Annotated in this window: 54 protein-coding genes and 5 pseudogenes (2 of these 59 cut by a window edge); 26 read left to right on the top strand and 33 right to left on the bottom strand. The window is 62.4% G+C overall.

The annotated features are described in order from the left end of the window. Positions 1–1212, bottom strand: the 5' portion of a protein-coding gene (locus ACQZ5H_RS13460; protein WP_449098005.1) for an outer membrane beta-barrel protein. The gene continues 363 nt to the left of window position 1, outside the view; the window shows 1212 of its 1575 coding nt (coding positions 1–1212); it begins with the start codon at positions 1210–1212; its stop codon lies off the left edge, out of view. A gap of 145 nt (positions 1213–1357) precedes the next feature. Here ACQZ5H_RS13460 and ACQZ5H_RS13455 point away from each other — a divergent pair, with 145 nt between their 5' ends. Beyond that, the gene (locus ACQZ5H_RS13455) at positions 1358–2353 is read left to right on the top strand and encodes a KpsF/GutQ family sugar-phosphate isomerase (protein ID WP_112719949.1); all 996 of its coding nucleotides are present in this window, start codon (positions 1358–1360) and stop codon (positions 2351–2353) included. On the opposite strand, the gene ACQZ5H_RS13450 is transcribed toward ACQZ5H_RS13455, so the two are convergent. The 8 genes from ACQZ5H_RS13450 to ACQZ5H_RS13415 form a co-directional block, all read right to left on the bottom strand. Continuing rightward, positions 2354–2809 (bottom strand): NfeD family protein, encoded by a 456-nt coding sequence (locus ACQZ5H_RS13450; RefSeq protein ID WP_449098004.1) that lies wholly within the window; start codon positions 2807–2809, stop codon positions 2354–2356. It abuts the gene before it with no gap. Positions 2810–2812: 3 nt separating this feature from the next. Continuing rightward, on the bottom strand, positions 2813–3823 hold the full coding sequence (locus ACQZ5H_RS13445) for an SPFH domain-containing protein (protein ID WP_449098003.1): 1011 nt from the start codon (positions 3821–3823) through the stop codon (positions 2813–2815). Between the two features lie 102 nt (positions 3824–3925). After that, on the bottom strand, positions 3926–4960 hold the full coding sequence (gene hemH / locus ACQZ5H_RS13440; protein WP_449098002.1) for a ferrochelatase: 1035 nt from the start codon (positions 4958–4960) through the stop codon (positions 3926–3928). A gap of 128 nt (positions 4961–5088) precedes the next feature. Next, positions 5089–6984 (bottom strand): 5'-nucleotidase C-terminal domain-containing protein, encoded by a 1896-nt coding sequence (locus ACQZ5H_RS13435; protein ID WP_449098001.1) that lies wholly within the window; start codon positions 6982–6984, stop codon positions 5089–5091. A gap of 206 nt (positions 6985–7190) precedes the next feature. Beyond that, positions 7191–7559, bottom strand: coding sequence for an outer membrane lipoprotein Omp10 (gene omp10, locus ACQZ5H_RS13430; RefSeq protein WP_112719944.1), 369 nt, complete (start codon positions 7557–7559; stop codon positions 7191–7193). A 169-nt stretch (positions 7560–7728) separates the two neighbouring features. Continuing rightward, complete coding sequence (locus ACQZ5H_RS13425) at positions 7729–9183, bottom strand: homospermidine synthase (RefSeq protein WP_112719943.1); 1455 nt, start codon at positions 9181–9183, stop codon at positions 7729–7731. A 135-nt stretch (positions 9184–9318) separates the two neighbouring features. Further along, positions 9319–10224: a heme-dependent oxidative N-demethylase family protein gene (locus tag ACQZ5H_RS13420; protein WP_449098000.1), complete on the bottom strand. Its 906-nt coding sequence runs from the start codon at positions 10222–10224 to the stop codon at positions 9319–9321. 47 nt (positions 10225–10271) lie between these two features. Continuing rightward, complete coding sequence (locus tag ACQZ5H_RS13415; RefSeq protein WP_449097999.1) at positions 10272–10556, bottom strand: YciI family protein; 285 nt, start codon at positions 10554–10556, stop codon at positions 10272–10274. 128 nt (positions 10557–10684) lie between these two features. On the opposite strand from ACQZ5H_RS13415, the gene ACQZ5H_RS13410 reads away from it, so the two are divergent. Then, positions 10685–11587 carry a diguanylate cyclase domain-containing protein gene (locus ACQZ5H_RS13410; RefSeq protein WP_449097998.1) on the top strand — a complete coding sequence of 301 codons (903 nt, stop codon included), beginning with the start codon at positions 10685–10687 and terminating at the stop codon, positions 11585–11587. Here ACQZ5H_RS13410 and ACQZ5H_RS13405 read toward each other — a convergent pair. The 3 genes from ACQZ5H_RS13405 to ACQZ5H_RS13395 form a co-directional block, all read right to left on the bottom strand. After that, a complete protein-coding gene (locus tag ACQZ5H_RS13405) occupies positions 11584–12207 on the bottom strand; it encodes an aminotransferase class IV family protein (protein ID WP_449097997.1) in 624 nt (207 codons plus the stop codon). The genes ACQZ5H_RS13410 and ACQZ5H_RS13405 overlap by 4 nt on opposite strands. Continuing rightward, a complete protein-coding gene (locus tag ACQZ5H_RS13400) occupies positions 12204–13310 on the bottom strand; it encodes an aminodeoxychorismate synthase component I (protein ID WP_449098101.1) in 1107 nt (368 codons plus the stop codon). Before ACQZ5H_RS13400 ends, ACQZ5H_RS13405 begins: the two co-directional genes overlap by 4 nt. A gap of 350 nt (positions 13311–13660) precedes the next feature. Further along, the gene (locus ACQZ5H_RS13395; RefSeq protein ID WP_449097996.1) at positions 13661–15514 is read right to left on the bottom strand and encodes a M3 family oligoendopeptidase; all 1854 of its coding nucleotides are present in this window, start codon (positions 15512–15514) and stop codon (positions 13661–13663) included. 208 nt (positions 15515–15722) lie between these two features. Here ACQZ5H_RS13395 and ACQZ5H_RS13390 point away from each other — a divergent pair. From ACQZ5H_RS13390 to ACQZ5H_RS13380, 3 genes and pseudogenes are all read left to right on the top strand, one after another. Beyond that, a pseudogene (locus ACQZ5H_RS13390) lies at positions 15723–16980 on the top strand (sigma-54-dependent transcriptional regulator); the annotation flags it as partial. A gap of 86 nt (positions 16981–17066) precedes the next feature. Continuing rightward, positions 17067–17276 (top strand): annotated as a pseudogene (locus ACQZ5H_RS13385) (helix-turn-helix domain-containing protein); the annotation flags it as partial. Positions 17277–17456: 180 nt separating this feature from the next. After that, the gene (locus ACQZ5H_RS13380; protein ID WP_449097995.1) at positions 17457–19310 is read left to right on the top strand and encodes a DUF882 domain-containing protein; all 1854 of its coding nucleotides are present in this window, start codon (positions 17457–17459) and stop codon (positions 19308–19310) included. A gap of 125 nt (positions 19311–19435) precedes the next feature. On the opposite strand, the gene ACQZ5H_RS13375 is transcribed toward ACQZ5H_RS13380, so the two are convergent. From ACQZ5H_RS13375 to ACQZ5H_RS13365, 3 genes are all read right to left on the bottom strand, one after another. Continuing rightward, positions 19436–19699: a DUF2312 domain-containing protein gene (locus ACQZ5H_RS13375; protein ID WP_007527482.1), complete on the bottom strand. Its 264-nt coding sequence runs from the start codon at positions 19697–19699 to the stop codon at positions 19436–19438. A 135-nt stretch (positions 19700–19834) separates the two neighbouring features. Beyond that, positions 19835–20095 carry a DUF1244 domain-containing protein gene (locus ACQZ5H_RS13370; RefSeq protein ID WP_449097994.1) on the bottom strand — a complete coding sequence of 87 codons (261 nt, stop codon included), beginning with the start codon at positions 20093–20095 and terminating at the stop codon, positions 19835–19837. Between the two features lie 11 nt (positions 20096–20106). Continuing rightward, positions 20107–20898: an N-formylglutamate amidohydrolase gene (locus ACQZ5H_RS13365; RefSeq protein ID WP_449098100.1), complete on the bottom strand. Its 792-nt coding sequence runs from the start codon at positions 20896–20898 to the stop codon at positions 20107–20109. A gap of 219 nt (positions 20899–21117) precedes the next feature. On the opposite strand from ACQZ5H_RS13365, the gene ACQZ5H_RS13360 reads away from it, so the two are divergent. The 3 genes from ACQZ5H_RS13360 to ACQZ5H_RS13350 all read left to right on the top strand — a co-directional run bounded on the left by ACQZ5H_RS13360 (position 21118) and on the right by ACQZ5H_RS13350 (position 23776). Continuing rightward, a complete protein-coding gene (locus ACQZ5H_RS13360; RefSeq protein WP_112385515.1) occupies positions 21118–21588 on the top strand; it encodes a DUF1036 domain-containing protein in 471 nt (156 codons plus the stop codon). Beyond that, positions 21588–23027 carry a pyruvate kinase gene (gene pyk / locus ACQZ5H_RS13355; protein WP_112719920.1) on the top strand — a complete coding sequence of 480 codons (1440 nt, stop codon included), beginning with the start codon at positions 21588–21590 and terminating at the stop codon, positions 23025–23027. Before ACQZ5H_RS13360 ends, pyk begins: the two co-directional genes overlap by 1 nt. A gap of 116 nt (positions 23028–23143) precedes the next feature. Then, positions 23144–23776 (top strand): LysE family translocator, encoded by a 633-nt coding sequence (locus ACQZ5H_RS13350; protein ID WP_449097993.1) that lies wholly within the window; start codon positions 23144–23146, stop codon positions 23774–23776. Here ACQZ5H_RS13350 and ACQZ5H_RS13345 read toward each other — a convergent pair. Genes ACQZ5H_RS13345 through ACQZ5H_RS13335 form a run of 3 tightly spaced genes read right to left on the bottom strand, consistent with a single transcriptional unit; the run spans position 23755 to position 25147 of the window. Further along, positions 23755–24333: a DUF4865 family protein gene (locus ACQZ5H_RS13345; protein ID WP_449097992.1), complete on the bottom strand. Its 579-nt coding sequence runs from the start codon at positions 24331–24333 to the stop codon at positions 23755–23757. The two genes, ACQZ5H_RS13350 and ACQZ5H_RS13345, sit on opposite strands and share 22 nt — an antisense overlap. Then, positions 24330–24731, bottom strand: coding sequence for a cupin domain-containing protein (locus tag ACQZ5H_RS13340; protein WP_449097991.1), 402 nt, complete (start codon positions 24729–24731; stop codon positions 24330–24332). The genes ACQZ5H_RS13345 and ACQZ5H_RS13340 overlap by 4 nt, the downstream gene beginning before the upstream one ends. Beyond that, complete coding sequence (locus tag ACQZ5H_RS13335; RefSeq protein ID WP_449097990.1) at positions 24728–25147, bottom strand: tautomerase family protein; 420 nt, start codon at positions 25145–25147, stop codon at positions 24728–24730. The genes ACQZ5H_RS13340 and ACQZ5H_RS13335 overlap by 4 nt, the downstream gene beginning before the upstream one ends. Positions 25148–25252: 105 nt before the next feature. Here ACQZ5H_RS13335 and ACQZ5H_RS13330 point away from each other — a divergent pair, with 105 nt between their 5' ends. Further along, positions 25253–26170, top strand: coding sequence for a LysR substrate-binding domain-containing protein (locus ACQZ5H_RS13330; RefSeq protein ID WP_449097989.1), 918 nt, complete (start codon positions 25253–25255; stop codon positions 26168–26170). Here ACQZ5H_RS13330 and ACQZ5H_RS13325 read toward each other — a convergent pair. Beyond that, positions 26167–27111 (bottom strand): GlxA family transcriptional regulator, encoded by a 945-nt coding sequence (locus ACQZ5H_RS13325; protein WP_449097988.1) that lies wholly within the window; start codon positions 27109–27111, stop codon positions 26167–26169. The genes ACQZ5H_RS13330 and ACQZ5H_RS13325 overlap by 4 nt on opposite strands. Positions 27112–27229: 118 nt before the next feature. Here ACQZ5H_RS13325 and ACQZ5H_RS13320 point away from each other — a divergent pair, with 118 nt between their 5' ends. Further along, entirely contained in the window at positions 27230–28024 is a 795-nt protein-coding gene (locus tag ACQZ5H_RS13320; RefSeq protein ID WP_449097987.1) for an SDR family NAD(P)-dependent oxidoreductase, read from the top strand. Between the two features lies 1 nt (position 28025). Here ACQZ5H_RS13320 and ACQZ5H_RS13315 read toward each other — a convergent pair whose 3' ends face one another. Then, positions 28026–29000 (bottom strand): threonine ammonia-lyase, encoded by a 975-nt coding sequence (locus tag ACQZ5H_RS13315; protein ID WP_449097986.1) that lies wholly within the window; start codon positions 28998–29000, stop codon positions 28026–28028. Positions 29001–29072: 72 nt separating this feature from the next. After that, positions 29073–30134: a helix-turn-helix domain-containing protein gene (locus ACQZ5H_RS13310; RefSeq protein ID WP_449097985.1), complete on the bottom strand. Its 1062-nt coding sequence runs from the start codon at positions 30132–30134 to the stop codon at positions 29073–29075. A gap of 156 nt (positions 30135–30290) precedes the next feature. Here ACQZ5H_RS13310 and ACQZ5H_RS13305 point away from each other — a divergent pair, with 156 nt between their 5' ends. Next, positions 30291–30998: a hypothetical protein gene (locus tag ACQZ5H_RS13305; RefSeq protein WP_449097984.1), complete on the top strand. Its 708-nt coding sequence runs from the start codon at positions 30291–30293 to the stop codon at positions 30996–30998. Here ACQZ5H_RS13305 and ggt read toward each other — a convergent pair whose 3' ends face one another. The 7 genes from ggt to ACQZ5H_RS13270 form a co-directional block, all read right to left on the bottom strand. Further along, complete coding sequence (ggt, locus tag ACQZ5H_RS13300; RefSeq protein WP_449097983.1) at positions 30999–32741, bottom strand: gamma-glutamyltransferase; 1743 nt, start codon at positions 32739–32741, stop codon at positions 30999–31001. Positions 32742–32805: 64 nt separating this feature from the next. Continuing rightward, positions 32806–33819, bottom strand: coding sequence for an alpha/beta fold hydrolase (locus tag ACQZ5H_RS13295; RefSeq protein ID WP_449097982.1), 1014 nt, complete (start codon positions 33817–33819; stop codon positions 32806–32808). A 62-nt stretch (positions 33820–33881) separates the two neighbouring features. Further along, positions 33882–34496 (bottom strand): hypothetical protein, encoded by a 615-nt coding sequence (locus ACQZ5H_RS13290; RefSeq protein WP_449097981.1) that lies wholly within the window; start codon positions 34494–34496, stop codon positions 33882–33884. Positions 34497–34607: 111 nt separating this feature from the next. Next, positions 34608–34733, bottom strand: a complete 126-nt coding sequence (ykgO, locus tag ACQZ5H_RS13285) for a type B 50S ribosomal protein L36 (protein ID WP_003582204.1) — start codon at positions 34731–34733, stop codon at positions 34608–34610. Between the two features lie 154 nt (positions 34734–34887). Continuing rightward, positions 34888–35952: a 5-(carboxyamino)imidazole ribonucleotide synthase gene (locus ACQZ5H_RS13280; RefSeq protein WP_449097980.1), complete on the bottom strand. Its 1065-nt coding sequence runs from the start codon at positions 35950–35952 to the stop codon at positions 34888–34890. Further along, positions 35949–36443, bottom strand: a complete 495-nt coding sequence (purE, locus tag ACQZ5H_RS13275; protein ID WP_112719906.1) for a 5-(carboxyamino)imidazole ribonucleotide mutase — start codon at positions 36441–36443, stop codon at positions 35949–35951. Before purE ends, ACQZ5H_RS13280 begins: the two co-directional genes overlap by 4 nt. 20 nt (positions 36444–36463) lie before the next feature. Continuing rightward, entirely contained in the window at positions 36464–36667 is a 204-nt protein-coding gene (locus tag ACQZ5H_RS13270; RefSeq protein WP_130282062.1) for a YdcH family protein, read from the bottom strand. A gap of 228 nt (positions 36668–36895) precedes the next feature. Between ACQZ5H_RS13270 and ACQZ5H_RS13265 the strand changes: the two genes are divergently transcribed. Beyond that, complete coding sequence (locus tag ACQZ5H_RS13265; protein WP_112719904.1) at positions 36896–37069, top strand: YdcH family protein; 174 nt, start codon at positions 36896–36898, stop codon at positions 37067–37069. Positions 37070–37228: 159 nt separating this feature from the next. On the opposite strand, the gene ACQZ5H_RS13260 is transcribed toward ACQZ5H_RS13265, so the two are convergent. Continuing rightward, positions 37229–37489: an ArsR/SmtB family transcription factor gene (locus tag ACQZ5H_RS13260; protein ID WP_112719903.1), complete on the bottom strand. Its 261-nt coding sequence runs from the start codon at positions 37487–37489 to the stop codon at positions 37229–37231. 149 nt (positions 37490–37638) lie between these two features. On the opposite strand from ACQZ5H_RS13260, the gene ACQZ5H_RS13255 reads away from it, so the two are divergent. After that, a complete protein-coding gene (locus tag ACQZ5H_RS13255; RefSeq protein WP_449097979.1) occupies positions 37639–38031 on the top strand; it encodes a GFA family protein in 393 nt (130 codons plus the stop codon). Here ACQZ5H_RS13255 and ACQZ5H_RS13250 read toward each other — a convergent pair. Further along, entirely contained in the window at positions 38028–38792 is a 765-nt protein-coding gene (locus ACQZ5H_RS13250; protein WP_112719901.1) for a sulfite exporter TauE/SafE family protein, read from the bottom strand. The two genes, ACQZ5H_RS13255 and ACQZ5H_RS13250, sit on opposite strands and share 4 nt — an antisense overlap. A 107-nt stretch (positions 38793–38899) precedes the next feature. Here ACQZ5H_RS13250 and ACQZ5H_RS13245 point away from each other — a divergent pair, with 107 nt between their 5' ends. Beyond that, positions 38900–39556: a thiamine phosphate synthase gene (locus ACQZ5H_RS13245; protein ID WP_130282058.1), complete on the top strand. Its 657-nt coding sequence runs from the start codon at positions 38900–38902 to the stop codon at positions 39554–39556. A 10-nt stretch (positions 39557–39566) separates the two neighbouring features. After that, entirely contained in the window at positions 39567–40646 is a 1080-nt protein-coding gene (locus ACQZ5H_RS13240; protein WP_449097978.1) for a tetratricopeptide repeat protein, read from the top strand. A 10-nt stretch (positions 40647–40656) separates the two neighbouring features. On the opposite strand, the pseudogene ACQZ5H_RS13235 reads toward ACQZ5H_RS13240, so the two are convergent. Continuing rightward, positions 40657–42393: pseudogene (locus tag ACQZ5H_RS13235) on the bottom strand (chemotaxis protein). Positions 42394–42735: 342 nt separating this feature from the next. On the opposite strand from ACQZ5H_RS13235, the gene ACQZ5H_RS13230 reads away from it, so the two are divergent. The 10 genes and pseudogenes from ACQZ5H_RS13230 (at position 42736) to ACQZ5H_RS13185 (ending at position 52357) form a co-directional block, all read left to right on the top strand. Next, on the top strand, positions 42736–43065 hold the full coding sequence (locus tag ACQZ5H_RS13230; RefSeq protein ID WP_246777437.1) for an STAS domain-containing protein: 330 nt from the start codon (positions 42736–42738) through the stop codon (positions 43063–43065). Further along, entirely contained in the window at positions 43062–43430 is a 369-nt protein-coding gene (locus ACQZ5H_RS13225; protein WP_112719896.1) for a response regulator, read from the top strand. The genes ACQZ5H_RS13230 and ACQZ5H_RS13225 overlap by 4 nt, the downstream gene beginning before the upstream one ends. After that, the gene (locus ACQZ5H_RS13220) at positions 43427–45502 is read left to right on the top strand and encodes a chemotaxis protein CheA (RefSeq protein ID WP_449097977.1); all 2076 of its coding nucleotides are present in this window, start codon (positions 43427–43429) and stop codon (positions 45500–45502) included. Before ACQZ5H_RS13225 ends, ACQZ5H_RS13220 begins: the two co-directional genes overlap by 4 nt. Then, positions 45499–46002, top strand: coding sequence for a chemotaxis protein CheW (locus ACQZ5H_RS13215; protein ID WP_112719894.1), 504 nt, complete (start codon positions 45499–45501; stop codon positions 46000–46002). The genes ACQZ5H_RS13220 and ACQZ5H_RS13215 overlap by 4 nt, the downstream gene beginning before the upstream one ends. A 33-nt stretch (positions 46003–46035) precedes the next feature. Continuing rightward, positions 46036–47748, top strand: a complete 1713-nt coding sequence (locus ACQZ5H_RS13210) for a methyl-accepting chemotaxis protein (protein ID WP_449097976.1) — start codon at positions 46036–46038, stop codon at positions 47746–47748. Positions 47749–48062: 314 nt separating this feature from the next. After that, positions 48063–48614, top strand: a pseudogene (locus ACQZ5H_RS13205) (MCP four helix bundle domain-containing protein); the annotation flags it as partial. Between the two features lie 135 nt (positions 48615–48749). After that, a pseudogene (locus ACQZ5H_RS13200) lies at positions 48750–49886 on the top strand (methyl-accepting chemotaxis protein); the annotation flags it as partial. Between the two features lie 2 nt (positions 49887–49888). Beyond that, complete coding sequence (locus ACQZ5H_RS13195; protein ID WP_112719891.1) at positions 49889–50365, top strand: chemotaxis protein CheW; 477 nt, start codon at positions 49889–49891, stop codon at positions 50363–50365. A gap of 27 nt (positions 50366–50392) precedes the next feature. Next, positions 50393–51247, top strand: coding sequence for a CheR family methyltransferase (locus tag ACQZ5H_RS13190; protein ID WP_130282048.1), 855 nt, complete (start codon positions 50393–50395; stop codon positions 51245–51247). Positions 51248–51259: 12 nt separating this feature from the next. Beyond that, positions 51260–52357, top strand: coding sequence for a protein-glutamate methylesterase/protein-glutamine glutaminase (locus ACQZ5H_RS13185; protein ID WP_130282046.1), 1098 nt, complete (start codon positions 51260–51262; stop codon positions 52355–52357). Positions 52358–52390: 33 nt separating this feature from the next. Here ACQZ5H_RS13185 and ACQZ5H_RS13180 read toward each other — a convergent pair whose 3' ends face one another. Continuing rightward, complete coding sequence (locus ACQZ5H_RS13180) at positions 52391–53131, bottom strand: 3-oxoacyl-ACP reductase family protein (RefSeq protein ID WP_449097975.1); 741 nt, start codon at positions 53129–53131, stop codon at positions 52391–52393. Positions 53132–53202: 71 nt separating this feature from the next. Continuing rightward, positions 53203–53781, bottom strand: a complete 579-nt coding sequence (locus tag ACQZ5H_RS13175; RefSeq protein ID WP_449097974.1) for a TetR/AcrR family transcriptional regulator — start codon at positions 53779–53781, stop codon at positions 53203–53205. Between the two features lie 211 nt (positions 53782–53992). Between ACQZ5H_RS13175 and ACQZ5H_RS13170 the strand changes: the two genes are divergently transcribed. After that, positions 53993–54133: the beginning of an inositol monophosphatase family protein gene (locus ACQZ5H_RS13170; RefSeq protein WP_112719886.1), read on the top strand. 660 nt of this gene lie beyond the right edge of the window; only the first 141 of its 801 coding nucleotides appear in the window; it begins with the start codon at positions 53993–53995; its stop codon lies beyond the right edge, outside the window.

The following is a 54133-nucleotide window of genomic DNA, read 5'->3' as shown; positions in this document are numbered from 1 at the left end:
GACGGTTGCCGTATCGATCGACGACAGACGGTCGTCGTCGAAATTGGCCGTCTCGTAACCGGCACTGACTTCGCCTCTCAATTTCTCGCCGAGATCGATCTGAACGCCGGCCTTGGCGCCGTAGCTGTTGCCGGAGCGGGCATAGCCTGAGCTGTCGCGCGTCTCGTCATAGACGGTCTTGCCGACGGTGCCTTCGATGAAGGGGATGAGCGCCGGGGAGAGCTCGTAGCCGATGCGGGCGCGGAAATTTCCGGCGGTCTGGTCGCGGTCGCTGAGGGAAACAGTCGTGCCGTTCGCCAGCGTCACGTCGGAATAGATCGTCCGGACGACACCGATTTCCGTCGTGCCGCGCAAGACGCCGAAGTCGCGCTCGATCGAGGCGCCGGTGCTGAATTCCTGGACGTTCGACTGCTCATCGGCGTCGGAGATGGCGTTCGGATCGTCGGTGTCTTCGCGGTAGAAGCGGTAGCCGCCCTTGAGATGGGCGGTGGTGTCCTCGGGCAGATCGAGGCGCAGATCGCCATCGATCTGGAAGGACGGCTGTTCCTCGCCTTCGCCGCTGATGTTCTGCTGCCAGCTGCCCTCGCTGGTGACTGTCAGCTGGTGCAGCCCCCAATCGGAGGTCAGCGTCGCATTGCCGTCGGTCTGCAGGAAGCCGCGGCTTTCCTTGATGCCGTTATCCTTGGTCGTCTCGGTATTGATCGACTGGGTGATCGACGGGCGCAGGATGAAGGTGCCGACGCGGATGCCGTCGGTGTCCTGCTCAGTCAGCGTATCGTCGGCTTTGCGCGGCAGGCGGCGCTCATCGATCGCCGGTTCGCGGGTGTTCAGGCGGCGGATGTCCTCGTCGAGGATCGAGCCGGTCGTCTCGTCGCTCGGCTGCTGGTCACCGGTTGCCGTGGTGGATGCCGTGCCGGTCTGCTGCGTGGTGCCGGTCTGGGTCGCCGTGCCATCGGGGGAGGGAACGCCGGGCTGGCCGGGATCCGGGACGCCGTCGCCATCGAGGTCAGCGGTCTGCGCCTGCTGATCGCCGGTGTTGCCGCCGGAAGAATATTGGGACGATGATTGATAGGCGGATGTGCCGCTGCCGTAGGTCTGCGCCGACTGCGCGAAGGCGATCTGCGGCAGCGCTACGGTGAGAAGAACGGCAGACACGGCAAAGCGCGTCGCACGGAGCGGCGTCAAACTGCTCGTATCACGTTCCTTGCCCATTCAGAATCCGCGTGTGGCATGCTTCAACTCGTTACCCGAAAGTAAAGTGTCATAGTTAATCATTCGTTTAGGACGAACGAGGCGGCCTGTGCTTGCGAGCGCGACAACGATGGACAGCCACAGTGAAAAGCGGTAACGCAAGCACATGATGAGAAAAGTCGTCAATCTGATCGAAAACAGCGTGCTGGAGTCCGCGCGGCGGACCATCAGCATCGAGCGGCGCGGCCTTGAAGCCCTTGAGCGGGCGCTCGACGATGGTCTCTCCGGACCCTTCAGTCAGGCCGTCGAGACGATCAGCGCCATCAAAGGGCGCCTCGTGGTAACCGGTGTCGGCAAGAGCGGCCATATCGGCGTCAAGCTCGCGGCAACCTTCGCTTCAACGGGCACGCCTGCCTTCTTTGTCCATGCCGCCGAGGCCAATCATGGCGATCTCGGCATGATCGGTGATCAGGACGCGATCATTGCCGTTTCCTGGAGCGGCCAAGCGCCGGAACTGAAGGCGATCCTGAACTACTCCCGCCGCTTCTCGATCCCGCTGATCGCGATTACCTGCGATGAAAAGTCCGTTTTGGGCGAGGCGGCCGATATCGTATTGAAGCTGCCGAAAGAGATGGAGGCTTGTCCGCACGGTCTGGCGCCGACGACATCGGCGATGATGCAGCTGGCGATCGGTGACGCGCTCGCCATGGCGCTGCTCGATGCGCGGGGCTTCACGGCCCGCGACTTCCACGTCTTCCATCCGGGCGGCAAGCTGGGCGCGAGCCTGACTCACGTCTCCGACATCATGCACAAGGGTGACCGTCTGCCGCTGGTGGCGGAGGGTACGCCGATGCAGGATGCGATCAAGGTTCTGTCGAGCAAGCATTTCGGCTGCGTCGGCGTTCTCGACGGCGACGGGAAGCTTTGCGGCATCGTCACCGAAGGCGATATGGCACGCAACCTGTCGCGCAATCTTGCCGAACTGGCCGTCGACGACATCATGACGCGGACGCCGAAGGTGGTGAAGCCGAAGGTGCTTGCGACGGCTGCGCTTGCCTTGCTCGAGGAATATCACATCGGCGCGCTGATCGTCGTCGACGACGACAACCGACCCGTCGGCCTCGTCCATTTCCACGATCTCCTGCGGATCGGCGTCGCCTGATCAGGCGGCTTCCACCGTCAGGTCGCGCCCGGTGCTGGCGATGACCCTGACGCGGGTGCCGGCCGGCAGGTCCGGTCCCATCACCTGCCAGATCGTATCATCCAGCTTTATCCGGCCGCGGCCTTCAGTGATCGGCTCCGCCAGCGTGGCGGTGCGCCCGACAAGGCTCGCGCCGCGCTGATTGAGGAACGGCTCGTCAGTCGTATCGTGGCGCAGCGTCAGCCGGCGGCCGATAAAGGTCGCGGCGACCGATAGCGCCGCGAACAGGATGAGCTGTACTTCCCAGACCCAGAAGCCCGCATCCCACAGCAGCAGCGACAGGATGCCGACGGCAAGCGCCGCCAGCCCGATCCAGACGAGGAAGAAGCCGGGCACGATCATTTCGGCGGCCAGCAATACGAGGCCGGCTACCCACCAGGTCCAAGGCCCGAGCTCTGCAACGATGCGTGCCAGCATGCGTCAGCGCTCCGGGTTCTGGCTGAAGGGGTTGACGGGCGGGGTGCTGCGCTGCGCCACCTGCCGGGGCGGCTGCGGCGCAGGCGGGGTGCTGCCGTCGCCGAAGACTTCCTTGGCGATGGCGCCGATGCCGCTCAGCGAGCCGAGAATCGACGATGCCTCGATCGGCATCAGCACGACCTTAGAATTGGATGCCGAGCCGATAGAGGTCAGGGCTTCGGTGTATTTCTGCGCCACGAAATAATTGATCGCCTGGACGTCACCGGCGGCGATCGCCTCGGAGACCATCTTCGTTGCCTTGGCTTCGGCCTCGGCCAGGCGCTCGCGGGCTTCGGCGTTGCGGAAGGCGGCTTCGCGCTGTCCCTCGGCCTGCAGGATGGCCGACTGCTTGGCGCCTTCGGCGCGCAGGATCTGGGCGTTTCGCGAACCTTCCGCTTCCAGAACCTGGGCGCGCTTCTCGCGTTCTGCCTTCATCTGGCGGGCCATGGCATCGACGAGGTCGCGGGGCGGCTGGATGTCCTTGATCTCGACGCGGGTGACCTTGATGCCCCAGGGATGCACGGCCTCGTCGACGACGCGCAGCAGGCGGTCGTTGATGGCGTCGCGGTTCGAAAGCAGCTCGTCGAGGTCCATCGAGCCCATGACCGAGCGGATGTTGGTCATGGTCAGGTTGAGAATGGCGTTTTCGAGGTTGGAGACCTGATAGGCGGCCTGCGCGGCGTTCAGCACCTGATAAAAGGACACGGCATCGGCCGAGACCGAGGCGTTGTCCTTGGTGATCACTTCCTGGGTCGGCACATTCAGCACCTGCTCCATCACATTCATCTTGGCGCCGACGCGCTCGATGAAGGGGGTGATCAGGTTGAGGCCGGGCTCCAGCGTGCGCGTATAGCGGCCGAAACGCTCGATCGTGTAGCGATAGCCCTGCGGCACCGTCTTGATGCCGGCAAACAGCACCAGGATGACGAAGATGACGAGTGCGATGACGACGATGTCGAAGCCGCCCAGGACCATGAAATTCCTCCACCGGTTGTTGCCGGAAAATCCGGCACACATCAAACGTGGAGACTTATCCCGTTATTTGCAACGATCCGCAACAAAAAGCCGCTGGCCGGATCAGACCCAGCCGAGCAGCTCCCGGCGGACGACCTTTTCGAGCACGCGCATGCCGTCCTCGCTGTCGTTGAGACAGGGGATATGGGTGAATTTCTCGCCGCCATTCTCATGGAAGGAATGGGCCGCCTGTTCGGCGATTTCTTCCAGCGTTTCCAGACAGTCGGAAACGAAGCCAGGGTTGAGGACTGCGATCTTCTTGACGCCATCCTGCGCCAGCTTCTCGACGGTCTTGTCGGTATAGGGCTGCAGCCATTCTTCCGGCCCGAAGCGGGACTGGAAGGTGACCATGAACTTCTCCTTCGGCAGGCCCAGGCGCTCGCGCAGCAGGCGTCCGGTCTTCTGGCACTGGCAGTAGTAGGGGTCGCCCTGCTTGAAGTAGGACATCGGGATGCCGTGGAAGGAGGCGAGCACCATGTCCGGCTCCCAGTCGAGCGTCGCGAGGTGCTGCTGCACGGAGTTGGCGAGCGCTTCGATATAGGTCTCGTCGTCGTGATACTCGGGCACGGTGCGCACCGCCGGCTGCCAGCGCATGGTCAGGAGCTTCTGGAAGGCCTTGTCGTTGACAGTCGCCGTCGTCGCTGCCGCATATTGCGGATAGAGCGGGAAGAGCACGATGCGGTCGCAGCCCGCCGCCTTCAGAGCGTCGATGCGCGAGGCGATCGAGGGGTTGCCGTAGCGCATCGCCCAGTCGACGACGACATTGGGCAGGTCCTTCAGCCGCTCGGCCATCAGGTCCGACTGGCTGCGCGTATAGGTGCGCAGATAGCTCTCGTCCTTGTCCTTGTTCCAGATAAGCTCGTAAGCCTTGCCCACCTTACCGGGGCGGGTGTTGAGGACGATGCCGAAAAGGATCGGGTACCATTTCCAGGGCGACCATTCGATGACGCGCTTGTCGGTCAGGAACTCCCGGAGATAGCGCCGCATCGATTTGTAATCGGTGCCATCGGGCGTGCCGAGATTGACGAGCAGCACTCCCACCTTGCCAAAGCTGACGGGCGGATGGTCCGCCGGGCGGTTCGAAATTTCAGCAGTCATACTGGCCCCAACGCTCATGATGTCTTCGCCCCGCTCATACGCAGCCGGGTTCGGTTGGTTCAACCCTATAAGTAGAAAAGCCGGCCCGGGGAACCCCGGACCGGCTTCGAAGATCGGGACAAATCGTCTTACTTGGCGGGAAGCTTCAGCTCCTCGCCGACCATGAGGCGGCGCGGGTTCGGGCTACCGTTGGCTTCGGAGATCTTCTTCCAGAGTTCACCGTTACCGTAAAACTGCTTGGCGAGATCCCAGAGCGTGTCACCGGCGGCAATGACGTGGCTGGACGGCGTTGCGGCGGCCGGTGCGGAAGCAGCCGGTGCAGCCGGTTCGGCAGACGGTGCCGATGCTGCAGGAGCGGCGGGCGCCGCCGGAGCAGCGGGTGCCGCAGGAGCGGCCGGGGCAGCAGCGGTGCCGGTTGCAGCGATCTCGGTGACGCGGCCATCGGTGTAGGGCTTGTAGGGGTTGTGCGCCGTCAGATACTCGACAGTGACGTCGGCAAGATCGGGGCCGAAGTCATAGGCGTTCTTGCCGGCGCTCTCGAAGATCGAGTAGCCGTCGCCGCCCGCGCGCATGAAGTTGTTGGTGGCAACGCCATAGGTCTTGGCCGGGTCGATCGGCGCGAAAGCGTCGCCGGTCTTCACCTGAACGTCGCTAACGCGGCTGCCGACGGGCTTCGACTGATCGAAGGTATACTTGAGACCCGCAACCTGCGCGAAACGGCCGGCGCCCTGGTCGATCTGGCTGACGCCGTTTTCCAGCGCCTTGACGACGTCGGCACCGGTCAGCTGGAAGGTTGCCAGCGTGTTCTGGAAGGGCAGGACCGTGATGACTTCGCCCTGGGTGACGTCGCCGCCATCGATCGAGGCACGCAGGCCGCCGCCGTTCTGGATGGCGATCTGGACGCCCTGGCTCTTGGTGCGGTCGAGCATCGCATCGGCGACGAGGTTGCCCATCGAGCATTCCTTGACGCGGCAAACGGTGCGGTCGCCCTCGATCGGGCCTTCCGAGGCGCCGATGACCTTCTTGCGCAGGTCTTCGATCGGCTTGGCGAGTTCGGCAATGCGTGCCGTCAGCGCCGGATCGGGTGTGAAGGAGGAGTCGATCAGGATCGGATCGCCCTTGGCGCTCTTGACGACGCCGTTGTCGTCGAAGTCGACGACGAGATCACCAAGATACTTGCTGTAGGAGGCGGCCTGGACGACCGGAACCTTGTAGCCGCCGGGATTGTCGACCATCGTCGGATAGGGGCCTTCGGCCTTCGGATCGGTGTTCGACAGCAGGCTGTGCGAGTGGCCGCCGACAACGACGTCGACATCCGGGATCTTGGCGATGAAGGCGAGATCGCGCGGGTAGCCGACATGCGTCAGCGCGATGATCTTGTTGATGCCCTGTGCCTTCAGGTCCTGAACGGCTGCGGTGATCGAGGCGACGTCGTCGGCGATCAGCACTTTCGGGCCAGGCGAGGAGAGTTCTTCCGTGTCGTTGGTCACGGCGCCGACGACGCCGATCTTCTGGCCGCCGACATCGAGAACCAGCGACGGCTTGATGCGGTCGCCGAGCTTCGAGCCGTCACCGGCGAGCACGTTGGCCGAAATGACCGGGAACTGAACCTTGTCGAGGAAGGTGGCGAGGCCGTCTTCGCTGTCGTCGAATTCATGGTTGCCGACAGTCATGACGTCGAACTTCATGGCGTTCAGCACTTCGGCTTCGGCCGCGCCCTTGTAGGTCGTGTAGAAGAGCGAGCCCTGGAAATTGTCGCCGGCATTGAGCAGCAGCACGTTCTGGCCCGAGAGAGCCTGGCGGCGCTGGTCGATCGCGGTCTTCAGGCGGGCGGCACCGCCGAAGCATTCCTTCTTGCCTTCTTCCTCGGCAGAGCAGGTGGAATCGAATTTGTTGATCGATTCAATGCGTGAATGGAAATCGTTGATGTGAAGAATATTGAGCTGGTAGTCCGCAAAAGCGGCGCTTGTGCTGAGCGCCAGCATGGATGCCGTCAGCAGACCGAAATTAAAGGATTTCGTCATCCTGTTCTCCTGATTTTCCGGCGGCAGCGCTTACCCCTGGCTGTTCCGCCGATCCCTCTTAGCCGTTACCCGGCGCGCCGGATGTTTTCATCAAGCCTGCGCAACCGCAAGCGAAAAGCTGTGCCAGTCCTGGCGCTTTCCAAGTAGCGGTAAACAAAAAAGCTCCCGCGAAGGGGAGCTTTTGATCGTCCGAATTTCGAGCGCAGTTACATGCTGCGCGTCAGCGTGAACTGCGAGCCGGAATCGGCGGTGCAATTCAGCTGGGTCGGGTTGACGAGGGCGCAATTGACCTTCGACTGCGTCTTGCGCACCAGCGAGGTCATGTTGATCTCGACCAGAGACGGCCCGGTGTTCACATAGGTACCGGAGGCGAGCAGCTGGTTGCTGTCGGTCGTGCGGGTGGTGAAGGTACCGGCCTGGAAAGTCGAGACGATGCCGTTCGGATCGCGCCATGCGCCTTCGACACCGGCCGGAGCGGCGCTTGTGGCGACAGGCATCGGGCGGGGATCAGAGGAAACACAGGCGGCGAGCGCTGCTGCGGCAGCCGCCAGCGCGGCAATATTTCTCAACTTCATAAGCTTCTCCGGCAATTGACGGCGGACTTTATCCGCAAGAGTTCGGAAAAAACATGGCGCGGGGCGGCCGCCAAGGCAAGTCTTCTGCAACGCCGAAGCGAATTTACACAGCAGGCGTTACAAAAATGCCCGCCTTGCGGCGGGCATCTTGGTTTTCACCGGTTCGCGGTTACGAGCGAACCAGGATGTTCTTGAACTGCCACGGATCCTTGGTGTCGAGATCTTCCGGGAACAGGCCCGGGCGGCCGTCCAGCGGGGTCCAGTCGGTGTAGTGACCTTCGACCGGGCCGAGGTAGGGCAGCTGCACTTCGAGGCAGCGCTTGTAGTCGATCTCGTCGGCTTCAACGATGCCGGCCTTCGGGTTTTCGAGAGCGTAGACCATGCCGGCCAGAACGGCCGACGTGACCTGCAGGCCGGTGGCGTTCTGGTACGGCGCGATGCGGCGGGTTTCTTCGAGCGACAGGCGCGAGCCGAACCAGTAGGCGTTCTTCTCGTGGCCGTAGAGCAGCACGCCGAGTTCGTCGATGCCTTCGACCAGTTCGTCCTCGTCGAGGACGTGGTGAACGGGCTGCGAGTTGCCGCCGTTGCCGAACATTTCATGCAGCGACAGAACGGCGTCGTTCGCCGGATGGTAGGCATAGTGGCAGGTCGGGCGGAAGGTCACTTCGCCGTCCTTGTCGCGCACCGTGAAGTAATCGGCGATCGAGATGGACTCGTTGTGGGTGACGAGGAAGCCGTACTGCGGACCCGGCGTCGGGCACCAGGTGCGAACGCGGGTGTTGGCGCCGGGCTGCTCGAGGTAGATGGCGGCCTTGCAGCCCTTCTTGTGCTTCTTGGCGTTCTTCGGCATCCAGTTTTCGTGGGTGCCCCAGCCGAGTTCGGCCGGCTGCAGACCTTCGGAGATGAAGCCTTCGACGGACCAGGTGTTCCAGAAGACGTTGAGCGGCTTCGGGTTCTTGGTGAGCTGCGTGTCGCGCTCGGCAATGTGGACGCCCTTGACGCCGAGCTTCTTCATCAGCTTCGCCCAGCCTTCGCGGTCGTGCTGATCCGGCTCTTCGAACTTCAGGCCCGTGTCATTGGCGAGGTTGACCAGCGCCTGCTTGACGAACCAGGAAACCATGCCCGGGTTTGCACCGCAGGTGGAAACGGCCGTCGCGCCGCCCGGGTTCTTTTCCTTTTCCTTGCGCACGGTTTCGCGCAGCGCATAGTTGGTGCGGTCGGCATTCTTCATGTTCTTGTCGAAATAGAAGCCGAGCCACGGCTCGACGACGGTATCAATGTAGAGAACGTCGAGCTTGCGGCAGAGCTTCATCAGGTCGAGCGAGCCGGTATCAACCGAGAGGTTGACGCAGAAGCCCTGGCCTTCACCTTCCGTCAGCAGCGGCTTCAGGAGGTCCTTGTAGTTGTCCTTCGTCACATATTCCTTGATGTGACGGACGCCGTGCTTCTTGAGGATTTCCATGTCGCCCGGCTCTTCGCGCGGGTCGATGACAACCAACCGGTTCTTGTCGAACTTGAAGTGGCGCTCGATCAGCGGCAGCGTGCCGCGGCCGATGGAGCCAAAGCCGATCATCACGATCGGGCCGGTAATTTCGGCATATACCGGGTGGTTCTGTTCCGTCATTCTTTTCTCCTGTGGAAGGCGACGAAGGCGATCTGCCTGAAGAATTCTTCAAAATGGGCTGAAAATTCGCGAAGTGACCGGCTCTAACCACAAAATGGCGTCACAATAAAGAGCGTTCGGCCGGGAAATCTAATATCAGGCGGGTGCGAGCTGTTGTGCAAGGCTGTGCAGCTTCTGCACGAGCTCGGCTTTCTGCAGTGTCAATCCCTTGTAAGCCGTCTGCTGTTCGTCGAGCGCGGCAAGCTGCGTGGCGAAGCTCGACGCGAGTTCGGCGGCGCGCGGGTGATGCTCGATCGCGGCGATCGGATCGACATAGATGCGGATCGTGAAGACGATGTCACCGGAAACGGGAAGCTTGCGCAACGTCTGCCGCTCGACGCGGGCGAACCGGTCGGCAAGCGTGAAATCCTCGGAAGACGGTGGGCGGCGGTGCTTGGACATCGGCAGGAAAAGATCGCCCGTCGTGTTGACCGACCAGTTCATACGCTCGACCGGCTGGGCGACCAGCAGGTTGTCGAAGATGCGGGTGATCAGCGCCGCGTTGCGCGTGCCCTCGCTGAAACCGGGCACATCGGCATGGATCGCCTGCACCGGCCGGCCAAACTTTTCCTGCAGCGACCAGGACGACGGGAAGGAGACATGGCCTGCGACCAGATGCCACCCATCGTCCTTGCGGCGCATGATGACCAGATCGTCCTCGACGAGAAGGCCGGCGCGCATCAACGGCGGGAGCGACACGTCGGTGAGATCGACTTCGGTATCGCCGGCCGTGACGATGTCGCCGTGCCGGGAGTAGCGATCCGGGTATGCGGAACAGAGATGATCGGCGAGGAGGGCGAGACATTCTTCCTGTGCCGCTTGCGTATCGTCTTCGGCCACGAACACATCCTGGCGGTGTGCGGCAAGAAGCCCGCGCTTTTCCGCCAGATAGCGCGCGAGATCACCGTCCGGCTCGATCCAGCGGCCGATGTCGAGCGGCATCAAGCCGATGGTGAACGGCTTGGACGATCCATCATAGGGTGTGTAAGCGGGAAGTTTCATTGTCAGGAAACTGCCGGTTTGCGGTGATTGATGCAAGAGTAAAGAGGCTAGCCCTTCAACGCTTCCAGTCCCTCATTAACCGTCGTCAGGGCCACTTCGGTCACCTCGTACTTCGCCACCCCATGCACCGTAAACGGATCGGCGGCGACATAGGCTTCGATCTCGGCGCGGTCGCCGGTGGCGAGGATGACGCCGCCGTTGCGGGGGACCTTGCGGCCGGAGGCCAGGAACCAGCCCTTGGCATAGCCTTCCTTCACCCAGGCCATATGCGGCTCCATGTGCTTGTCGGCCTCTTCGTTGGGCTTCACATAGGTGAGGGAAAGTATGAACATCTTTGATCCCGGGGGTTGTGCCGTTTTGGGGCTGTTGATAACAGAAATTGCACTGCCTTATCCATTTTCTTTTTATAGTTTTGAAGCATTGTGCCACACATCGCCATTAGTACGCCCGGAACCGTCGCATGACCAATATATCGGAGCGGCTTGCGGAGTTGCAGGAGGAAAGCGCCGTCATGATCGTCCTCTACGATCAGGACGACCGTGTGCAATATACAAATGCCGCCTTTCGCTCCACCTTCGCGCTTGAGCCGGACGAAACGCCCACATGGGCAGAGCTGATGCGCCGCAACACCAAGGCGGGGCGCGGCACCATCATTCGCACCACGGATTTCGAGGCATGGCTGATGTCTGCCCAGTCCCGCCGCGGCAAGCTGCCGTTCCGGGCCTTCGAGATGGATGTCGTCGACGGGCGCTGGTTCTGGATGACGGAGACGGTGCAGCGCGACGGCTGGATGCTGTGCATGGCGAGCGACATCACCCATATGAAAACCAGCCAGCGGGATCTGCGCCAGGATCGCGATTTCGCGCTGAGGGCATCGCAGACCGACGAGCTGACCTGTATCTCCAACCGCCGCTTCATGATGGCTGCGCTGGAGAACATGATCGCCCGCCAGGAAACATCGGCGCTCAGCGGCTGCATCTGCATCGTCGATCTCGATTTCTTCAAGCGCATCAACGACAATTTCGGCCATCAGGTCGGCGACCAGGTGCTGATCGACTTTGCCCGGCGGGTGCAGCCGGTGATCAGGCGCCGCGACAGCTTCGGGCGGATCGGCGGCGAGGAATTCATGCTGGTGTTTCCGGATACGACGCTGGAGCAGGGCAAGCGGATAATCGATCGCGTGCTGGAGCTGGTGCGCATTGCCCATCCGCTTCCGGCCCTGCCGGGGTTTTCCTATACCTGCTCGGCGGGCCTTGCAGAGCTCAAGGCCGGGGACACGGTGCAGCAGCTCTATGCGCGGGCCGGCGAGGCGCTCTACATTGCCAAGCAGAGCGGCCGTGACCGGCTGAAGATCGCAGCCTAGGCAAGCACCGCGGGGATCAAGCCGCGTAGCGAATTGCCCATGTAGAGCCTGCCCCCGGCGATATCGGCGAGGCTGATCCTGCCGACGCGGGCCTTGCGCTGGCAGATGAGTTCGGTGCGTAAGACGCCTGCAAGCAGACCGCAGGAGATCGGCGGCGTGCGCAACAGGCCCGAGCCGTCGTCGAGAAAGACCGAGGTGATCGTGCCTTCGCAGACCTCGTCCCTCTCGTTGAGCATCAGGACCTCGTCCGCTTCGCTTGCGGGATATTCCGCCCGGGCGGCTTCGTAGACCTCTCGTCGCGTGGTCTTGATCCGCAGCAGCCTGTCGGCGCTGTCGAGCCTTTGCGAGGCGATGCGGACTTTCCAGATTGTCTCCGGTGCCAGCGGGGTGAAAGCCGACCTCGTTACATTGATCCGCCCGGCAGCATCGAGCGTCAGGCGGACACGAAGCGGTGTCGTTGCACCGGTTACCGCCTCTTCCAGCCTGTCCTTCGCCTGAAGCGGTGCCGGGAAGCCGATGCGGCGGGCGGAGCGGTCCAATCGGGCGAGATGCAGCCGCAGGCGCGTGAAGCCGATACCGGGTTCGAAGCGCAGGGTCTCAATCAGCGAGAAATTGCTCATCGGGCAATCTCCTGATCGCCGATGGCGAAGCGGGCCTTCAGCAGGCATTCCTCGTATTCGGCTTCGGCGGTCGAATCGAAGACGATGCCGCCGCCGACATTGAAGACGGCGCGGCCGTTGTCGAACAGGCTGATGGTGCGGATGGCGACGGAGAAGCGCATGGCGCCCGCCGGAGCGATCATGCCGATCGCGCCGCAATAGACGTCGCGCGGCCGGTCCTCGAGATCGTCGAGGATCTGCATGGCGCTGAGCTTCGGGGCGCCGGTGATCGAGCCGCAGGGGAAGAGGGCGGAGAAGATATCGCGGATCGTCAGATCCGGCAGGAGTTTCGCCTGCACGTGGCTGACCATCTGGTGCACGGTCGGATAGGTCTCGATATCGAAGAGTTTCGGGACATCGAGTGTTCCGACTTCGGTGATCCGCGAGATGTCGTTGCGCAGGAGATCGACGATCATCCGGTTCTCGGCCTGCGTCTTGATATCGGCGAGCATCGCCGCCTTGATTGCCTCGTCCTCGGCGGGATCCGCGCCACGCTTGGCGGTGCCCTTCATCGGATGCGTCTCGATCCAGCCGTCCTCGTCGGTGCGGAAAAAGAGTTCCGGCGAGCGCGAGAGGATCACCGGGCCGCCGAGATCGGCATAGGCGCCGTATTTCACCGGCTGCCGCTCGATCAGCGACCAGAAGGCCGCGAGCGGATCGCCGCTCCAGCGCGCCTCGATCGGCATGGTCAGGTTTGCCTGATAGCAGTCGCCCTGTCGAAGGTGCCAGTGGAGGCGGTCGAAGCGCTCTCTATAGGTTTCGAAATTCCAGCCGGCTTTCGGGGCGGTGAGGAACTCTTCGTTGTCGCGGCGGCGGACAGGCTGGGCGAGGGGGTGATCGCCGGATGCAGGGGCGTCGAAGATGCCGAAGCAGAGAAGGGGGGACCGGCGCTCCGCAGGGAGTTTGGGGGCGAGCTTGTCCTCGAAGAGGTAGCCGGCCTCGTAGGACATATAGCCCGCAAGCCATTTGCCGGCGGCTTTTGCGTCCTGCATGCGTTTCAGGGCCGGGAAGAATTCGGCGCGGTCGTTGGCGATGATGATTTCGGACGGCTCGGAAAAGAGCATCGTCTGATCCGAGGTATCGTCGCGGAAGAGGATGAAGCGTGCGTTGCCCACCTACGCCTCCCTCATCCCTGCTCCCCGAGCTTGCTCGTGGGATGTCACAGGGATCCAGTGCGCCCAAGTCCTTGGGCGCGAAAGACTCCCTTCACGACGCAGACACGCCGTGGCTGGATTCCTGTGACATCCCGTGGGCGCAGCCCTAAGGGCACAGGAATGAGGGAGTGGGTGGGTTGGCGTCATTCGTTCTCTCTTGGGCGGCAGCAAGGACGGCGCAACCCGCCTGACATGCGGAAAGTCGTCTCGCCGACCGCCCTTCGGGCCACCTTCTCCTCGCAAGGAGAAGGCCTATCACTTCAGCCCTTATCCAAAGCTTCCAATTCGTCGATCAGCCCTTCGATCATCGACAGGCCCTTGCTCCAGAACGACGGATCGGTGGCGTCGAGGCCGAAAGGCTTCAGGAGTTCGGAGTGATGCTTGGTGCCGCCGGCCTTGAGGAGCTCGAAATACTTGTCCTGAAAACCCTTGTCGGCCTTCTGGTAGACGGCATAGAGCGAGTTCACCAGGCAGTCGCCGAAGGCGTAGGCGTAGACGTAGAAAGGCGAGTGGATGAAGTGCGGGATATAGGCCCAGTAGGTCTCGTATCCCTCGGAGATCTTGATCGCGGGGCCTAAGCTTTCGGACTGCACAGAGAGCCAGAGCTCGCCGATATCGTCGGATGTCAGCTCGCCGGCCTTGCGGGCGGTGTGCACCTTGCGTTCGAATTCGTAGAAGGCGATCTGGCGCACGACCGTGTTGATCATGTCCTCGACCTTCTGGGCGAGCATCGCCTTGCGCTCGCGCTTGTCGCTGGTCTTGTCGAGCAGCGCGCGGAAGGTCAGCATCTCGCCGAAGACCGAGGCGGTCTCGGCCAGCGTCAGCGGCGTCTGGCACATCAATGCGCCCTGGCCGCCGGCCAGCACCTGATGAACGCCGTGGCCGAGCTCGTGCGCGAGGGTCATCACGTCGCGCGGCTTGCCCATGTAGTTGACGAGTACGTAGGGGTGCGCGGAGGGAACGGTCGGATGCGCGAAGGCGCCAGGCGCCTTACCGGGGCGAACCGGGGCATCGATCCATTCCTCGTCGAAGAAGCGCTTGGCGATCGCGGCCATCTCCGGTGCGAAATTGCCGTAGGCGGAGAGGACCGTATCCTTTGCCTCGTTCCAGGAAATGACGGCGTTCGAGGTTTCCGGCAGCGGCGCGTTGCGGTCCCAGAAATTCATCTGGTCCATTCCGAGCCACTTCGCCTTCATCGAATAGTAGCGGTGCGAGAGGCGCGGATAGGCTTCCCTGACGGCGGCGGCCAGCGCATCGACGACTTCGCGCTCGACGCGGTTGGCGAGATGCCGGGAGTCGGCGATGTCTTCGAAGCCGCGCCAGCGGTCGGCGATGTCCTTGTCCTTGGCGAGCGTATTGGTGATCAGCGTGAAGGTGCGGATATTGGCCTTGAAGGTTTCCGCCAGAGCCATCGCCGCCTTGTGGCGTGCTTCCGGGTTCGGATCCTGCAGCATGTTGAGCGCCACTTCGAGCGGCAGCTTCTCGCCGTCGATCTCGTAGCGCAGCTCGGCCATCGTCTCGTCGAACAGACGGTTGAAGGCAGCGGCCGATGTCATCGACTTCTCAAGGAAGAGCTGCTCCAGCTTGTCGTCGAGCTGATAGGGCTTGTCCTTGCGCAGGTCGACCAGCCACGGGCGGTAGTGACCGGCGGCGGGATCGTTCGCCATGCAGGCGTCCATCACCACGTCGTCGATGCGGTTGAGCTCAAGCGCGAAGAACAGCAGGTGGCCGGAGAATTCGGTGATGCGCGCCTGGACGTCGCCATAGAGCTTGCCGTTCACCGGGCTCGTCGTATCGGAGAAATAGGTGAGGCCGGCAAAGGAGCCGAGACGGCCGATGATATCGTCGAGCGCCTCATATTCCTTCAGCGCCTGGCCGATACCTTCCGCACCCGTCTTGGTAGCTGCGGCCGCCAGCTTGCCCTTCCACTTTTCTTCGAAGGCGATCGAATTCTTGCCGGCCTTTTCCATGTCGCTGGTGAAGGCGGTCGAGATTGCGGAAGGGTAGAGATCCTGCAGTTTCCAGACCGGAAGATCGCCGAGCGCAGCGTCGGATGCACCGGCGGCAGATGTTGCCGAAAAATTAAGACCGGCGGCGTTGAGCACAAAATTCATGGCAGGGCTCCTCTTCCTCTTTTCAAACAGGTCTGACTGTCTATGCGCCAGAAGCCCCCGCATCAAGGGGTTTTCGGCAGTCAAAAGGCCCCGCTTCGGCACGGAATCGCCATCGTCACAATCGTTAAAATGCGATTATTTCTCAAAACTGGATGTTCAAGCCTTTCGGGCAGAGTGCAACCTAGGTTTCGCATGAAGTGAGGCGACAATGACCGGTTACAATGAGCTCAAAGGGGCAGGGCAGATACTCGTGGTCGAGGATGACCCGGTACAGCGCCGTCTGTTGAAGAACGCAATCGAGCGCCACGGGCACGTCGTCCATCAGGCAGAAAACGGCCGCATCGGCCTGGAGATGGTCAAGCGCGATGCTGGCCTTTTCAATGTGATCGTGCTCGATCTGATGATGCCGGAAATGACCGGTCTCGAGTTTCTTGAGGCGGTGCACGAATTCGGCACACAGATCCCGGTGATCGTTCAGACCGGCCAGGGCGGCATCGAAACGGTCGTCCAGGCGATGCGCGCCGGCGCCTTTGATTTCGTCGTCAAGCCGGTTTCCCCGGAACGTATCGCAACGTCGATCGCCAACGCGATGAAGCTCGACCAGCGTGAAGTGAAGGCCCGTGCCGGCCGCCGCTCGCGCTCCGGCGTCGTCGGTTTCGATGATATCGTCTCGGCAAGCCCGGCGATGATCCGCGTCATCGATCTGGCGCAGCGCGCCGCCCAATCGAATATCCCGGTCGTTCTCGAAGGCGAGTCCGGCGTCGGCAAGGAACTCGTCGCCCGTGCCATCCAGTCGGCCGGCGATCGCTCCGGCAAGCCGTTCGTGACCGTCAACTGTGGTGCGATCCCGCACAATCTGGTCGAAAGCATTCTCTTCGGTCATGAGAAGGGTGCGTTCACCGGCGCGACCGAACGCCACATCGGCAAGTTCATGGAAGCCGACGGCGGCACCATCTTCCTCGACGAAATCGGCGATCTGCCGCTCGAGGTTCAGGTGAAGCTGTTGCGTGCCGTGCAGCAGGGCGAGATCGAAACGGTCGGCGCCCGTACGGCCCACAAGGTCAATGTCCGGCTGATCTCGGCGACCAACAAGGATCTGATCGAAGAGGTCAAGAACGGCCACTTCCGCGAGGACCTCTACTATCGCCTCAACGTGTTCCCGATCACCATTCCGGCGCTGCGCAAGCGCAAGGAAGACATTCCGCATCTGGTGCGCGTCTTTGCCGACCGCTTTTCTTCGGAACAGAAGAACGGTCACCGCATGACGGTCAGCGCCGGCGCTCTGGCGCTGCTGACCGCCTACGACTGGCCGGGCAATATCCGCCAGCTGGAAAATGCGATCTTCCGCGCTGTCGTGCTCGCAGAAGGGCATGAGCTGACGGAATCGGACTTCCCGCAGATCGCCGCGCAGTTGCCGGAATACGATGTCGTCGATCATCTGGCGCTGGTGGCCGACAACTCGCACCGTGACCGCGAAGCCGAGTTCGCAGCGGCCGATTACAGCGTTCCGCCGCCGTCGATGATCGACACGTCTGGCCGCCATGGCGAAACGGCTGATAACGCCATCGCCAGCGTCAACCCGGCGGGCGAAGTGCGCAAACTTGCGGATGTTGAAGAGGAGCTGATCCGATTCGCCCTTAAATTCTATCGGGGCCAGATGAGTCAAGTTGCGAGGAAACTCGGCATCGGACGATCAACTTTGTACAGGAAGCTGAAAGATTACGGCATCGACCCCGATAATCCCCAGAAAGACGCGGCATAGCAGCTGCCGCGTTAACATTCCCGCAAGCATGTCCGGTTACTGTTTATAAACCACTTGTTAGTCGATCGTTGACTATGTAAAGAAAAGGTTGATCGTGTGTGGCATTTTTGCCATCGTGTCACCGCATTTGACAGTCATTGGGACAGCCGGACTATTAGGGCAGTCTGACGGGGATTGAGTTTGCCGGATTTGAATGAGCATACCAAGCCTTCGCGCTTGAGCTGGCGTGCACGTTGCGCCAACGTTAGCGGAAAGGCGGTTAGGACGGCGATGGCCGCCCTTCTCGCGCTCGCGGTGTCCTCACCGGTATTCGTCGGCACGCCGTCCGAGGCGGCGGGGGAAACCCGCAGCCTGAAGCTCTATTTCATTCATACGGGTGAAAAGGCAGTCATCACTTACAAACGCAACGGCAAGTTCGATCCGAAGGGTCTTGAGCAGCTGAACCGATTCCTCCGCGACTGGCGCAAGAACCAGCCGACGAAGATGGACCCGCATCTGTTCGACCTGATCTGGGAAGTCTATCGCCAGAGTGGCTCGAAGGACTACATCAACGTCGTCTGCGGTTTCCGTTCGCCCGGTACCAACGCCATGCTGAAGGCGCGTTCGCGCAATTCCGGCGTCGCCGAAAAGAGCCAGCACATGCTCGGCAAGGCGATGGACTTCTTCATTCCCGACGTGAAGCTCGCAACGCTGCGCGCCATCGGCATGAAGATGCAGGTCGGCGGCGTCGGTTTCTATCCGAAGTCCGGTTCGCCCTTCGTGCACATGGATGTCGGCGGCGTTCGCGCCTGGCCGCGCATGAGCCGCGACGAGCTGGTCCGGCTTTTCCCGAACGGCAACACCCTGCATATCCCGGCTGACGGCACGCCGCTTCCGGGCTACCAGCAGGCACTCGCCGACTACAAGCGCCGCGTCAATTCCGACACGCTCGTTGCTGCCGTTGGCGGCGATAACCTTGCTTCGTCCAAGAAGCCGAAGACGCTGTTTGCGGCGCTGTTCGGCGGTGGTGCGGACGAGGAAGAGGATAGCTCGGACGATTCGGCGCCGGTCGCAGTTGCCAAGGCAACGCCGACGAAGCCGGAAGCTCCGGCTGCCGCGGTTGAGCCTGCCGCGCCGGAAGACGTTCAGGTGGCTGCGGTCAACGCGCCGGTTCCGCAGGTTCGTCCGGCCTTTGCCGGCCAGCTCGGCGGTGGCGAAGTTGCCAATGCGATGCTGCCTGCCAATTCCGGCAATGCTGCCCAGCAGGCGCTTGCCGCCGCAACGGCGCAGGAAGACCAGCCGCAGCAGTTTGCCGATCTCAGCACCTACCGCGTCCCTGTTCCGGAGCTGCTTGGCCAGCGCCGCGAGCCGGGTGATGCGGAAGTTGCGTCTATCGATCCGTCGATGGCTGTCCCCACTCCGGTCGATCGTCCGGTGGCTGCAGAGAACCTGCTTGCCGCTGCTGCCGACGCTGATCCGGATGCTGCAGGCGACGAGGCCGAGGCGCAGCAGCTTTCGCCTGCCGTTGCCCAGCAGCTCGCCAAGGATGGCGCTGCGGCCAACCAGCAGGTCGCGGCTCTCGCGCCGTCGACCGTCGAGCAGGCGATCAGCGCTGCGATGCCGGGTTCGGCGAAGCCCGCTGAGAAGGCTCCCGTCCAGCTCGCTGCTCTGGCGCCCGCCAAGACCGCAAGTTTTGGTGACAGCTTCGACATGCCGCAGCAGCGCGCCAGCGACGATGTCGCCCCGGTCGCGCCTTCCAAGGGCGGCCGTCCGACCAAGGCCGTTGCCGCTGCCGCCGATGCTGGCCGCGCTTCGATCCGCACCGAGCCGAAGCTGACGCAGAAGATGATCTCGCAGTGGGCGCTGACGAACTCCCGCATGGAAATGGTCACCAAGCCGGTCAAGGCGCCGCGCTTCGTCAGCCAGACGCTCCGCGCCCAGCCGACGGCCGTCTATGCCGAAGGCTTCAACGTCAAGACCGCTTCGATCGATCCCGGCCGCTTCAGCGGTACCGCCGTCAACTTCATGGAAGTGAAGAAGTTCAACACGAACTGACCGGTTTCAAGTTCAATGAAAAGCCGCTGGAGCGATCCGGCGGCTTTTTTGTTTGGGTTCTGTCACGGCAATAAAAAAGCCGCCGAGGCGCGGGGCCTGGCGGCTTTCGAAGCGAATATCTGGGATCAGCCTTCCGGCGGAGCCTCGATCATGCCGAGCGCGTGCAGGTAGGTGTCGAGGATCGCATCTTCTTCCATGCGTTCCTGCTCGTCCTTCTTGCGCAGAGCGACGACCTTCTTGAGGATCTTGGTATCGAAGCCCATGCCCTTGGCTTCGCCGTAGACATCCTTGATGTCGTCGGCAATGGTCTTCTTTTCTTCTTCCAGGCGTTCGATACGCTCGACAAAAGCGCGAAGCTGATCGCGGGCGACGCCATGAGCATCAGACATCCGTGTTCTCCTGATTTTTCGGATTGGAATTCGTGGGCAGTGACTGCCGTGAAGCGGCGCCGCGGTCAAGTCCCTTCGGCAGCGATGATGTTATTTGTGGGGATTGTTTTCGGCAAAAGCCGTCTTCTGTGCTTCCTATGCCTCGTTCTGGTGGATGTTCTTCCACTCGTCATAGGGCATGCCATAGACGATCTCGCGGGACTGGTCCTTGGTGACAGGCACACCGTTTTCCTCGGCCGCCTCGCGGTACCAGTTCGACAGGCAGTTGCGGCAGAAGCCGGCGAGGTTCATGAGATCGATGTTCTGGACGTCGGTGCGCTCACGCAGATGGGCGACCAGCCGGCGGAAGGCGGCTGCCTCGAATTCGATCTGCTGTTCCTTCGTCAGTTCCGTCATCGTCTCCTCCTTCATGCGTAGGGGCCGGTGCGCGAGGGATGCACCTTGTATTCGTGCAGCGTCGGATCGGCATTCATCGCCGCAAAGACCGGCGCCAGCCGTTCGGCCCATTCGGCAATCCCGGCCTCGTCGCCGATCAGATCCTGGCGGACCTCGAGGAGCGCGTGGGGGATGCCCGTCACCATGCAGTGCTGGTACATGGTATCGCCCTTGAGCGCGCCGTCATAGGGCTCGTTGTCGCCGACTATCAGATCGGGATCGCGGCGCAGCATGTCAAGCAGCGGGCCGACGGCGCGGTGATCGCTATCCCAGAGCACGGCGGCGTGCCAGGGGCGGGGAACGCCCTTCCACGCCGGCGTATAGGAATGCAGCGAGAGGACCAGCGGCGCCTTGCCGGTGGCGCTGGCGACCTTGGCGATCTCCATCGCTACGGCATCATGATAGGGGCGATGGAAGCGCTCGATGCGGCCCTGCCATTCGGCCTTGGAGATCGGGTGATTGCCGGGAATGATCGCGCCGTCGGAGATCTTCATGATCAGCGTCGGGTCGTCTTCGCCGCGGTTCGGGTCGATCAGCAGGCGGGAGAAGCCGCCGAGAACGGCGGGTACGCCGAGCCTTGCCGACAGGCTGCGCACCAGGCCCTCGATGCCGATGTCGTAGGCGATGTGGCGGGCGAAGGCGGTCTCCGGCAGGCCGAGCTTTCCGTAGCTTTCGGGTAGCCGGTTCATGGCGTGATCGCCGAGGATCACCATGCCGCTGTCATGTTTGCCGGGTAGGATTTCGAAGGGTTGGAAGTCTTCCATCAGCGAATGGCCATTCGTCATTTCGGGCGAGGGGTCACTGATCGCATGCACGTGCCGGAGGTTCAAGCCGGATCATCGCGCATCTGCGGCAACGCGATGGTCACAAGCAGGTTATGAAAGGAATATAATCGATTAGCATCGCGTTGACATTCGCCGGATGGCGGCGCAAGAAGGCACGGGAAAACGAATAACCGTGGGAGCAAATCGGAAGCCGTGTTGATGCAAGCCGCACCAAGTTTCCTCACCCGGTCCGGGCCGCTTGCCCGCCTCGCATTGTTCGCATTCGCAGCCATGATGCCATTCTTCGCCGCAAACGCGGCCCGCGCGGACTTCCGCGTCTGCAATGGCACGCAAAATCTGGTCGGGGTCGCCATCGGCTATCGTGCCAAGGATGGCTGGATTACCGAAGGCTGGTGGCAGGTCCCGGCAACGACCTGCGCGACGCTGATCGAAGGAGAGCTGCAGTCGCGATACTATTACCTCTACGCAGAAGATGCCGCCCGGGGAGGCCGTTGGACGGGCGATGTGCAGATGTGCGTAGCGGAAAACGAGTTCAAGATCACGGGCGTCAATGACTGCTATGCCCGTGGCTATCAGAAGATGGGGTTCAAGGAATATGATACGGGCCGCCAGGGCAGCTGGATGGTCCAACTTTCCGATACGCCCGGAACGCAAGAAAGCCCGAATTGATGAAGCGTAACCGCAAAGTAAAAATCCTCGCAACGCTCGGCCCCGCCTCCAGCGAAGAAGCGATGATCGAGAAGCTGCACCAGGCCGGTGCCGACGTTTTCCGCATCAACATGAGTCATGCGAGCCATGACCTGATGCGCACGCTGGTCCAGCGTATCCGCTCGGTCGAAGCGCGCTCCGGCCGCCCGATCGGTATTCTCGCCGACCTGCAGGGCCCGAAGCTTCGCGTCGGCAAATTCGCCGATACCAAAGTTGACCTGAAACCCGGCCAGACGTTCACGCTCGATAACAACGAAGCCCCCGGCGATGCCACCCGCGTCTTCCTGCCGCATCCTGAAATCCTGGAATCGGTGCAGCCGGGCCATCGCCTGCTGATCGACGACGGCAAACTCGCCCTGCGCGCTGAGAAGTGCGACGGCAAGAGCATCGTCACCACCGTCATTTCCGGCACCAAGATTTCCGACCGCAAGGGCGTCAGCCTTCCCGATACGCTGCTCACCGTCGGCGTTCTGACGGACAAGGACCGCGTCGATCTCGACGCCGTGCTGGCGACCGACGATGTCGACTGGGTCGCGCTTTCCTTCGTGCAGCGCCCGGAAGATCTCGCCGAAGTGCGCAAGATCGCCAAGGGCCGCGTCGGCATCATGTCGAAGATCGAGAAGCCGCAGGCAATCGAGCGCATCGAAGAGATCATCGAGCTTTCGGACGCGCTGATGGTTGCCCGTGGCGACCTCGGCGTCGAAATGCCGCTCGAAGCCGTTCCCGGTATCCAGAAGCAGCTGATCCGCGCCTGCCGCCGTTCGGGCAAGCCGGTGGTCGTTGCTACGCAGATGCTGGAATCGATGATTACCGCTCCGGTTCCGACCCGCGCTGAAGTCTCCGACGTCGCGACCGCCGTGTTCGAAGGTGCGGATGCCGTCATGCTGTCGGCCGAATCCGCTTCCGGTGACTATCCGGTCGAGGCAGTCGCGACCATGGCGTCGATCGCCAGCGCCATCGAGCGCGAGCCGCACTATCCGGGCATCATCTACGCCCAGCGCGCCCAGCCTGAGGCAACCGGTGCCGACGCGATCTCGCTCGCAGCGCGCCAGATTGCCGAAACGCTGAAGCTCTCGGCCATCGTCTGTTATACCTCGTCGGGCACGACCGGCCTGCGCGCCTCGCGCGAGCGCCCGCAGGTTCCGATCCTGGCGCTGTCGCCGATCATCAAGACGGCCCGCCGTCTGGCGATCGTCTGGGGCCTGCACTGCGTCGTCACCCATGACGCGACCGACCTCGACGACATGGTCAACCGCGCCTGCCGCATCGTCGCCGACGAAGGCTTCGGCAAGCCGGGCGACCGCATCATCATCTCGGCCGGCGTTCCGCTCGGCACGCCGGGCGCGACCAACATGATCCGCATCGCCTATATCGGCTCCGACGGCCGCAGCGGCATCTGATAAGTTCGAGGCTTGATCTCGATAGCCCGCCGGGAAACCGGCGGGTTTTTCTTTTGCCGTAATCTTGAAAGCACGATGGCGACATGCGAGCCTCCGGAAAAATCCGGGAGGTGGATATGGACGCCGTTACAATTCTCGCCTTTGCCGCAGTTTCTTTCGTTGGGATTGCGACGCCTGGGCCGACGGTCCTGCTGGCGCTCAACAACGGCTCGCGGTACGGCGTCAGGCGGGCGATTCCCGGCATGCTGGGCGCCGTGTTTTCGGATTTCGTCCTGATTTGGGCGGTTGCCGTTGGTCTCGGTGCTTTGCTTGCCGCGTCGGAATTCTGGTTCTCCGTGCTGAAATATTGCGGTGCGGCCTATCTCGCCTTTCTCGGCGTCATGCTGCTGCGATCGAAGGGATCTCTCGATGTCGCGCTCGCGGAGCAGGGCGGCGAATCCCGGTCAGCGATTGCTATCGGGCTGAAGAGCTTCATGGTGGCTGTTACCAATCCGAAGGGCTACCTGTTCTTTTCCGCCTTTCTGCCGCAGTTTATCGATCCCACATCGCCACAGGCATCACAGTACCTGCTGCTTGCGCTCGTCTTCTCCGCGCTCGATTTCGTCATCATGTTCGGCTACGCGGTGTTCGGTTCGCAAGCGGCGCGCTTTCTCAAGACGAGCGGTGCCATATGGCTTGAGCGCGCCTGCGGGGGCGCGCTCCTGGCTCTTGCGGGGTCGCTCGCGTTTTACCGCCGGGCAACGGCCTGAGAGGCGGCTGGCAGCGACATGTGCCCGACGCGGTAGATCTGGCCGTCGCCTGATATCAACGGCATATCCGCGTAGAGCATGAAGCGGATGAGCGACCACGATCTGGCTTCGAAGCCGGAAATCGAGGCCAGCGCATCGCGCTTGCGGCCCATTTGCCTTGCACGCTCGGTCTCTTCCGAGCGGAGAGCCGTGAGATCGGCGTGCGGCTCGATCGGGCGACGCTCGGCGGTCGCGAACTTGGCATTGCAGAGATCAGCCGCCGCTTCGGCGTGCCACACCATCCACTGGTCGATGCCTGGCCGGCCGAAAGATTGCGTCAGCGCCTGGAAGCCCGGGCCGGTGATGAAGTTGCTCGCGCCCTCCGGCTGTTCCCAGAGGTAGAAGGGGGCGTAGAGATTTTCCTGGCCGCCGAATTCGCCTCTCCTGGCGCTGAGATAGGCCTTGAAGGCGAGATGCGGAAAGCCGTCGGTGCCCGGGCCGCGCTCGCGCATGCGGCGGTCGATGATGCCCATGTCGTAGTCGGCGGGCAGGGTGAAGCTGTATTGCATGGCGATCATGACGATATCTCCACGGGTTCCAGCCAGTCGACGAAGCGCTCCCCATCGGTTGCCTGGATGCTGACATAGCTGAAGGGCGCATCCTCGGCCGCGCCATGCCAGTGTTTTTCGCCAGCCGCAAACCACACGGCGTCGCCGGGCCTGATTTCCTCGACCGGGCCGCCGTCGCGCTGCGCCCGTCCTATGCCCGAGAGGGCATAGAGCAGTTGTCCGCGGGGATGCGTGTGCCAGTTGGTGATTGTGCCGGGATCAAGCGTGGCGCGCATCGCCGCATTCTCTCCGGCGGCACTGCCTTCCAGCAGCGCCTCCACCCAGAAAGGCTCGGATGCGATGCCATCGGGGGAGCGCACGGCGCCTCCCGGACGGCGGATCGTCATGGCCGTGGGATTGCCGCTCATGACGGCTCTCCCATGGCGCGGGCACGCCAGTTGTCGTCGGCCATCTGCACCACGCCGTCGCCGAAGGACCATTCATCGGGCTGCGAGCTGACGATGGTGATCATGATGTCTTCCTTGCGCAGACCCGGCGCCTCGCCCAGCAGTTCGGCGGCGCGCTTGAAGAAGGCTTTGCGCGTCTCCGTGCTGCGGGGGCGTCCGGCGCGGATGGCAAACAGGACGAAATCGTCGGAGCGGGGTCCGGCCAGATAGTTGCGGTCGAAGATCAGCTCGCCGGGTTCATGCTGCTGGATCTCATGGAACCGATCGGCCGGGGGCACGTCGAAGGCCTCGACGAGGGCGCGGTGGATGCCATCGGAGAGGGCGCGCAGATATTCCGGCGACTTGCCTTTGAGGAGAGAAATGCGAACGAAGGGCATGGGAGCCTCCTTGTTTGAAATCTTGACAGGAGGACCATCGCACGGCAAATTAATCCATAAAATCAGAATATATCGAACGTATGATCCTGAAAAATGGGATTGATGATGCGCAAGACAAATTTCGATCTGGATGTTCTCCGCACCTTCGTGACCGGCATGGAGCTCGGCAGTTTCGCCAAGGCGTCCGGGCGTCTCGGCCGCTCGACATCGGCCGTCAGCGCGCAACTGAAGAAGCTGGAGGAACAGGCGGGAACGCCGATCTTCCGGAAGTCCGGCCGCGGGCTGGCGCTGACCGATGCCGGGGAGACGATGCTTGCCTATTCCCGGCGGCTCTTGGAGCTGAACGATGAGGCGGTGGCGGCGATCCAGAGCGTCGAGCTCGAAGGCTGGGTGCGGCTCGGCCTGCAGGAGGATTTCGGCGAGACCGTCTTGCCGGAGGTGCTCGGCCGTTTTGCCAGGGCGCATCCGAAAGTCCGGATCGAGGCGCGCGTGGTGCGCAATGCCGAACTGATCGAGCGGGTGACGACCGGCAAGCTCGATCTGGCGCTTGCCTGGAGCAACGGCAATGCGACGGCGCATTGCGAGATGGTGGGCGAGGTGCCGATGCTGTGGGTTGGACCGGCTTCGGGGCCGCAGGGCTGGACAGTCGAAAGCGGCGAGCCACTGCCGCTGGCTTCGCTCGAAGCGCCCTGCCTGCTGAGGACAGCGGCAATCGATGCGCTCGACCGGGCCAACATTCCCTGGCGGCTTTCCTTCGTCAGCCCAAGCCTCGGCGGCCTCTGGGCGGCGACGGCGGCAGGGCTCGGCATCACCATCCGCACGCCGCTCGGTCTCCCTGCTAAGGTTAAGCCGGTTTCGCCTGAAGCTGCCGGTTTGCCCGCTCTGCCGTCGCTCGGCTTGATGCTGCATCGCGCCGAGGCGGATCCGGATGCGGCAACCGCGCGGCTGTCATCGATCGTGCTGCAGGCAGCACAGGAAGCGCTTGCCGGTCTCTCGCCGCAACAGATGCTGCTGCGCGCCTAGGCGACCAGTTCGCTCTGGGCGTTGCGGCGGATGACGGCCGGCGGCTGGCCGAAGGCGCGCAGGAAGGCGCGGCGCATCCGCTCGCGGTCGGCAAAGCCGGTCTCGCGCGCCACGACATCGATCGGGTGCCGGCCCTGTTCCATCATCAGCCGCGCCGCTTCCAGCCGCAGGTTCTCCACGGCCTTTGCCGGGGACTGGCCGGTCTCGGAGCGGAAGGTGCGGCTGAACTGGCGTGGGCTCAGATGCGCGGCGTCGGCGAGCTCCTCGACGGAGAGCGTGCTCGTCAGATTGCTTCTGGCATAAGTGAGCGCCTTCTGGATGCGGTCCGATTTCGGCTCGAGATCCAGGAGCGTCGAGAATTGCGACTGGCCACCGGCGCGGCGGTGGTAGACGACCAGCTTGCGGGCAACGGCGCGGGCGACGTCGGCGCCATGATCGTTCTCGACCATCGCCAAAGCCAGATCGAGACCGGCAGTCATGCCGGCCGAAGTCCAGATCGAGCCATCGACGATGAAGATGCGGTCTTCATCGAGCTTGATGGCGGGATAGCGGGATTTCAGCTCGCGGGCGAGATGCCAGTGGGTGGTGACCCTGCGGCCGTCGAGGACACCGGCATCGGCCAGCAGAAAGGCGGCCGTGCAGATCGAAGCGAGCCGCCGCGAGGCATCTGCCGCCTTACGAATGAACGCGGCCTCGCCCGCGGTCGGCAGGCGGATATCGGGCGCGCCGGAAACGATCAGCGTATCAAAGGCAGGATCAGTGAAGGCTTCTGTATGGATGATCATGCTCAGCGAGCTCGGCACCGGACCGCCGGTTTCCGAGACATAGCGGATTTCGTAGGCCTGCTCGCCAAGCTGGATATTGGCGAACTCGAAAGCCGAGACCGCGGCGAGGCTCATGATCTGGAAGCCGGGATAGACAAGAAAGCCGATGCGCTGCATGGCCGAAAACTCCGTTTGTCCTAAAAGGTGGTTTATATGACATTCAGGACATCGGCAATTCCTCGTAAAACATCCCTCAAGCGATGGCACCCGCCAAAGCAATTGAAGGAGAAAGACCATGAGCGATTTGAACAAGGGCATCGCGCTCGTCACCGGCGCGTCATCAGGCATCGGCGCGATCTATGCCGACAGGCTTGCCAAGCGCGGCTACGATCTCATTCTGGTGGCGCGCAATGGCGAACGCCTCTCGGCGCTCGCGAGCCGCATCGGCGCTGAGACCGGCCGCAAGGTCGAGACTGTCGTTGCCGATCTCGGCGCGCAGGCTGATCTTGCCAAGGTGGAAGCTGTGCTGAAGGGCGACCGCAACATCACGCTCTTGGTCAACAATGCCGGTGTCGGCGGCACGGCGCCGCTGCTTTCGGCCGATGTCGACAAGATGCAGCAGATGATCGACCTGAACGTCACCGCGCTGATGCGGTTGACCTATGCCGCAGTGCCGGGCTTCGTTGCCCGCGGCGGCGGCGCGATCATCAATATCGCCTCGATCGTGGCAATCGCGCCGGAGATCCTCAACGGCGTTTATGGTGGCACGAAAGCCTTCGTGCTGGCCTTCAGCCAGTCGCTGAAGCATGAGCTGACGGACAAGAATATCCGCGTTCAGGCCGTTCTGCCGGGCGCCACCGCGACGGAATTCTGGAGCATTGCCGGGATGCCGGTCGAACACCTGCCGGGCGAAATCGTCATGTCCGCCGAAGCGATGGTCGATGCCTCGCTCAAGGGCTTCGACCAGGGCGAGTTCGCGACCATCCCGGCGCTCGAAGACTCAGCGCTGTTGCAGGCCCATGAAGATGCGCGGCAGGCAATGATGCCGCACCTCTCGCGCTCCGTGCCTGCAGCCCGATACGGCGTCTGAGTTAGCCGAAGCGCTCCAGCGCCGTCGCGAAGACATCGGTATCGACATTGCCGCCCGAGGTGATGGCGATGACGGTGTCACTCTCCAATGCCTTGCCGTGGAACAGTGCCGCGGCAAGAGCCACTGCGCCGCCCGGCTCGACGATGATCTTGAGCCGCTTGAAGGCGAGCGCCATGGCGCGGAGTGCCTCTTCATCGGTGACGACGATGCCGGCGCCGGCGAGGCGCTTCAGGATCGGGAAGGTGATTTTGCCGGGCTCGGGCGTAATGATCGCATCGCAAATCGAGCCGGTCATCGCGGCATTGCGCTTGATTTCGCCTGACGCCAGCGAGCGGGCGAAGTCGTCGAATTTTTCCGGCTCGCAGGTGCGGACCGTGAAGGACGGCGCGCTGGCTTCCAGCGCCAGAGCGACGCCGGAGCTGAGACCGCCGCCACCGCAGGGGATCAGCACTTCTGCTGTCTTGATGCCTTCTTCTTCCGCCTGCTCGGCGATCTCGAGACCGGTCGTGCCCTGTCCGGCGATGACCAGCGGTTCGTCGAAGGGTTTGACCAGCGTCAGGCCGCGCTCGGCGGAGAGGCGGTCGCCGATCGCGTCGCGGTCTTCCTTGGCGCGGTCGTAGAGCACCACTTCGGCGCCGAAGGCGCGGGTGTTGTCGATCTTCAGCTTCGGTGCGTCCGAGGGCATGATGATGACCGAGGGAACGCCGTGCAGCTTGGCGGCAAGGGCCACGCCCTGGGCATGGTTGCCGGAGGAGAAGGCGATGACGCCGCGCTTGCGGACATCTGGCTCCAGCCCCGATACCGCCGACCAGCCGCCGCGGAACTTGAAGGAACCGGTATGCTGCAGACATTCGGCCTTCACGAAGACCCGCCGCCCGGCCATTTCATCGAGGAACGGCGAGGAGAGCAGCGGCGTGCGCCTGGCATGCCCGCGCAGGCGGGCACGGGCGGCAACGATCATTTCAATGGATGCCATGGGATGTTCTTTCGGCTGATGTGCTGCGCCATGAATAGAATGTGACAAAGCCGTTGTGAACGGCGGTTTTTGTCACGGTGACACGAATGCCGGGGCGCGGCTTGGGCTCGCCGCCGTTCCGGCCTGCTCGCGCCGCCGGTATTCGGTTGGGCTCGCGCCTGTTACCCGCAGGAATTCGCGATTGAAGTTAGACTTGCTGATGAAGCCCGCCTCAAACATCACGCTGGTGACCGGCAGCTCGGTGCGGAGGAGCTGATCGCATGCGGAGCGGATGCGGAACTCGTTGACATATTGCGAAACGCTCATGCCGTGGATGCGGTTGACCGCCGTCGAGACACTGCGGGCCGGCAGGCCGAGCTTGCGGGCGATGCGGTTCAGATTGAGTTCGGGATCGCGGTAGACCTGCCTGGTCTCCATCAGGCTGTCGAGATGGGCAGCAACGGCGCCATCCTCCTCGGTCGGCAGGCTGGGCGGGGGTGGCGCTTCGGTTACCGGCTGCTCCGGCTGGCTTGTTCCGGCAGCGGCCGCCGCGCTGCCGAGGATCAGCAGCACAATGACATTGCCGAGCGCCACGATCCGCCCGGCATGGGCGCCGCCGGTATTGTCGAAATCCAGGCTGATGAAGACGTCGCTGAGCGCAGAGGCGATCAAGGCGACGGCCGTTACCATAAGGGAGCGATGGGAAAGGAAGGCGCCGTCGAGCCGCGAGGCGACGAGGCCGTCGGCGCCGCTGCGCGAGATCCAGAGCAGGCTGAGGCCGTAGCCGAGAAAGATCAGGATCAGGCTCAGACCGACGATATCGCGCCAAAAGGCGAAGGCGAGCGCCACGCCGATCGCCGGCAGGAGATGCGGCCATTGGCGCTTCAGCGGACGCGGCGTCTCAAGTGTCAGGTCGGCGAAGCTGGCGAAGGAAAGCGGTGCGACGAGTGCCGCCAGCACCGCCTGAAACGGCATGATGGCGAGCGTGTCATAGCCCCAGCGAAAGCCGATGAGGACGGATTGCAGGGCATAGGCAGCGATCAGCGCCAGAAACAGCCGGCGGCCGGGCGCATTCCATTCCTCCGTCCGCAGCATCCTGACGAGCAGGATGAGCAACAGCAGTGCGACGACGAAGGGTAGCGGCACGAAAATCATGGTCGGCGTCCGGATGATTGCCTTGAGGATATGAGCACGAGAATGGCCTCGATCGCAATTGCGGGCGACCCGAAACACGATCTAGGTCTCCGGAAAATTGCGGGAATTGCACCTTGGTCTCGCCGGATCTGCCGGCCTCACTCAAGGAGCAAACCGATGAGCCTCATCCTTTCCATTCCGCTTTTCTTCATGACCCTGCTGTCGGCCTTCGGCGGCTCGATCACGCCGGGCGAGACATTCGATATCACCGCGATTCGCTCGATCGTCATCCGTGGCGATTCCAGCTCGATCCGGATCACCACGGATGCCGGAAGGCCCTATGAGGCCGTGACGACGGGGCGGCGCATCGGCTGGTTCTCGTCCTGGTATTCGAACTGGTTCTTCAATGCCTGCAAGGATGAGAGCCGGGTGCAGATCGACGGGACGTCGATGACGATCGATGTCGCGATTTCGGCCTGGAGCGATATCGGCGATTGTGCGCCTGATGTCTCGGCGAACGTACCGGCGGGGGCTTCCGTTAAGATCGACCAGCATGCCTTCATGGCGCGGCTCGACGGCAATTTCTCGAGCTTTCGCACATCGGGCAATGCCGCCGATATTAGCCTCGACGGTCATGCGTCGGAGGTCGATATTTCCGGCACTGCTGTGCGGGCGAACCTCACCTATGCGTCCATCGCCAGGAACGAAAAGATCGGCATCGAGGCGACCTCGCTCGATGCCACGCTTGGGTTCGGTGCGGACGTGCCGGTCGATTACACGGTTACGGCCAAGGCATCGCTTGTCGATGCCGAGAAGCCGAGCGTGCCGGGTGCCAAACCGCAGGTGACGATCCGGGGCGATTATGTCCGCGCCCGGATCCGCTGATCAGTAACCCTTGGCAGCGCCCTCGACGGCGCGGCTGTCCATGGCGCCGTAATAGCGTGCGCCGCCGCCCTTTTCGATATGGGCAAGGCTCTTGCCGCCGACGAGGATGCCGGCTGCCTGGCCCCAGACCGGCGCGTCATTGCCGCCGTCGAATGTGTAGCCCATGGCGGCGAGCGTCTTTTCCGTGTCCGGCGAAAGCGCGTAGGGCTCGAGGAAGACCTTGTCCGGCTGCCACTGGTGGTGGATGCGCGGGGCGTTGACGGCCTGGCTGATATCCATGCCGAAATCGATGACGTTGAGGATCGCTTCCAGCGTGATGGTGATGATGCGCGAGCCGCCGGGGCTGCCGATCACCATAAAGGGCTTGCCGTCCTTGGAGATGATCGTCGGGCTCATCGAGGAGAGCGGCGTCTTCTTCGGCGCGATGGCGTTTGCCTCGCCCTGCACGAGGCCGTAGAGGTTCGGCACACCGGGCTTGGAGGTGAAGTCGTCCATCTCGTTGTTGAGCAGGATGCCGGTGCCGGGTGCGACGACGCCGGCGCCGAAGGAGCCGTTCAGCGTATAGGTGACGGCGACCGCATTGCCCTCGTCGTCGATGATCGAATAATGCGTCGTCTCGGTGCTTTCCTTGCCGCCGAGCGGCTTCAGGTCGGCCGACTTGCCGGCCTTGTAGGGATCGATCTTTTCACGGATCTCGGTGGCATAGCCCTTGTCGAGCAGCTTGCTCACCGGGTTGTCGACGAAGTCGGGGTCGCCGAGCGCGGCGTTGCGGTCGACATAGGCGTAGCGCATGGCTTCCACCATGGCATGCACCGTTTCGGCCGAGCCATAGCCGAGATAGGAGAGCGGGTAGCCTTCGAGGACGTTGAGAATCTCGCAGATGATGACGCCGCCGGATGAGGGCGGGGGCGAGGAGACGATGTCGTAGCCGCGGTAATTGCACTCGATCGGCTTCAGCTCGCGGACGGAATATTGCTCGAAATCCTCCTCGGCGAGAATGCCGCCCTTCGACTGGCTGGCCTTGACGATCGCTTCGGCGGGCTCGCCCTTGTAGAAGGCGTCGGGGCCCTTCTCGGAGATTGCCTGGAGTACGGTACCGAGCTCCGGCTGAACAAGCTTTTCACCGGCGGCCAGCGGCTTGCCGTCCTTCAGGAAGATCTTGGCGGCAGCTTCGTCCTTGGCGAGGCGCTTGGCGCTGTCGGCGAGGATCGCGGCATCGCCCTGCTCGAATGTGAAGCCATCCTTGGCGAAGGCGATGGCAGGTGCGAGAAGATCGGCACGCGATTTGGTGCCGTATTTCTCGCGGGCGGTCTCGAAGCCCATGACAGAGCCCGGCACGCCGACGGCGAGATAGCCATCCAGGCTGGCGCGCGGCACGATATCGCCCTTGGCGTCGAGATACATGGTCTTCGTGGCGGCAAGCGGCGCGCGCTCGCGGAAATCGAGGAAGGCGGTCTTGCCGTCCTTCATGCGGATGGTCATGAAGCCGCCGCCGCCGATATTGCCGGCGGTCGGATAGACGACGGCGAGTGCATAGCCGACGGCGACTGCGGCATCGACGGCATTGCCGCCGTTCTTCAGAACCTCGACGCCGACATCTGTCGCCAGATGCTGGGCGGTCACCACCATGCCATGCTGCCCTTCGACGGGCGCGGGCGAGGCGGCGAAACTGGTGGAAAGCGGGCTGAGAGAGAAGGCGAAAGCGGTGAAAAGCGAAATGGTTCGGGCCTGAAGCCGGTCCATGAGATCCCCTCCAAAAGATAAATTATCGAGTGGATATGGTTCGGCTTTTTGCCGGTGCAAGGTTTCAGGCGGCAACTGCCGCTATCTCTCCGGCAAGGCGCGCTTCCGCCGCGCGTGCGGCGGCCTGCAGATCGCGCGAAAGACCGGCGATCTTTTCGAGCGCGGCGATCGCCACATCGGTCGCGAGATAATCCGGCTTGTGGCCGACGCCGCGGATCTTCACCAGCTCGGAGCCAGCGATATCGCGGGCAAGGCCCTGCGAATGAAGATGCTCCCAGACGATATCGTCGCTGTCTCCTGTTATGATAACCGTCGGCGCGGCAATCTCGGGGTAGCGGTGCGATTCCGCCTCAAGATAGGCATGGAGACGGGTGAAGTCGGCGGCGTTGTTGTAGAAGGTATCGGGACGCAGCACGAGAGACGGGCCGGTGCTGGCGATATAGTCCGATGGCCTGAGGTTCGGGCGGAATACGTTCAGCGTGCCCTGTTCGAGACGCCGCATACCCATCGGCACGACGAGGGCGTGATTGAACAGCCAGCCGAGAACGGGTGCCGTCGCGACGTGATAATACCAGTCGATACCGCCGGGCCATGGATGGGTGGCAGGCGCCAGAAACAACAGGCCCGCCGTCTTTTCCGGATGATGGACGCCGAAGGCGGCGGCAATGGCGCCGCCGAAGGAATGGCCGACGATGATCGCCTTCTCGATCCCGCGCTTTTCCATCAGCCGGGCGATCGCAGCGGCCTGGCCGGAGGGGATGGCGTTTTCAGGTCCGCCGCGTTCGGAATAGCCGTGACCCGGCCGGTCGACGAAGAGCATTTCGGCGCGGCCCTGCAGCGGACGCAGGAAGGCGCCGGTCTGGTCGAGCAGATTGCCGCTGGCGCCGTGAATGAAGACGACGGGCGGCAGGTCGGCGGCCTCCGGGCGCGGGATATGCAGCGAGTTCAGGCGATAGCCGCCGACATCGATGAGTTCACCGACATTGGGATAGGCGCGTTCGAACTGGCGGGCCTTGTAGGAACTGTAACCGATCGCGGCGGCAATGGGGGCGAGGAGGGCGGAAACTTCGGCAAGCATGGTCGGACCGGGAGGGTGTATCACTTATCCCTAAGATTGGGTGCGGCGCGCCGCCGTCAAGATCAGGTCCGGCTGCCTGCGAGTTTTTCCGAGAGGGTGTTCACCTGCTCCTGCGCCGTGCGGTTGGCGGGGAAGACGTCGAGGAAGCGCTCCCAGGCCTTCAGCGTCAGCTGATCGTTGCCGGTGTCGTTGAGGATGGCCGCCATGCCCGACAGCGCGCCGAAATGGCGGGGGTCGAGTTCCAGCACATGCTCGATATCGGACATCGACTTGCGATAGTTGCCGGAAGCGTAGTTCAGCGTGGCGCGGCGGTTCCAGCTTTCGGCATAGGTCGGCTTCAGCGCGATTGCCTCGTCGAGGAAGTCGAGGGCGGCGGCGCTGCGCTTGTCCTCGATCGCCTTGTCGGCCCATTGCATCAGGAGATTGACGGTGGCGCTGCCGGAATCGTTCCATTCCGTGCGGATTTCCTGGGCGATACCGTTCGCCTTCTCGGGATCACGCTCACGCTTCAGCTGGGCGTAGAGATTGTCGAGGCGTTGCTTGGGGGAGGCATTGGCATCCGGCTGCTCGACAATAACGTCCTTTTCCGCAGCGGCGGCAGGAGCGATTGGAGCGAGGAGACCAAGGGTCAGCGGCAGGGCCGCGGAGAGCAAAGCAAAAAAGCGCATGGCGGACAATGTAGCCCGCCAACGCACAAGATCAAAGAAAATTTGACGTGATCACCGTAGCGACCCACCGGAAAGCATGGCAGCGGCACGAATGCCGCCCAGATGCTCCGGAACGCTAGATCAGCCCTGACGAGCCTTGTAGCGCGGGTTCAGCTTGTTGATGATGTAGATGCGGCCCTTGCGGCGAACCAGACGGTTGTCACGGTGACGAGCCTTGAGCGACTTGAGCGAATTCTTGATCTTCATTTTTCTGATCCGCGATCTCTGGGGGGAATTTCACATTCGCCCGTATCTTTAAACATTCAAAAGCGCGCTCGTGGCGCGCCTTTAGGTTGGGCAGGCAGATAACCCGATGGCATTCCTGTGTCAACCACATGAAGGCCTTTTATCCGGCAAAATCCTAGGTTTTCGCCGTCAGCACCGTCACGTGGCCCATCTTGCGGCCCGGCCGGGACTCGGTCTTGCCATAGAGATGGACGAGGGCATCCTTGCGCTTCAGCCAGTCCGGAACGGTCAGGATGTCGTCGCCGATCAGGTTCTGCATCACGCAGTCCGAATGGCGCCCGGCATCGCCGAGCGGCAGGCCGCCGACAGCGCGAATGTGCTGCTCGAACTGGGAAACCACGCAGGCGGCCTCCGTCCAATGGCCGGAATTGTGGACGCGCGGCGCCATCTCGTTGGCAATCAGGCCGCCATCCGCCAGCACGAAGAACTCGATGCCGATGACGCCGACATAGCCGAGCGAGGAGAGAATCTTTTCGGCGGCGTTGCGGGCAGCCTCGGCGGTGGCGTCCGAAATCGATGCCGGGATTGTCGAGGTATGGAGGATGCCATTCCTGTGGACATTCTCAGCCGGATCGAAGGCAACGACGGTGCCGTCGGTCGAGCGGGCGGCAATGATCGAGACCTCACGCTCGAAGGCGACGAAGCTTTCGAGAATCAGCGGCACGCTGCCGAGCGCGGCATAGGCGCCCTCGGCGCTATCGGCCGGCGAGCGGAATACCTTCTGCCCCTTGCCGTCGTAGCCGAGGCGGCGGGTCTTGAGCACGCCCTGCCCACCAAAATCCTTGAGTGCGGCTTCCAGGCCTTCCTGGCTGTCGACGGCATGGAATTTCGCGGTCGGGATGCCGCAGTCATTGATGAAGCGCTTTTCGACCAGACGGTCCTGCGCCGCTTCGAGAGCCTTCGGCGGCGGATAGACCGGAACGCTTGCGGCGAGCGTTGCGGCGGCAGCAACGGGCACGTTCTCGAATTCGTAGGTAACGACGTCGCAGAGCCTGGCGAGCTCGGCAAGCGCTGCCGGGTCGTCATAAGCGGCGGTGATCTGGCGGTTGGCCACCTGGGCGGCCGGAGAATCGGCCTGCGGCTCCAGAATGATCGTGCGGAAATTCAGCCTAGCTGCCGCCATGGCAAGCATGCGGCCAAGCTGGCCGCCGCCAATGATGCCGATCGTCTTTGCAGTCATCTGTCGTCCATCGGGTATTCGGCGATCGCGCCGCTCTGGCGTTCGCGCCATTCGTCGAGCCTGTCGGCGATATCTTCATCGGAAAGGGCGAGAACCGCGGCTGCGAGGAGCGCCGCGTTGATGGCGCCCGCCTTGCCGATTGCCAGCGTTCCGACGGGAATGCCGCCCGGCATCTGCACGATCGAGAGAAGGCTGTCCTGGCCGGACATGGTCTTCGACTGAACCGGGACGCCGAAGACCGGGAGCGGTGTGAAGGCGGCCGTCATGCCCGGAAGGTGGGCTGCGCCACCGGCGCCGGCGATGATCACCTTGAAGCCTTCGTCACGCGCGTTCTTGGCGAAGTTGACCATCCGATCCGGCGTGCGGTGCGCAGAGATGATGCGCGCCTCGTAGGGAATTTCGAGCGCCTCGAGCGTGTCGGCGGCGTTCTTCATGGTTTCCCAGTCGGATTGGCTGCCCATGATGATGGCAACGGGTGGTCTGTCTGTCATCGTCAACGGCACGTTCCCCTTCAGGCGATGATATCCGGGATAATCTGATCCTCGATCTTCGTCAGCTTGTCCTTGATCACAAGCTTCTTCTTCTTCATGCGCTGTACGCGCAGAGCATCGCAGCCGGTAGCAATCATGGCGTTGATCGCGGCGTCATAATCCTCGTGCTCCTGCCGCAGCCGAGCTGCTATGAGCCTGATTTCCGCCTGTTCCTGATCGGCCATTTGCATTCCCCATTACCGTCCTCGGACCTTGTCCGTTCTGCCGATGATTTCCGCAAGCTCCTATCACCAAATAGCGGTAACGGGAAGTTAGTGTTGATCATGAATTTGCCATCTAGGCACCACGTTTTCGCCTTCGACAAGCCTTCAAAAATATGTCACAGTCGAAAGGTTGACGCCTAGAACTCCAGCGATGGATGGCTGGGGAAGGCAAGAGGAAGGAAGGGTCAAATGACTGTTCAAGCTCATCTTGAGTCACTTGAGAAGAAGCATGGAGCTCTTGAGGAGGAGCTGCACGCGCTGATGACATCTCCCTCTAAGCGCGATGCAGACATTGCAGAGTGCAAGCGCAGAAAGCTGCGTATCAAGGACGAAATCCAACGTCTGAAATCTTCCGTTCACTAATGGAATAACTCGAGATCACCGGTCGATCACTTGCAGTCTTGAAGGACAAAAATCCAAACTTTAAATAGGTTTAGCAAGGGCCCGGTGGCTTTACAAAATCGTGCGTCAGTCCATTCAGTGCGGAGTTGGACTGGCGCATTTTCATTTGTAGCGGGTGCTTTACGCCCAAAACTGATCCAGCCACAGATTGAGCCTGTCGAAGCCGCGGTTGTTGACCGCGTAGATCCGCCGCGTGCCCTCGGAGGTAACTGAGACGAGGTTCGAATCCAGAAGCGCTTTCAGGTGTTGCGAAACCGCCGGGCGGCTGATCGGAAGCGTTTCGGCGAGTTCATTGACCGTCTTCGGCGCGCGCCTCAGCTGCTCCAGCAGGAACCGCCGGTTCGGATCTGATATCGCGGCGAAGGGGTCGATGTTCGACATGCCGAAACGCTACGTCAAAGACCGCTTTCCGGCAAGGAAATTGTGCGGTGCACCCAAAGTCGATTGTCTGCCGGTGAACGCCCGGATTTGCTGTAAAGGCGGACTTCGTTGTAAACCGTCAGCTCTCTTGGATGACGAGGAGATGCAGGATGGACCGCTTCACCGGTGGCTGCCTCTGCGGTAATGTCCGTTTTGCCGCGACGGGAGCACCTTACCGCGTCGGCATTTGCCATTGTCTCGATTGCCGCAAGCATCACGGCGCCTTGTTTCATGCTTCGGCGATCTATCCTGAAAACGCAGTCGAGGTTCAAGGCGAGACGGGGAGCTATGCCGGCCGCTTCTTCTGCCCGCGCTGCGGGTCGCCGGTCTTTGGCCGCAGCGGCGATGAGGTCGAGCTGAACCTTGGCTCGCTCGATAAACCCAATCAGTTCAAGCCGACCTACGAGCTCTGGATGATCCGCCGCGAGGCGTGGCTGCCGGCATTCGCCTGGGTCCGGAGCTATGAGCGCGACCGCGACAATGCCGGTCGATCGGAAGACTAGAAACCGAGACCTTCTCGCATGATGAGGAACGCGGCGATCATCGCCATGGCATACATGAACGGATAGAAAATCTCCGGCTTCATGCGGCGCACGCACCAGGCGCCGGCGATCGTTGCCAGCGGTGCGAAGGGCAGGAGGGTCATCGAGGTGACGAGGTTCTTGGTGTCGAGTTGCCCGAGCGCGAAATAGGGGATCAGCTTCACGGCATTGAGGATCGCGAAGAAGCGGACGCTGGTGCCGGTGAATTCGCGCGGCGGCAGCTTCAGCGGCAGGGCATAGATCTGGAAGGGTGCGCCGCCGGCATGGGCGACGAAGCTGCCATATCCCGACAGCGTGCCCCAGGCGCTCGCAAGGATTGGGCGCTGGCCGCGCGGCGGCACGACTTTTCCGGCGCCGGGGCCGAAATTGTTCCAGAAGTAGCGCAGGCAGAAAAGCACGGTGACCGTGCCGATGACGATGCGCAGCGCATTGCCGGGAATGAGCGCCGATGTCGCCCAGCCGAGCGCGATGCCGAAGAGCGCGCCGGGAAGCATGATCTTCAGCGTCGTCCAGTCGCCATGCTGGCGCCAGATGATCAGCGAGATGATGTCCATGAAAACGAGGATCGGCAACAGGATGGCGGCCGCTTCGACCGGCGAGACGACGAGGGCGAGGAAGGGGACGCCGATCAGCGAAAGGGCATCTCCCATGCCGCCTTTCGCGAGGCCAACGAGCAGGACAGCGGGCACTGCCGCATAAAAGAATGACAGTTCCGGCAGCATGCTTTTCAAGTCCTCCCCTTGCCAGCCCCGTCTATCGGAATTACTCACACAAAACGAGTGCGGATTTACCGCCTGCTGGCGGAATCGGCAGAAAATGGAAAGACTTCATGAGCACCGAACCGGAAAACCGCTGCCGCCTGGTCCTGATCGCGCCTGACATTGCAGACGCCGACGAGAGGGCGAAGATTGTTGGCGATGCGCTGAAAGGCGGAGACGTCGCCTCGGTGATCGTGCCGCAATACGGCCTCGACGACGGCGTTTTCCAGAAGCACGCTGAAAAGCTCGTGCCGATCATCCAGGAAGCGGGCGCGGCTGCCCTGATCGCCGGCGACAGCCGCATCGTCGGCCGCGCCAAGGCCGATGGCCTGCATCTGACCGGCCCGGCTGCCGAGATCGCCGAAGCGATCGACAAATATGCCGACAAGCTGATCGTCGGCGGCGGCAATGCTACCGATCGCCACAATGCGCTGGAGATCGGCGAGGAACGTCCCGACTACATCTTCTTCGGCAAGCTCGACGGCGACATCAAGCCGGAAGCGCATCCGAAGAATGTCGCGCTCGGCGAATGGTGGGCGTCGATGATCGAAATTCCCTGCATGGTGATGGGCGGAACCGATCCTGCTTCGGCGCTCGTGGTTGCCGAATCCGGCGCCGAGTTCGTGGCGTTGCGGCTTGCCGTTTTCGCCGATCCGGCGCAGGCGCCGGCGATCGTTGCGCAGGTCAACGCACTTCTTGACGAAAAAGCGCCACGGTTTGAGGATTGAAGTCGCGCTTATGCCGATCCGCGCCGTCCACATTCGCCGTCTGATTCTCGCCGCTGCCGCGTTTTCCGCGGCCATTCCCTATGCGGTAATGGCCCAGACGATCGACAATGTGGTGACGCGGCCGGTTGGCGGCGATGCCGAACCGCTGAAGAAGGGACGCCCGCCGGAAGGCGTGCAGCCCTCGACCGGTCTCGGCGTTCTCGACCGCATGGGCGCGAAGCTTCCCGACCTGCCGCCTGAGAAGGACTACAAGGGGCCGGTTGACGAGGCCTATGGCGCCTATCAGCGCGGCTATTATCTGACGGCGATGCAGCTTGCGCTGCCGCGCGCTCAGCTGGGTGATCCCGCCGCACAGACGCTGGTTGCCGAAATCCAGTATGCCGGTCTCGGTGTGCGCCGCGATCCGAAGAGCTCTGCTTTCTGGTACGGCAAGGCAGCCGAAGGCGGCGACGGCGCGGCGATGTTCAAATATGCGCTGATGCTGATGGCCGGCGAAGTCGTGCCGCGCGACAAGGCCAAGGCCGACGAATATATGAAGAAATCGGCTGATGCCGGCAATTCTTCCGCGCAGTTCAACTGGGGCCAGATCCTCACCTCCGACCATCCCGGCCAGGACGGACTGAAGCTCGCGCTGCCCTATTACGAGAAGTCGGCGGAGCAGGGCATTGCCGATGCGCAGTATGCGGTAGCTGAACTCTATTCGACAATGCCCGATATTCCGGACGAGAAGCGCCGTCTTGCGCGGCCCTGGATGGCGCGTGCTGCCCATGCCGGTTTCGATACCGCGCAGGTCGATCTCGCCGTCTGGATGGTCAATGGCCAGAACGGCCCGCGTGACTTCGTGCACGGTTTCCAGTGGATGCAGCTTGCCGCCAACCGCGGCAACGTGGTGGCGCAGAACAAGCTCGCGCATCTCTACATCTACGCGCTCGGCACCAAGCCCGATCCGATCGAGGCGGCCAAATGGTATGTGCTGTCACGCCGGGCCGGCCTGCCCGATCCTGAGCTCGAGGATTTCTTCCTGGGGATCGAGGACGATCAGCAGAAGGCGGCCATCGACCGGGCGAACAAGTTCCGCCGCCTTCCGTAGGCTTTAAGTCCTAGAACAGCGCGTCGGCGAAGAGGTCTTCGTCGTCACCGGCAGCCGCGGGGGCTGCCGCAGCGGCCGGTGCCGCTTATTCTTCGATGGCCGGAATGATGGCGCGGTGGACGTTGCGTTCCTGAACCATCGTGTAGAGCTTGAAGATCTTGCGGTCGAGCGGAGCGATCAACTCGGCGATATCGTCGATATTGGCGATTTCCATGCCGGCGACGTCTTCGAGAACGGTGGCGCAGCGCACCAGCGTTTCACCGAGATCGTGCTCGAAATCGAGCTTGCCGATCATCAGGGTGATCTTGCTGGCGACCTCGCGGCCGTGCTCGGCCAGAACCTTCAATTCCTCTTCCATCATGTCGGCGCCCGAACGGATGCTGCCGACGGCAGCCGTCAGGCTCTCGGCGAGACCGCCGGAATTGCCGCCTGCGGCAGGGGCCATGTTGCCAGCTGCGGCTTCGAGCGCCGGCAGGCCGTTGACGATCGCATCGGCGGAATCGTCGAGCTTGCCTGCGAAGATGCGAAGCTCCGCGGTCACGACATTGATCGACTTGCCTTCTTCGCCGAGACGGCTGCAGCGCAGGTTGGTGTTCAGTGCCATGTAGTTGATGTCGGTCTTGACGGCGCGGATATTGCCGATCGCTTCCAAAAGCTTGGCCGCGGTGCCGAGCGTCGACTGGCTGACCTGGTCGGCCTGACGGCTGGAGGCATCCACCTGCTTGACGATCTCGTGTGCGGCCGAAACGCTGGATTCCAGGGCGCGCATGAAATTGCCTTCGCCGCCGCCAGCCATCTGGTCGCGCAGCTTCATGATCTCGTGCGTGTCGTGGCCGAAGCTCTTGATTGTCTGCACGACATTCTGCGAGTCGCGGCTGAAATCGGCGGACATTTCCGCCATCTGTGCCGCGGTCAAATGATTGATGACATTGCGCAGCCGCTCGCGCTGGTCGGCATTCAGTGCCTTGCCATCGCCATCGAGGAATTCGTCGAGCAGCGAGAAGGTGCTCTGGACGTGCTCGATGCGCTGGCGGGTGATGTCGCCGATCTGCAGGGCCGAAAGGGTGGAGGCGACCTTGGACTGAACGCCGCGGGCGATCGCACCGACTTCGCGGGCGATGACGCCGAGCTTCTGGCGGTGTTCGGCGATCTTCTGCGCATCCTGGCGCAGTGCGCCGGCAACGGCGGGCACGGTTTCCGAATAGCTCTTCGACAGGTTGGCGCCGACGCTCAGCGCCAGCTTTACTTCCTTTTGCAGGCTATCAAGGTGGCCGGCGAAGCGATTGACTTCCTCGGTGCCGGAATAGATGCGCTCAAGAATTTCCTGGGCGAAGCCAGCGAATTCCGGGAGACCGGCGCCGGTGATCTTTACCGTCACGGCGAAGGTGCGGAGATAACGCATGGTCTCCTGCATCTCGGCGATATGCTTGTGCAGGCCGCTGCCGGTTTCGGCGAGCGTCGCAAGTGCCGTCTGGCGCGCCTGTTCGGTGACTGGCAGGGCGGTCAGGCTTTCGACGGTGGCGCGCAGATCAGCGTCGGCATTGCTCGACTCATTGTTGTCGAGAGCCTTGGTGATGTTATCGAGGGAATTCAGCAAACGGTTGAGAACGTCCATGACGGACAGCAGCACCGTGCCGCCTTCCAGGAAGCGTTCTTCGACCTGGCTGCGCGCGGTTTCGAGCGTCTGACTGACCTCCGTACCGGTGGTCAACTCTATCGCCTGTGCCGATCCTGCCCCGTTTGCCACGTTGTTCCCTTTACTTATTACTTCTGCAAAACTGATGCTATTTTTACGGGCAGGATGGAAATGAGGGGTAAACGCCGCCGACTCGCCTGCGTTGTGATTAACGATGCGTAAAAAATGCGGAGCCTTTCTCGTTAGAAAGCTCTCATGTTAATTTAACCATACGATTTTGCTTATCAAAAATACCCATAAAAATTGCCGACTATAACTTATCTTGGGTAAGAATTTGGGAGTCGGGACTCGCGGCAATTGTAGATCGGTTACAACCACAGTTTACTCCCCGTTAAGCCTGTCATGAGAGTCCTTTAGAGGAATAAAAGTATTTCTCATGCCTCGGGGGCTGTCTTGAGCGGCGATAATCAGCATCGCGATTCTATATCATTGCCTGAAGTTCTAAGTATCAGGAATGTATTGGATCTTAGCGCGACAATTTCTAGTGAAATCGAAAGTAAAGATCGAATTATACTGGAAATTCCATCGAGTGCGGAGGCCGATCTGAGCTTCGTGCAACTCGTGGAATCCGCACGCCGCCAGGCCAAGCTGCAAGGCAAGACCCTGACGCTCTCGTCCCCTGTTGGCGAGCGTATTCTCAAGGTTCTCGAACGCGCCGGCTTCGTCGAAGCCTTCACCGCCGAGGACGCGAAGTTCTGGTTGCATAAAGAGGTTACAGCATGAGCGCCAATATCCTGACAGTTGACGATTCCGCCAGCATCCGGCTGACGACCAAGGTCACGCTGACCAATGCGGGCTATACCATCACCGAGGCGGTCAACGGTGCCGAAGGTCTGGCAACCGCGCAGACCGCGCAGTTCGACCTGATCGTCACCGATCTGAACATGCCTGTCATGGACGGGCTGACGATGATCGAGGAGCTGCGCAAGCTGCCGAGCCAGGCGGGCGTGCCGATCATCTTCCTCACCACCGAGTCCGATGCCGATCTCAAGGCCCGCGCCAAGGCGGCCGGTGCCACCGGCTGGCTGACCAAGCCGTTCGATCCTGAAAACCTCGTGAAGATCGTCAAGAAAGTTCTCGGCAGATGAGCACGCTCGATCCGGTCGCAGTATTCCGCACGGAAGCCGCCGAATGCCTTGAGGCAATCGAGGCCGGGCTTCTTGATCTCACCCACCAGCTCGACGACAAGGGCCTCGTTGATGCCGTCTTCCGCGGCCTGCACACCCTCAAGGGTTCCGGCGCGATGTTCGGCTTCGAGGCGCTCGCAGCCTTCACGCATCACTGCGAGACGGCATTCGACCGCGTCCGCAAGGGCGAAGTTCCGGCAACCGCCGAACTGGTGGCGGCGGTACTGGCGGCGCAGGATCACATGCGCGCGCTCGTCGATCAGCCCGACGCCGACCACGGCGATACTGGGCAGAAACTGCTTGCCCAGCTGCAGGCCGCCGTCGGCGGTTCCGCGGCACCGAAGGAAGCGGCACCTGCTGTAGCGGTACCTGCAGCCGTTGCTGCACCTGCTCCGCAGAAGAAGCTCAATCACTGGCGCATCCGCTTCAGCCTGCCGTCCAATGCGATGGCCAACGGCACCAACCCGCTCGGCCTGCTCGACGAGCTGCGCGAGCTCGGCGAATGCACGGTGCGCGCCAATACAGCCGGTATCCCGCCGCTTGGCGAATTCGTCGCGAACGAACTCTACATCTCCTGGGAAGTGACGCTGAAGAGCGAGCAGGACCGTTCGGCGATCGACGACGTCTTTATCTTCGTGATGGATGACATGGAGCTCGAAGTCGTCGATATCGATGACGCCGCCCCGGCTCCCGCGCCTGTCGCAGCCGAGCCGGTCAAGGCCGCCGAGCCCGCACCGGTCGCGGCGCCCGTTGCCGCACCGCAGGCTGCCGCCGCTCCGGCCTTCAAGCCGGTCGAGGCCGTTCCGGTCAAGCGCGATGCGCCGGTCGCTGCGGCCGTCGACAGCCGTCAGGCGAAGGCACAGGAGAACGTTCGTGTTCCTGCCGAGCGCCTCGACGAACTGATGGACCGCGTCGGCGAGCTCGTCATCGCCCAGTCGCGCCTCAGCCAGCTGGCAAGCTCAAGCTCGGATATCGCACTGCGCTCCGTCTCCGAAGAAATCGAGCGCCTGTCGGGCGAGCTTCGCGACACGATGATGGTGCTGCGCATGGTGCCGGTCGCCACGCTCTTCTCGCGCTTCCGCCGCCTCGTTCATGATCTTGCCCGCGAAACCGGCAAGTCGATCGAGCTGATCACCGAAGGCGAAAGCACCGAAGTCGACAAGACGGTCATCGAGCGCCTCGCCGATCCGCTCGTCCATCTCGTCCGCAACTCGATCGACCACGGCCTCGAAACCCCGGCCGACCGCCTTGCCGCGGGCAAGAGCGAAGCCGGCACCGTGACGTTGTCCGCCCGCCAGTCCGGTGGTGAAGTGATCATCTCGATCAAGGACGACGGCCGCGGCATCAACCGCGAACGGGTCCGCGCCAAGGCCGAATCTTCGGGCCTCATCGCTCCCGGCCAGCAGCTTTCCGATCAAGAACTGTTGCAGTTGATCTTCGCGCCGGGCTTTTCGACGGCTGCTACGATCACCAATCTCTCCGGCCGCGGCGTCGGCATGGATGTCGTCAAGAAGACGGTCGAGGCGCTGCGTGGCGCCATCGATATCGAGAGCCGTCCGGGCGAAGGTTCGGAAGTCTCGCTGCGCATCCCGCTGACGCTGGCGATCATCGACGGCCTTCTCGTCCGCGTCGGCTCCGGCCGCTACGTCATCCCGCTCTCGGCGGTCGAGGAATGCCTCGAACTGTCGCTGGAAGAGGATCTGCGTTCGCGCGGCCGCAGCTTCATCTCGCTGCGTGACAGCCTGGTACCGTTCCTGCGCCTTCGCGATCTCTTCCGCACCGGCACCAAGCCCGACGTGCATCAGAAGGTCGTGGTCATCTCGACCGGCACGGAGCGCGTCGGCCTCGTCGTCGATCAGATCATCGGCGACCACCAGACGGTCATCAAGTCGATGTCGAAGCTGCACAACGACGTGGTGACCTTCTCGGGCGCCACCATTCTCGGCGACGGCAGCGTCGCACTCATTCTCGACGTCGGCCATCTCGTGGCCGCCGGTCAGCAACAGGAAGCGCAGATGAGGGTCGCAGGATGAGCGCCGTAGCCGAACGTGTAGACCAGCATTGGGCCTATGCCGAAGAAGTCGAGGTCCTGACCTTCGACATGAACGGCGAGACCTTCGCTCTCGAGGCCGTCATGGTTCAGGAAATCCTGGACCTGCTGCCGGAGACTGCCGTGCCCGGCGCGCAGTCCTATGTGGCGAGCGTCATCAATTTCCGCGGCAAGGTCATCCCGCTCGCCGATCTACGCCTTGCCTTCGGCATGGAGGCGACGGAGGCGACGATCGACAGCCGCATCATCGTTATCGAAATCGACCTGCAGGGCGAGCGTACGCTCGTTGGCCTCAGGACGGACAAGGTGAATGAAGTCACCACGCTCGCAAAGACGGCGAGCGAACCACCGCCAAGTGTCGGCATGCGCTGGCGCGCCGACTACATCAATTGCCTCGTCAAGCGGGGAGGGGAGTTCATCATCATCCCCAATCTGCAGGCAATCTTCTCCGCCCGGCACGACAGCGCCGGCAACTCAAACTGAAACGCCGTTGATATCAGCTAGGGGGCTGGGACGATGCGACTGACAATTAAAGCCAAATTGGTGACAGCGTTCACCTTCATCATATTAATGCTCGTGGGCACCGCCGGTTACGGCATCATGAGCCTGGGTTCGCTCAACGACACGCTCGGCAACCTGCTCGCAGGCCCGGCCGCGCGTCTCGATCTTGCGCAGCAGATCAATATCGCGCAGCTCGAAGCGATCCGTCAGCAGAAGAACCTGCTCACGGCCCGCACGCCTGACGATATCGCGTCTTCGATCCAGAAGGGCGATCAGGCTCGCAAGGACTTCACCGACGCGTTCAACGGCGTCGTCGCGATCGCCAGCGAAGAAGGCAAGCCGCGCTGGGCGCAGATTGCCGAGTTCTCGAAGGCATTCAACCAGTCCGACGACCAGATCCGCGACCTCATGAAGGCCGGCAACCTGGACGCCGCCAACAATATCTCGATCACCACGGCCCGCGACGCTGCCAATAAGATCGATGCGGCTCTCGACGATATCCTGGCGCTTGAAAAGCAGCGCATGCAGGATGCCGACGACAGCGCCGACCAGCAGTATGCTTCGACCCGCACGGTCATGATCGGCGTTGCCGGTGCTGCGCTGGTTCTGGCCGCCATTGTCGCCTTCTGGATCGCCAACACGATCTCCAAGGGGCTCGCCCGCGCCAACACCGTCGTTCGCGAAGTCTCCGAAGGTGACCTGACGAAGACCGCCGAAATCACCAACCGCGACGAAATCGGCGAACTGCTCGGCAACGTCAACGTGATGATCGAGCGTCTGCGCGGCGTCGTTGCCGATGCTCTCTCGGCCGCCGACAACGTCTCCTCGGGCAGCCAGGAACTCTCGGCCTCCTCCGAGCAGGTTTCGCAGGGCGCGACCGAGCAGGCAGCATCTGCCGAAGAAGCATCCGCTTCGATGGAAGAGATGGCCGCCAACATCAAGCAGAACGCTGATAACGCTGCCCAGACGGAAAAGATCGCCCGCCAGTCCGCCAAGGACGCCGAGGCTTCCGGCGATGCCGTCAACCGCGCTGTCGATGCGATGCGCACGATCGCCGAGAAGATCGGCATCGTTCAGGAAATCGCCCGCCAGACGGACCTGCTCGCTCTGAACGCCGCCGTTGAAGCGGCCCGTGCAGGCGAACATGGCAAGGGCTTTGCGGTCGTTGCTTCGGAAGTCCGCAAGCTTGCCGAACGCAGCCAGTCTGCCGCCGCCGAGATCAGCTCGATGTCGAGCGATACGGTCAAGGCTGCCCGCGACGCCGGCGAAATGCTGGGACGCCTGGTTCCGGATATCCGCAAGACCGCCGAACTCGTCTCCGAGATCAGCGCTGCTTGCCGCGAACAGGATATCGGTGCCTCGCAGATCAACGAAGCGATCCAGCAGCTCGACAAGGTGACCCAGCAGAACGCTGGTGCATCGGAAGAAATGTCGGCGACGTCGGAAGAGCTTGCTGCACAGGCAGAAGAGCTGCAGGCCTCGATCGCCTTCTTCAAGGTCGATACCGCAGGTGCGGCCCGCTCCAGCGCGCAGCGCGCGCCGGTCAAGGCCGTGACCAAGGTCGTCAAGGCTTCGGCTCCGGTTCGCAAGCCCGCCAGCGATCACTCGCACTTCAGCCATAGCAGCCAGTCGGTGTCGGCCCAGCAGGCCCGTGCGAAGGGCTTCGCACTCGACATGTCGATGGGCGGTCCGGACTCGCACGACGACGACTTCCGCGAAAGCGCCTGATCGATAGATGAACAAGTGCCGCGGGCTGAGAAGTCCGCGGCATGGAATGCCCGGCGTGTGTATGCGCCGGTGCCGATCGGCCCAGGCCACCGCAGGATGCGGACCGGCTTGAAGGCTCTCCGAGGGAGAAAGCATCCGTGGCTGGCGCTCAGCGGTTTGCTGCCGATCGTGAAAAGGCCGGTACAAAACGGTGCCGGTGACGCGACGATGATTTTGGAACCAGCAAGACATTTCGAACGACTGCCGTCTGGGCGGCGCGGAAAGCCGCGCGTTCAGCCGGATCAACCAGAACATCTCTAGCGAGGAATGCCCCCATGACTACCGGCCGCAAAAAGGGAATCTTCCGTTCCATCGGCGCCAAAATTCTTGCAATCCAGATCTCGTCCAGCATCGCTATCGCCAGCGTCATCGGCGGCGGCGCCTATTACGGCATGAACGCCATGACGGAATCGATGAAGTCGATCTATGACGACCGCGTCGTTCCGCTGCAGCAGCTCAAGCTGGTGTCGGACGCCTATGCCGTCAGCATCGTCGATACGACGCACAAGCTGCATGCCGAAAAGCTCGACTGGCAGCAGGCCGCCTCCAATATCGAAGGCGCCAAGCATGTCATCTCCGATCAGTGGTCGGCCTATCTCGCCACCCAGCTGACGCCAGAAGAAAGCGTGATCGCCGAGAAGGTGAAGTCCGACATGGCGCGCTCCGACGTCAAGGTCGCCGAGCTTCAGGACATTGTGCAGACGCGCGATACCGCCAAGCTCGATACATTCGCCAAGAACGACCTTTATCCTGCGATCGACCCGACGACCGACGGCATCAGCAAGCTGACCGAATATCAGCTTAAGGCCGCCAAGGATCTGCGCGAGCAGGGCATTGCTCTCTTCCACTCGCTGATCCAGATGACCGTGACGATGGGTCTGCTGATCACGCTCGCCGCGATCGGTGTCGTGATCTTCGTGACCCGTGCCATCAAGCGGAACCTTTCGGCAGCCACCGATCTCGCAAGTGCCGTCGCACGCGGCGATGTCTCGGCGACCGCGACCGTCAATTCCAACGATGAAGTCCGCGACCTCGTCGATGCCCTCAACACCATGACGGCCAATCTTCGCGATACGGCAAGCATTGCCGACAAGATCGCCAATGGCGACCTGACCGTCACGCCGAAGCCGCTGTCCGACAAGGACGTGCTTGGACTCTCGCTGGAAAGCATGGTCGAGCGTCTGCGCGGCGTCGTTGCCGATGCTCTTTCGGCCGCCGACAACGTTTCCTCCGGCAGCCAGGAACTCTCGGCCAGCGCCGAGCAGGTTTCGCAGGGCGCGACCGAACAGGCAGCATCGGCCGAAGAGGCGTCTGCCTCGATGGAAGAGATGGCCGCCAACATCAAGCAGAATGCCGATAACGCGGCCCAGACGGAAAAGATCGCCCGTCAGTCCGCTAAGGACGCGGAAACCAGCGGCGAGGCCGTCGCACGGGCTGTCGAGGCCATGCGCACCATTGCGCAGAAGATCGGCATCGTTCAGGAAATCGCCCGCCAGACGGACCTGCTCGCTCTGAACGCCGCCGTCGAAGCCGCTCGTGCCGGCGAACATGGCAAGGGCTTTGCGGTCGTCGCTTCGGAAGTCCGCAAGCTTGCCGAACGCAGCCAGTCTGCTGCCGCCGAGATCAGCTCGATGTCGACCGACACAGTCAAGGCAGCGCAGGATGCCGGCGACATGCTCGGCCGTCTGGTGCCGGATATCCGCAAGACCGCCGAACTCGTCTCCGAGATCAGCGCCGCCTGCCGCGAACAGGATATCGGTGCGGCCCAGATCAACGAAGCGATCCAGCAGCTCGACAAGGTGACCCAGCAGAATTCCGGCGCATCGGAAGAGATGTCGGCAACCTCGGAAGAGCTCGCCACCCAGGCAGAGGAACTGCAGGCCTCGATCGCCTTCTTCAAGGTCGAAACCTCGGGCCACGCCCGCACGACAGCTGCCCGGATGAGCGCCCGCCCCGCCGCTTCGCCGCGCAAGCCCGTCAAGGCGGTTGCGGCCGCCAACAGCGTCGCCAGCCAGCAGGCCCGTGCGAAAGGTTTTGCCCTGGATATGTCAATGGGTGGTCCCGACGACGGTGACGCCGAATTCAAGGAAAGCGCATAATCATGGCCTCGACATCCCTGGAAGCTCAATTCGTGACCTTCAGCCTCGGCGATGAAATCTTCGCCGTTCCGGTGGAGGTGGTGCGGGAAATTCTGGACTATGCGGAAGCTTTCAAGATTCCGAACGGTCCCGACTATCTGCTCGGCCTTCGCGACGTGCGCGGCCAGGGTGTTCCGACCATCGATCTGCGCCTGAAACTCGGCATGTCGAAGACCGTGCCCACGCCGCATACGCGTGTGCTCGTTCTCGACATACCGATGGAAAGCCGGGTGCTGACGCTCGGCCTCGTCGCCGACCGGGTCTTCGAGGTGACGCCCTTCCGGCAGGACCAGATCGAGGCGGCGCCGGATATCGGTACCCGCTGGCGTTCCGATTACATCGCTGGCGTCGTGCGCCGTGAAAACGGCTTCGTCGTCATCGTCGACCTGGCGCGGCTGCTGTCGCGCGAGGACGCTTCGGCATTGCAATCGGCAGCTTAGGCTGCCGACTTTTGGGGGTTTTGAGTTATGAGTATGGCAGCAGTGGAAGCCCAGTTGCCGGGCGACCGGATCAGCAAGCGCAATTTCGACAAGCTTTCCCGGTTCATCTACGACTACAGCGGCATCAAGATGCCGCCGTCGAAGCTGACGATGCTGGAGGGCCGGCTGCGCCGCCGCCTTCGCGCCACCAACCATTCGACATTCGACGACTATTGCGATTTCCTGTTCGATGAAGGCGGCCTGGATCAGGAGACGGTCTATCTGATCGATGTCGTCACCACCAACAAGACGGACTTCTTCCGCGAGGCCAAGCATTTCGAATATATGCAGATGACGGCGCTGCCGGCGCTGGTTTCGAGCGGCGTGCGCAAGATCCGCACCTGGAGCTCGGCCTGCTCGACGGGCGCCGAGCCCTATACGATGGCGATGGTGCTTTCCGAATTCGTCGAGGAGAATGCCGGCCTTTCCTACAGCGTGCTGGCGACCGACCTCAGCACCGATGTGCTGCAGACGGCGCGCCGCGGCATCTATGCGCAGGATCTGGTGCAGCCGGTGCCTTACGATCTGCAGCGCAAATATGTAATGACCGCCAAGCAGGCCGGGCGCCGCGAAGTGCGCATCTCGCCGAAGCTGCGCAGCAAGATCGGTTTTGCGCGCATGAACCTGATGGACGACAAATATCCGGTCGGCGAGCCGATGCAGATCATCTTCTGCCGCAATGTGCTGATCTATTTCGACAAGCCGACGCAGCAATCCGTGCTGACGCGGCTCTGCGACTGCCTTGCCGATGGCGGCTACATGTTCATCGGCCACTCGGAATCGATCACCGGATTCGACCTGCCGCTGAAGCAGGTTTCCAACACGGTGTTCCAGAAGAAGTAGAGCAGGAAAGAGATGGGAAAGAAGGTTCGCGTTCTCGTCATCGATGACTCCGCCAGCGTTCGTCAGACGCTGGTGCGCATTCTCGAGGAAGATCCCGATATTGAAGTCATGGGGGTGGCGACAGATCCCTTCATGGCCGCCCGCAAGCTGCAGGAAGACGTTCCAGACGTCATCACGCTGGATGTCGAGATGCCGCGCATGGATGGCATCACCTTCCTGCGCAAGCTGATGTCGCAGCATCCGATCCCGGTCGTCATGTGCTCGTCGCTGACCGAAGCAGGTTCCGAAACGCTGATCCAGGCGCTGGAAGCCGGCGCGGTGGATATCATTCTCAAGCAGAAGATCGGTGCGGCCGACAGTCTGGCCGACGATGCGATCCGCATTCGAGAGGTGGTGAAGGGTGCGGCTCATGCGCGCCTTCCCTCCGCTCGCCGTGTGGCGGGGGCGGCGCGTTCAGCCTCGGCCGACGGTCCGGCCAAGAAGTTGACGGCTGACGCAATGCTGCCGCCGCCGACGGGTCGCGCCATGGCGAAGACCACCGAGATGGTCGTCTGCGTCGGCGCCTCGACGGGCGGAACGGAAGCATTGCGCGAATTTCTGGAAGGATTGCCTGCGAATGCGCCGGGCATGGTCATCGTTCAGCACATGCCGGAGAAGTTCACCGCCGCCTTCGCCAAGCGCCTCAACGGTCTCTGCGAAGTCGAGGTCAAGGAAGCCGCCGATGGCGACGCTGTTCTGCGCGGTCACGTGCTGATCGCGCCGGGCGACCGGCACATGCTGCTGGAGCGCCAGGGGGCTCGCTACTATGTCTCGGTGAAGACAGGTCCGCTCGTTTCCCGCCACCGCCCGTCTGTCGACGTGCTCTTCCGCTCGGCGGCGCGCGCTGCCGGCTCGAACGCGATGGGCATCATCATGACCGGGATGGGCGACGATGGCGCCCGCGGCATGCTCGAGATGCACCAGGCCGGCGCCTATACGGTGGCGCAGGACGAAGCGAGCTGCGTCGTCTTCGGCATGCCGAAGGAAGCGATCGCCAAGGGCGGCGTCAGCCGCATCCTGCCGCTCGACCAGATCGCCCGCGAAGTGCTTCTGACGCAGCAGAAATTCTAGGAAAGCCGGCGGCCTTGGCCGCCGGTTCTGTTTTCAGGCGAGATAACCGCCGTCGATCGTCAGGCTAGCGCCGGTGACGAAGGATGCCTCGGGGCTGGCGAGATAGGCGGCGAGGCTTGCAATCTCACGGTCCTCGCCGAGACGGCCGAGCGCCATCAGCCCTTGCAGCATCTCATGCGAACCCGGATCCGAGTTCATGTCCGTCGCCGTCGGGCCGGGCTGGATGGCGTTGACGGTGATGCCGCGTGGACCGAGATCGCGGGCAAGGCCGCGGGTCATGGCGGCGACACCGCCTTTCGTCATGCTGTAGACCGATGCGCCGGGAAAGCCGCTGCGCTCAGCAGTGACGCTGCCGACGGTGATGATCCGGCCGCCGCTCTGCATGTGCCGTGCAGCCGCCTGCGTCCCGGCAAAGACCGCCTTGACGTTGATGGCGAACATGCGGTCGAAATCCTCGAGCGAAAAGGTGTCGATCGGGCTGCGCATCAGAATCCCGGCATTGTTGACCAGAATATCGAGCCCGCCGAAATGGCGGGCGGCCTGATCGATTGCCGCCTGCAGTGCGGCCGCATCGGCGCTATCGGCTTGGATGGCGATTGCCTTGCCGCCCTCGGCCTCGATCCGGGCCGTTAGAGCCTCGGCCTTTTCCTTCGAACTTGCATAGGTGAAGGCTACCGCCGCGCCGTCCTCGGCAAGACGGCGGACGATTGCTGCGCCGATGCCGCGGGAGCCGCCGGTCACCAGTGCGGTCTTTCCATCAAGAGGTTTCGTCATGTCATGTCTCCTTATTTGGACTATTTAGTCTAGAATTGGATATGCAAAGGCGCGCTCGGCCAACCCTCTTGTTAGCGAAGGCTGCGGATGGCGAGGCGGGCGACTGTTCTGAGGATGTCCGGTGTGGCGCCGTTGCGGGCGCTGACCTTCATGCCGGATAGCGTTGCGCCAAGAAATTGTACGGCGGCATCCGGATCGATCTCGGCGCCGATCTCGCCGCTTGCCAGGCCGTCTTCGATCAGCCTGGTGATTGCCCGGCCGAGAGTGGCCGAAGCGCTGTCTGTCAGCGTCGCGACGTCATTGTCGGTCCTGCCGAACTCGCAGACGGCGCTGACGCCCATGCAGCCGAGCGATGTCTCGGCAGTGGGACGCGAGGCGAAGGCGATGAGGGCGGCTTCCAATGCGTCGAGCGCAGAGCCGTTCCCCTTCATATCATCAACGATGCGCGAGACGCTGTCGGTGTTGTAGCGCTTCAGCGCCTCCAGATAGAGGCTGCGTTTGTCGCCGAAGGTATCGTACATGCTTTGCCGGCTGATCTTCATCGCCGTTAGTAGCGCATCGGTCGAGCTCCCCTCATAACCATGCTGGGAGAAGGTGCCGATAGCGGCGCCGAGAGCCTTGTCCCGGTCGAATTCCTTGTGACGTGCCATGACCCTCAGATAGGCTTTCTGGACTGATTTGTCCAGAATAATTTTAACCTCTCCGGCGTTGGCTGGCGCCGCTCAGCGCCTCTCCCCTTGAAATTTCCGTGATTTTGTGGTCTTGAGGCCGCCAATCTTATAAAGCGCTGCCTTTTCCGGCGATCAGGGACCTTTCCCGCCCTGACAGCGACCCCGTACCAGTTCCAAGGAAATTGCCAACATGGCCCGTTCTGCTCTTCTCAATGTCATGGTTCAGGCTGCCATCAAGGCAGGCAAGTCGCTGGGGCGTGATTTCGGGGAAGTTCAGAACCTGCAGGTTTCGGTCAAGGGACCGGGCGACTTCGTTTCCAACGCTGATCGC

Source organism: Rhizobium sp. 21-4511-3d (genome assembly GCF_053522545.1).
Note: the sequence above shows the minus strand (reverse complement) of the source record. Positions and strands in the feature narration are given on the sequence as shown.

Bases quoted from the DNA above. Each gene is read 5' to 3' on its own strand.
- ACQZ5H_RS13455 (WP_112719949.1), top strand. From the start codon at position 1,358: ATGATGAGAAAAGTCGTCAATCTGATCGAAAACAGCGTGCTGGAGTCC.
- ACQZ5H_RS13450 (WP_449098004.1), bottom strand. From the start codon at position 2,809: ATGCTGGCACGCATCGTTGCAGAGCTCGGGCCTTGGACCTGGTGGGTA.
- ACQZ5H_RS13445 (WP_449098003.1), bottom strand. From the start codon at position 3,823: ATGGTCCTGGGCGGCTTCGACATCGTCGTCATCGCACTCGTCATCTTC.
- hemH (WP_449098002.1), bottom strand. From the start codon at position 4,960: ATGACTGCTGAAATTTCGAACCGCCCGGCGGACCATCCGCCCGTCAGC.
- ACQZ5H_RS13435 (WP_449098001.1), bottom strand. From the start codon at position 6,984: ATGACGAAATCCTTTAATTTCGGTCTGCTGACGGCATCCATGCTGGCG.
- omp10 (WP_112719944.1), bottom strand. From the start codon at position 7,559: ATGAAGTTGAGAAATATTGCCGCGCTGGCGGCTGCCGCAGCAGCGCTC.
- ACQZ5H_RS13425 (WP_112719943.1), bottom strand. From the start codon at position 9,183: ATGACGGAACAGAACCACCCGGTATATGCCGAAATTACCGGCCCGATC.
- ACQZ5H_RS13420 (WP_449098000.1), bottom strand. From the start codon at position 10,224: ATGAAACTTCCCGCTTACACACCCTATGATGGATCGTCCAAGCCGTTC.
- ACQZ5H_RS13415 (WP_449097999.1), bottom strand. From the start codon at position 10,556: ATGTTCATACTTTCCCTCACCTATGTGAAGCCCAACGAAGAGGCCGAC.
- ACQZ5H_RS13410 (WP_449097998.1), top strand. From the start codon at position 10,685: ATGACCAATATATCGGAGCGGCTTGCGGAGTTGCAGGAGGAAAGCGCC.
- ACQZ5H_RS13405 (WP_449097997.1), bottom strand. From the start codon at position 12,207: ATGAGCAATTTCTCGCTGATTGAGACCCTGCGCTTCGAACCCGGTATC.
- ACQZ5H_RS13400 (WP_449098101.1), bottom strand. From the start codon at position 13,310: ATGCTCTTTTCCGAGCCGTCCGAAATCATCATCGCCAACGACCGCGCC.
- ACQZ5H_RS13395 (WP_449097996.1), bottom strand. From the start codon at position 15,514: ATGAATTTTGTGCTCAACGCCGCCGGTCTTAATTTTTCGGCAACATCT.
- ACQZ5H_RS13375 (WP_007527482.1), bottom strand. From the start codon at position 19,699: ATGTCTGATGCTCATGGCGTCGCCCGCGATCAGCTTCGCGCTTTTGTC.
- ACQZ5H_RS13370 (WP_449097994.1), bottom strand. From the start codon at position 20,095: ATGACGGAACTGACGAAGGAACAGCAGATCGAATTCGAGGCAGCCGCC.
- ACQZ5H_RS13365 (WP_449098100.1), bottom strand. From the start codon at position 20,898: ATGGAAGACTTCCAACCCTTCGAAATCCTACCCGGCAAACATGACAGC.
- ACQZ5H_RS13360 (WP_112385515.1), top strand. From the start codon at position 21,118: ATGCAAGCCGCACCAAGTTTCCTCACCCGGTCCGGGCCGCTTGCCCGC.
- pyk (WP_112719920.1), top strand. From the start codon at position 21,588: ATGAAGCGTAACCGCAAAGTAAAAATCCTCGCAACGCTCGGCCCCGCC.
- ACQZ5H_RS13350 (WP_449097993.1), top strand. From the start codon at position 23,144: ATGGACGCCGTTACAATTCTCGCCTTTGCCGCAGTTTCTTTCGTTGGG.
- ACQZ5H_RS13345 (WP_449097992.1), bottom strand. From the start codon at position 24,333: ATGATCGCCATGCAATACAGCTTCACCCTGCCCGCCGACTACGACATG.
- ACQZ5H_RS13340 (WP_449097991.1), bottom strand. From the start codon at position 24,731: ATGAGCGGCAATCCCACGGCCATGACGATCCGCCGTCCGGGAGGCGCC.
- ACQZ5H_RS13335 (WP_449097990.1), bottom strand. From the start codon at position 25,147: ATGCCCTTCGTTCGCATTTCTCTCCTCAAAGGCAAGTCGCCGGAATAT.
- ACQZ5H_RS13330 (WP_449097989.1), top strand. From the start codon at position 25,253: ATGCGCAAGACAAATTTCGATCTGGATGTTCTCCGCACCTTCGTGACC.
- ACQZ5H_RS13325 (WP_449097988.1), bottom strand. From the start codon at position 27,111: ATGCAGCGCATCGGCTTTCTTGTCTATCCCGGCTTCCAGATCATGAGC.
- ACQZ5H_RS13320 (WP_449097987.1), top strand. From the start codon at position 27,230: ATGAGCGATTTGAACAAGGGCATCGCGCTCGTCACCGGCGCGTCATCA.
- ACQZ5H_RS13315 (WP_449097986.1), bottom strand. From the start codon at position 29,000: ATGGCATCCATTGAAATGATCGTTGCCGCCCGTGCCCGCCTGCGCGGG.
- ACQZ5H_RS13310 (WP_449097985.1), bottom strand. From the start codon at position 30,134: ATGATTTTCGTGCCGCTACCCTTCGTCGTCGCACTGCTGTTGCTCATC.
- ACQZ5H_RS13305 (WP_449097984.1), top strand. From the start codon at position 30,291: ATGAGCCTCATCCTTTCCATTCCGCTTTTCTTCATGACCCTGCTGTCG.
- ggt (WP_449097983.1), bottom strand. From the start codon at position 32,741: ATGGACCGGCTTCAGGCCCGAACCATTTCGCTTTTCACCGCTTTCGCC.
- ACQZ5H_RS13295 (WP_449097982.1), bottom strand. From the start codon at position 33,819: ATGCTTGCCGAAGTTTCCGCCCTCCTCGCCCCCATTGCCGCCGCGATC.
- ykgO (WP_003582204.1), bottom strand. From the start codon at position 34,733: ATGAAGATCAAGAATTCGCTCAAGTCGCTCAAGGCTCGTCACCGTGAC.
- ACQZ5H_RS13280 (WP_449097980.1), bottom strand. From the start codon at position 35,952: ATGACTGCAAAGACGATCGGCATCATTGGCGGCGGCCAGCTTGGCCGC.
- purE (WP_112719906.1), bottom strand. From the start codon at position 36,443: ATGACAGACAGACCACCCGTTGCCATCATCATGGGCAGCCAATCCGAC.
- ACQZ5H_RS13270 (WP_130282062.1), bottom strand. From the start codon at position 36,667: ATGGCCGATCAGGAACAGGCGGAAATCAGGCTCATAGCAGCTCGGCTG.
- ACQZ5H_RS13265 (WP_112719904.1), top strand. From the start codon at position 36,896: ATGACTGTTCAAGCTCATCTTGAGTCACTTGAGAAGAAGCATGGAGCT.
- ACQZ5H_RS13260 (WP_112719903.1), bottom strand. From the start codon at position 37,489: ATGTCGAACATCGACCCCTTCGCCGCGATATCAGATCCGAACCGGCGG.
- ACQZ5H_RS13255 (WP_449097979.1), top strand. From the start codon at position 37,639: ATGGACCGCTTCACCGGTGGCTGCCTCTGCGGTAATGTCCGTTTTGCC.
- ACQZ5H_RS13250 (WP_112719901.1), bottom strand. From the start codon at position 38,792: ATGCTGCCGGAACTGTCATTCTTTTATGCGGCAGTGCCCGCTGTCCTG.
- ACQZ5H_RS13245 (WP_130282058.1), top strand. From the start codon at position 38,900: ATGAGCACCGAACCGGAAAACCGCTGCCGCCTGGTCCTGATCGCGCCT.
- ACQZ5H_RS13240 (WP_449097978.1), top strand. From the start codon at position 39,567: ATGCCGATCCGCGCCGTCCACATTCGCCGTCTGATTCTCGCCGCTGCC.
- ACQZ5H_RS13225 (WP_112719896.1), top strand. From the start codon at position 43,062: ATGAGCGCCAATATCCTGACAGTTGACGATTCCGCCAGCATCCGGCTG.
- ACQZ5H_RS13220 (WP_449097977.1), top strand. From the start codon at position 43,427: ATGAGCACGCTCGATCCGGTCGCAGTATTCCGCACGGAAGCCGCCGAA.
- ACQZ5H_RS13215 (WP_112719894.1), top strand. From the start codon at position 45,499: ATGAGCGCCGTAGCCGAACGTGTAGACCAGCATTGGGCCTATGCCGAA.
- ACQZ5H_RS13210 (WP_449097976.1), top strand. From the start codon at position 46,036: ATGCGACTGACAATTAAAGCCAAATTGGTGACAGCGTTCACCTTCATC.
- ACQZ5H_RS13195 (WP_112719891.1), top strand. From the start codon at position 49,889: ATGGCCTCGACATCCCTGGAAGCTCAATTCGTGACCTTCAGCCTCGGC.
- ACQZ5H_RS13190 (WP_130282048.1), top strand. From the start codon at position 50,393: ATGAGTATGGCAGCAGTGGAAGCCCAGTTGCCGGGCGACCGGATCAGC.
- ACQZ5H_RS13185 (WP_130282046.1), top strand. From the start codon at position 51,260: ATGGGAAAGAAGGTTCGCGTTCTCGTCATCGATGACTCCGCCAGCGTT.
- ACQZ5H_RS13180 (WP_449097975.1), bottom strand. From the start codon at position 53,131: ATGACGAAACCTCTTGATGGAAAGACCGCACTGGTGACCGGCGGCTCC.
- ACQZ5H_RS13175 (WP_449097974.1), bottom strand. From the start codon at position 53,781: ATGGCACGTCACAAGGAATTCGACCGGGACAAGGCTCTCGGCGCCGCT.